The 44,027-nt window shown below is 33.6% G+C and carries 44 protein-coding genes and 1 riboswitch; of the genes, 24 read left to right on the top strand and 20 right to left on the bottom strand.

Annotation, left to right across the window (positions count from 1 at the left end; translation table 11 throughout):
* The first annotated feature begins 109 nt into the window (after positions 1–109).
* Entirely contained in the window at positions 110–997 is an 888-nt protein-coding gene (locus F1592_RS10130; protein ID WP_053016358.1) for a zinc ribbon domain-containing protein, read from the top strand.
* A 134-nt stretch (positions 998–1,131) separates the two neighbouring features.
* Here the strand turns inward: F1592_RS10130 and F1592_RS10125 are convergent, their stop codons facing one another.
* Positions 1,132–2,820, bottom strand: coding sequence for a CocE/NonD family hydrolase (locus F1592_RS10125; RefSeq protein WP_149809569.1), 1,689 nt, complete (start codon positions 2,818–2,820; stop codon positions 1,132–1,134).
* Positions 2,821–2,977: 157 nt separating this feature from the next.
* On the opposite strand from F1592_RS10125, the gene F1592_RS10120 reads away from it, so the two are divergent.
* The 4 genes from F1592_RS10120 (at position 2,978) to F1592_RS10105 (ending at position 5,944) form a co-directional block, all read left to right on the top strand.
* Positions 2,978–3,571, top strand: coding sequence for a TetR/AcrR family transcriptional regulator (locus F1592_RS10120; RefSeq protein ID WP_149809568.1), 594 nt, complete (start codon positions 2,978–2,980; stop codon positions 3,569–3,571).
* A 574-nt stretch (positions 3,572–4,145) separates the two neighbouring features.
* Positions 4,146–4,658 (top strand): DUF3278 domain-containing protein, encoded by a 513-nt coding sequence (locus F1592_RS10115; RefSeq protein ID WP_053016361.1) that lies wholly within the window; start codon positions 4,146–4,148, stop codon positions 4,656–4,658.
* Between the two features lie 3 nt (positions 4,659–4,661).
* Positions 4,662–5,165, top strand: coding sequence for a hypothetical protein (locus tag F1592_RS10110; protein ID WP_053016362.1), 504 nt, complete (start codon positions 4,662–4,664; stop codon positions 5,163–5,165).
* Positions 5,166–5,227: 62 nt separating this feature from the next.
* The gene (locus F1592_RS10105) at positions 5,228–5,944 is read left to right on the top strand and encodes an epoxyqueuosine reductase QueH (RefSeq protein WP_053016363.1); all 717 of its coding nucleotides are present in this window, start codon (positions 5,228–5,230) and stop codon (positions 5,942–5,944) included.
* 52 nt (positions 5,945–5,996) lie between these two features.
* Here F1592_RS10105 and F1592_RS10100 read toward each other — a convergent pair whose 3' ends face one another.
* Together F1592_RS10100 and F1592_RS10095 are read right to left on the bottom strand one after the other, a co-directional pair.
* Positions 5,997–6,290: a hypothetical protein gene (locus tag F1592_RS10100; protein WP_053016364.1), complete on the bottom strand. Its 294-nt coding sequence runs from the start codon at positions 6,288–6,290 to the stop codon at positions 5,997–5,999.
* Positions 6,291–6,362: 72 nt separating this feature from the next.
* Positions 6,363–7,430: a quinone-dependent dihydroorotate dehydrogenase gene (locus tag F1592_RS10095; RefSeq protein WP_053016365.1), complete on the bottom strand. Its 1,068-nt coding sequence runs from the start codon at positions 7,428–7,430 to the stop codon at positions 6,363–6,365.
* Between the two features lie 230 nt (positions 7,431–7,660).
* Here F1592_RS10095 and F1592_RS10090 point away from each other — a divergent pair, with 230 nt between their 5' ends.
* Positions 7,661–8,515 (top strand): fructosamine kinase family protein, encoded by an 855-nt coding sequence (locus tag F1592_RS10090; RefSeq protein ID WP_053016366.1) that lies wholly within the window; start codon positions 7,661–7,663, stop codon positions 8,513–8,515.
* 52 nt (positions 8,516–8,567) lie between these two features.
* On the opposite strand, the gene F1592_RS10085 is transcribed toward F1592_RS10090, so the two are convergent.
* The 7 genes from F1592_RS10085 to F1592_RS10055 form a co-directional block, all read right to left on the bottom strand.
* Positions 8,568–9,515, bottom strand: a complete 948-nt coding sequence (locus tag F1592_RS10085; protein WP_149809567.1) for an amidohydrolase family protein — start codon at positions 9,513–9,515, stop codon at positions 8,568–8,570.
* A 5-nt stretch (positions 9,516–9,520) separates the two neighbouring features.
* Positions 9,521–9,880: a hypothetical protein gene (locus F1592_RS10080; RefSeq protein WP_223197237.1), complete on the bottom strand. Its 360-nt coding sequence runs from the start codon at positions 9,878–9,880 to the stop codon at positions 9,521–9,523.
* Between the two features lie 224 nt (positions 9,881–10,104).
* Positions 10,105–10,320 (bottom strand): nuclear transport factor 2 family protein, encoded by a 216-nt coding sequence (locus tag F1592_RS10075; RefSeq protein WP_053016368.1) that lies wholly within the window; start codon positions 10,318–10,320, stop codon positions 10,105–10,107.
* A gap of 25 nt (positions 10,321–10,345) precedes the next feature.
* Positions 10,346–11,182, bottom strand: coding sequence for an alpha/beta fold hydrolase (locus F1592_RS10070; protein WP_149809566.1), 837 nt, complete (start codon positions 11,180–11,182; stop codon positions 10,346–10,348).
* A gap of 73 nt (positions 11,183–11,255) precedes the next feature.
* The gene (locus tag F1592_RS10065) at positions 11,256–12,260 is read right to left on the bottom strand and encodes an amidohydrolase family protein (protein ID WP_107609937.1); all 1,005 of its coding nucleotides are present in this window, start codon (positions 12,258–12,260) and stop codon (positions 11,256–11,258) included.
* 37 nt (positions 12,261–12,297) lie between these two features.
* Positions 12,298–13,002: an SDR family NAD(P)-dependent oxidoreductase gene (locus F1592_RS10060; RefSeq protein ID WP_053016371.1), complete on the bottom strand. Its 705-nt coding sequence runs from the start codon at positions 13,000–13,002 to the stop codon at positions 12,298–12,300.
* Positions 13,002–13,559 (bottom strand): TetR/AcrR family transcriptional regulator, encoded by a 558-nt coding sequence (locus tag F1592_RS10055; RefSeq protein ID WP_053016372.1) that lies wholly within the window; start codon positions 13,557–13,559, stop codon positions 13,002–13,004. Before F1592_RS10055 ends, F1592_RS10060 begins: the two co-directional genes overlap by 1 nt.
* Before the next feature lie 123 nt (positions 13,560–13,682).
* Here F1592_RS10055 and F1592_RS10050 point away from each other — a divergent pair, with 123 nt between their 5' ends.
* Genes F1592_RS10050 through F1592_RS10040 form a run of 3 tightly spaced genes read left to right on the top strand, consistent with a single transcriptional unit; the run spans position 13,683 to position 15,216 of the window.
* The gene (locus tag F1592_RS10050; protein ID WP_149809565.1) at positions 13,683–13,982 is read left to right on the top strand and encodes a DUF2316 family protein; all 300 of its coding nucleotides are present in this window, start codon (positions 13,683–13,685) and stop codon (positions 13,980–13,982) included.
* Positions 13,983–13,994: 12 nt separating this feature from the next.
* On the top strand, positions 13,995–14,813 hold the full coding sequence (locus F1592_RS10045; protein WP_053016374.1) for an NmrA/HSCARG family protein: 819 nt from the start codon (positions 13,995–13,997) through the stop codon (positions 14,811–14,813).
* 25 nt (positions 14,814–14,838) lie between these two features.
* On the top strand, positions 14,839–15,216 hold the full coding sequence (locus F1592_RS10040; protein ID WP_053016375.1) for a VOC family protein: 378 nt from the start codon (positions 14,839–14,841) through the stop codon (positions 15,214–15,216).
* Positions 15,217–15,307: 91 nt separating this feature from the next.
* Here F1592_RS10040 and F1592_RS10035 read toward each other — a convergent pair whose 3' ends face one another.
* The 6 genes from F1592_RS10035 to F1592_RS10010 all read right to left on the bottom strand — a co-directional run bounded on the left by F1592_RS10035 (position 15,308) and on the right by F1592_RS10010 (position 19,691).
* Complete coding sequence (locus F1592_RS10035; protein ID WP_149809564.1) at positions 15,308–16,177, bottom strand: DMT family transporter; 870 nt, start codon at positions 16,175–16,177, stop codon at positions 15,308–15,310.
* On the bottom strand, positions 16,170–16,595 hold the full coding sequence (locus tag F1592_RS10030; RefSeq protein ID WP_053016377.1) for an NUDIX hydrolase: 426 nt from the start codon (positions 16,593–16,595) through the stop codon (positions 16,170–16,172). Before F1592_RS10030 ends, F1592_RS10035 begins: the two co-directional genes overlap by 8 nt.
* On the bottom strand, positions 16,564–17,331 hold the full coding sequence (locus F1592_RS10025; protein WP_053016378.1) for a class I SAM-dependent methyltransferase: 768 nt from the start codon (positions 17,329–17,331) through the stop codon (positions 16,564–16,566). Before F1592_RS10025 ends, F1592_RS10030 begins: the two co-directional genes overlap by 32 nt.
* Positions 17,332–17,723: 392 nt before the next feature.
* Entirely contained in the window at positions 17,724–17,960 is a 237-nt protein-coding gene (locus tag F1592_RS10020) for a DUF896 domain-containing protein (RefSeq protein ID WP_011274805.1), read from the bottom strand.
* 12 nt (positions 17,961–17,972) lie between these two features.
* Complete coding sequence (locus F1592_RS10015; RefSeq protein WP_053016379.1) at positions 17,973–18,917, bottom strand: LLM class oxidoreductase; 945 nt, start codon at positions 18,915–18,917, stop codon at positions 17,973–17,975.
* A gap of 207 nt (positions 18,918–19,124) precedes the next feature.
* Positions 19,125–19,691, bottom strand: coding sequence for a TetR/AcrR family transcriptional regulator (locus F1592_RS10010; protein ID WP_053016380.1), 567 nt, complete (start codon positions 19,689–19,691; stop codon positions 19,125–19,127).
* 341 nt (positions 19,692–20,032) lie between these two features.
* Here F1592_RS10010 and F1592_RS10005 point away from each other — a divergent pair, with 341 nt between their 5' ends.
* The 11 genes from F1592_RS10005 to F1592_RS09955 all read left to right on the top strand — a co-directional run bounded on the left by F1592_RS10005 (position 20,033) and on the right by F1592_RS09955 (position 32,870).
* Complete coding sequence (locus F1592_RS10005; RefSeq protein ID WP_053016381.1) at positions 20,033–20,596, top strand: M23 family metallopeptidase; 564 nt, start codon at positions 20,033–20,035, stop codon at positions 20,594–20,596.
* Between the two features lie 310 nt (positions 20,597–20,906).
* Entirely contained in the window at positions 20,907–21,965 is a 1,059-nt protein-coding gene (locus F1592_RS10000; protein WP_016931231.1) for a PTS sugar transporter subunit IIC, read from the top strand.
* A 155-nt stretch (positions 21,966–22,120) separates the two neighbouring features.
* Positions 22,121–23,545 carry a phosphate--AMP phosphotransferase gene (locus tag F1592_RS09995; RefSeq protein ID WP_149809563.1) on the top strand — a complete coding sequence of 475 codons (1,425 nt, stop codon included), beginning with the start codon at positions 22,121–22,123 and terminating at the stop codon, positions 23,543–23,545.
* A 452-nt stretch (positions 23,546–23,997) separates the two neighbouring features.
* Positions 23,998–24,714, top strand: a complete 717-nt coding sequence (locus F1592_RS09990) for an aggregation-promoting factor C-terminal-like domain-containing protein (protein WP_149809562.1) — start codon at positions 23,998–24,000, stop codon at positions 24,712–24,714.
* A 167-nt stretch (positions 24,715–24,881) separates the two neighbouring features.
* A complete protein-coding gene (locus F1592_RS09985) occupies positions 24,882–25,397 on the top strand; it encodes a glycosyl-4,4'-diaponeurosporenoate acyltransferase CrtO family protein (protein WP_053016384.1) in 516 nt (171 codons plus the stop codon).
* Positions 25,370–26,878 (top strand): phytoene desaturase family protein, encoded by a 1,509-nt coding sequence (locus F1592_RS09980; protein WP_149809561.1) that lies wholly within the window; start codon positions 25,370–25,372, stop codon positions 26,876–26,878. The genes F1592_RS09985 and F1592_RS09980 overlap by 28 nt, the downstream gene beginning before the upstream one ends.
* Before the next feature lie 13 nt (positions 26,879–26,891).
* On the top strand, positions 26,892–28,019 hold the full coding sequence (locus F1592_RS09975; RefSeq protein ID WP_149809570.1) for a glycosyltransferase family 2 protein: 1,128 nt from the start codon (positions 26,892–26,894) through the stop codon (positions 28,017–28,019).
* A 20-nt stretch (positions 28,020–28,039) separates the two neighbouring features.
* Positions 28,040–28,897, top strand: coding sequence for a phytoene/squalene synthase family protein (locus tag F1592_RS09970; protein ID WP_053018480.1), 858 nt, complete (start codon positions 28,040–28,042; stop codon positions 28,895–28,897).
* 9 nt (positions 28,898–28,906) lie between these two features.
* Positions 28,907–30,412, top strand: coding sequence for a phytoene desaturase family protein (locus F1592_RS09965; RefSeq protein ID WP_053016388.1), 1,506 nt, complete (start codon positions 28,907–28,909; stop codon positions 30,410–30,412).
* A gap of 79 nt (positions 30,413–30,491) precedes the next feature.
* A riboswitch (SAM riboswitch) is annotated at positions 30,492–30,599 on the top strand.
* A 79-nt stretch (positions 30,600–30,678) separates the two neighbouring features.
* Positions 30,679–31,839, top strand: a complete 1,161-nt coding sequence (locus F1592_RS09960) for an aminotransferase class I/II-fold pyridoxal phosphate-dependent enzyme (RefSeq protein WP_011274817.1) — start codon at positions 30,679–30,681, stop codon at positions 31,837–31,839.
* Positions 31,840–31,871: 32 nt separating this feature from the next.
* Positions 31,872–32,870 carry a D-lactate dehydrogenase gene (locus F1592_RS09955; protein WP_107609927.1) on the top strand — a complete coding sequence of 333 codons (999 nt, stop codon included), beginning with the start codon at positions 31,872–31,874 and terminating at the stop codon, positions 32,868–32,870.
* Positions 32,871–33,039: 169 nt separating this feature from the next.
* Here F1592_RS09955 and copZ read toward each other — a convergent pair whose 3' ends face one another.
* The 3 genes from copZ to F1592_RS09940 all read right to left on the bottom strand — a co-directional run bounded on the left by copZ (position 33,040) and on the right by F1592_RS09940 (position 36,139).
* Positions 33,040–33,246, bottom strand: coding sequence for a copper chaperone CopZ (gene copZ, locus F1592_RS09950; protein ID WP_029376679.1), 207 nt, complete (start codon positions 33,244–33,246; stop codon positions 33,040–33,042).
* A gap of 88 nt (positions 33,247–33,334) precedes the next feature.
* Positions 33,335–35,722 carry a heavy metal translocating P-type ATPase gene (locus F1592_RS09945; RefSeq protein ID WP_149809560.1) on the bottom strand — a complete coding sequence of 796 codons (2,388 nt, stop codon included), beginning with the start codon at positions 35,720–35,722 and terminating at the stop codon, positions 33,335–33,337.
* Between the two features lie 210 nt (positions 35,723–35,932).
* Positions 35,933–36,139 (bottom strand): hypothetical protein, encoded by a 207-nt coding sequence (locus F1592_RS09940; protein ID WP_011274822.1) that lies wholly within the window; start codon positions 36,137–36,139, stop codon positions 35,933–35,935.
* Positions 36,140–36,372: 233 nt separating this feature from the next.
* On the opposite strand from F1592_RS09940, the gene F1592_RS09935 reads away from it, so the two are divergent.
* From F1592_RS09935 to F1592_RS09925, 3 genes are all read left to right on the top strand, one after another.
* Positions 36,373–37,242 (top strand): SDR family oxidoreductase, encoded by an 870-nt coding sequence (locus F1592_RS09935; RefSeq protein WP_053016392.1) that lies wholly within the window; start codon positions 36,373–36,375, stop codon positions 37,240–37,242.
* Between the two features lie 144 nt (positions 37,243–37,386).
* Entirely contained in the window at positions 37,387–37,962 is a 576-nt protein-coding gene (locus F1592_RS09930; protein WP_149809559.1) for a sugar O-acetyltransferase, read from the top strand.
* Positions 37,963–38,212: 250 nt separating this feature from the next.
* Complete coding sequence (locus F1592_RS09925; RefSeq protein ID WP_053016396.1) at positions 38,213–40,717, top strand: glycosyltransferase; 2,505 nt, start codon at positions 38,213–38,215, stop codon at positions 40,715–40,717.
* Positions 40,718–40,904: 187 nt separating this feature from the next.
* On the opposite strand, the gene F1592_RS09920 is transcribed toward F1592_RS09925, so the two are convergent.
* Positions 40,905–41,855 carry an NAD-dependent epimerase/dehydratase family protein gene (locus F1592_RS09920; RefSeq protein WP_053016398.1) on the bottom strand — a complete coding sequence of 317 codons (951 nt, stop codon included), beginning with the start codon at positions 41,853–41,855 and terminating at the stop codon, positions 40,905–40,907.
* Positions 41,856–42,132: 277 nt separating this feature from the next.
* On the opposite strand from F1592_RS09920, the gene pruA reads away from it, so the two are divergent.
* Entirely contained in the window at positions 42,133–43,677 is a 1,545-nt protein-coding gene (pruA, locus tag F1592_RS09915; RefSeq protein WP_053016400.1) for an L-glutamate gamma-semialdehyde dehydrogenase, read from the top strand.
* Positions 43,678–44,027: the final 350 nt, after the last annotated feature.

The raw sequence follows: 44,027 nt of genomic DNA, 5'->3' as shown, positions 1-44,027 counted from the left end.
AGAATTCTGTCCCACTCCCTTCTTTTTTAATTTATAAAATATAATATATGACGCAATATAAAATAATGGTATAATAACTTAGAATTTTATATTTATGGAGGTAGCCCTAATGCAATGTCCAAATTGTGGTCAGACATATCAACAAGGAGATCAATATTGCGGTAGTTGTGGTAATAAATTAAATGGTTCATTATCTCAATCAACGCAATCGACAACAGAATCATTCAATTCGGAGATTCAATCTACAAGTCATTCTACAGCTGTTAAGCAAGAACAAATTAATGGAGAACAGAATCAAAGTGAGTACGATCGTGGTGAATTTGCACATAGATATATGTCTTATGAACACCGTTATGCTGAAGGTCCATTCACGATTAAGGTGAAATCGACCTTTAATGAAAGTAAGCAATTTTTTAAGCAAGCTTTTACTTCTCATGATGTAGTGATGAAAGGGAATAAGTCATTTAGTATTACTTTGCTATCATCATTAGTTATTATTGGTTTACTTATATTAGGAATGTTATTACACCTACTTTCAGCAAGTTTATTTGATGGTTATTTTGTTGATACTGCAACAATTATCTTGAAATTTGTATTAACTACTATGCTAGCGCTTGCGTTTTTATTTATCGTAACATTCGCCGTTATTCGCTTAATGATAGTAGAAAGCATTTCCTTTAAAAAGATTTTATCTGATTATATATTAGTTAATACATTATCAGTAAGTATACTATTTTTAGGATTTATTGTGTTTTTCCTTGAAATGTATATTTTCAGTGGTATATTGATTGCCTTTTCAGTGATTTTACTTTTAACATCATCAGTTTATTTAATTTCAAAATATAGTGTAAATCATACGTTACGTTTTGCGAGTTTCTATAGTGTTATGATTTTCTTTGTTATTATTGGATTTGCCTTACATTTATTTGGTTCAACTATCGTTCATCGATATGATGATTTAGGTATTTTACATCAATTATTTTGGCGTTGGCTCTAATAATAGCTTGAGATAATTATTAATGATTGATGATATATAAATTTAAAAGCCAGTAAGTGAATTTTATAATTCATCTACTGGCTTTTAGGTATTGAGAAAAGGAAAATATTTAATGTTTGTTTAACTTTAAATAATTATTCAATTACTGGAATAATTAAGTGTGAATCATAATCGCCACCAGTATAAACAAGGTGATTGCCTCTGTTTACTGTATCTTCGTGTTCATAACGTGTTTTCATATTAGGTAAAGGAGTACTATTACCTTTGATAATTTCGTTACCTTTAACAACAACTGCTAATGACTCACCTTTTTTAAATAATGTACCAGATGGTAATAATTCTATTTCGACTGGCACGATTTCATTTGGACTAACTTTTTGTTCATGTTTATGTGTATGCCATGGTTGTGCAATTGTTGATTTCGTTTCATCTAGTTCGCGATGAGAAATGCGTAACCAACCTGTTGCGACTTGATCTTTTTCAATATGATTGAAATCAGGGAAATGCACCTCATTACCGCGACGGTCTAACTTTTTAATGCCTGCAAAGATATCTAAATCTTCAGCATTTTCTGCAGCTACCCACAGTTTTAATTTCATATTACCAGTCAATTCTGTATCTTGTTCGAAAGTATAAACATAACGTAATTCATCGTCATCACTTTCAGAATCGTATGCAGCGACTAAGTCATTTGATACTTGTGTTTTACTTAATGACATATCTGAATTATTTAAATATAGTGCTTTATAATTTGTGTTTGGAAGTGGGAATTGATCAGCATTTTTGAATTCACCACGATAGAATTGATCACGTACTTCGTAAATTACACGAGGTGTTTCTAACCAATCATTGTCTTCTTCTTTTAAGTAATAATCAAAGAATTCTCTTTGTCTTTCAAGATTTTCTCTTGCGTAATAACTTTCCCATTCTTTACGGCCATGAATATATAACCATTTGTCTTTAGAACTTGCTTGTTTAAAGCCTTCAAAGCTACCTCTATTGTGTAAACCTTGTGTAGACCAACTAGCACAAGTTAACAATGGTGTAGTGATATTAGATAATGGTGCCTGACGTTGTTTCCAGAAATCATCAAATAATGGATGATCTTGTTGTGCTTGAATTAGGCCTTCGATATTTGGATTGTCTGTCCATCTAGCAAAGATACCTTGTATCCAGAATCGGAAGAAACCAGTATCTGGAATACCGCCATGAAATGCGACTTCACGATACATATCATTTAGTCCTTCCCAAGGAATCATCGCTTTTAAATGTGGGGGATTCAATGATGCTACCCACCATTGTGTTACTGCTAAATAAGACACGCCGTTTGTACCAATGTTACCATTGCTCCACTCTTGTTGTGCGGCCCATTCTATAACTTCATAATAGTCTTCAGCTTCACGTTTAGACCAAGGTGATAATACGCCATTTGAACCTGCACTACCTCTGAGTGCAACTTTAACTACAACGTAATCATTTGGCACCCAATAGCCAGGGTCTGGAGATTCTTCAGGTGTAAAACTTGAAGTAGGTATAGCACCTAATGTAGGCCAAGCGGCACCCATATTTTTAATTTTTGGTTTATTGTCTTTACCATAAGTATCAGCTGACATGACAACTGGGAATTGGCCATCTTTCTTTGGACGGAAGATGTTGACGTATAATATTTCGCCATCTTTCATAGTTACTGGAACATTTTTTTCCATAATCATTTCTTGATTTCCATATTGAATACTATCTACAACAACTTGATTGATGCCATCTTTTACATCTTCAACATGTGTTACTTCTAATTGTGGATTGCCTAAATTATTGTTAATCATATGTTTCATCCTCACTTTAAAAAGCTCATTTCGAATACAAGGTTATGTTAAACCGTGACGTTGAACGTTACAACAATCAATATGCATGCAATTGTACGAAAACCAACAAAGCCGATATAATTGTACAAAAACAAACATTTAAAGTGAGGTCTATCAAATGACTCAAGATCGTAGAATTAGAAAATCTCAACAAGCGATTAAAATAGCATTCATAGATTTATTACATAAGTATGATTTCAATGATGTTACTGTACAACAAATTTCTGATTTAGCTGATATTAATCGTGGTACGTTTTATACGCATTATTTAGATAAATATGACTTGCTAGATAAGATGGAAGATGAACATGTAGATATTGTGCGTAATTTTATTAAAGAGAGTAAAAAGAGTAGTGGTGGAAAGTTCTCAACAGAAGACTTAAGACACATAATGGAATTTCTTATTGTACATATTGAAGAAAATATAACGTTTTATCAATTAATGTTCAAAATAGGCACGGAATCTGGATTGCATGAAAAATTATATGGCTTGCTAACAAACTATTTAAATAGTTTTACTAATTTAGATGGTGATATTAGTGGTATACCTTTCTCATATTTTATGAGCTATGTTTCAGGTGCAGGATTATCGTTCTTAAGACATTGGGTTGAGGATGGTAACCGCATCCCTAAAGAAGATTTAATTCAATACTTCTATGATAATGTTAATAATGGACCAGCTACAATTATACAAAGAGAGATTAATAAATAATGCATGGCTTCTAATTACTGATATTAGTGATTAGGAGCTTTTTAATTTTAAAAAGATTATTATAAATTGTTGAATTAAGCATATATTATTGAGTTTTATATAATAGCATACGATGTATAATGAAACGCATAAAAATGAGGGAACCTATTACGTTGTTATGTATCTCTAACTCTATAAATCCAATTGGGAGAGAGGGGGAGAGCATGATGACAATAGATATAACGGTTCATCTCCCATTAAATGACATTCTATGTATCTTGGGTTATATAATTATTTTAATATTTGAAATAAAGTATAAAAAATAACGTTTTCTTAACTCGCAATTAAGAAAACGTTAGCCCAATAATAGAAATTGGAGATACATATTGGCTTACCTATAAGTCAGTAATATGTCCTTTATTTTTACACCTAGTACCAAGTCACAAACGTGCTAGGTGTTTTTTTAAAGATATTTTAGCATAACACTTGATGTTAAGCAAATTAATCAATGTGTGTGTCGGCTATATTTGACATTCATCTTAATGTCGTTTATATTTTACATAAAGGGTTATCAATAATCTTGAGGTGGTTGAGGATGACTAATTTTAGAGATAAGATGATTAATCGAATCATCGGTACAACGACTGAACTTGATGAACGTGAAAAAGAAGAATTATACGGACACGTCACTACAACATTTATTATCACTTATTTAGGCTTACTAATCCTAGCTTTTATAAGTTTAATTAATGATTATGTTGTTCAACGTGTTAATGTACCGACCATAGGTATATTTGTTTTATTCTTTATTGCTAGTATTTTCTTATCGAGGGGCATCCGAAAAAATAATTTAGATGAAAATCGAGTTTATTCTAAAGAAGCATATCAAAGACTATTAAAGAAGCATAAGTTAGGCAGTATTTTCGGTGGCATTATGTTCGGTGTAATCATGAGCCTACTTAATTTAACGCGACTATATTTTTCAGATCAAAAGATTGAATTAGGATTTTTCATAACACTTAATTTTATTTCTGCTTTAATTTTCGGCGTAGTAAGTTATTTCGTTGGTAAAGGTAAAATTGTTAAAGAATATGGTGAGGGGGATTAAGAAATGGATAAATTTAGTCAAATATTATTTAATTGGTTCACTCAAAATCCCACAGGTCGTGATGAGCGTGAGCAAGGTGTGCTTGAACATAAGTTAGCGATTATGTTTTTACTGACATATATTTCAATAGTTATCTTAGGTACAATAAGTTTGGTTATTGATATGAAGAGAGAAACAGTGAATTTTGGAACAATATGCTTATTAGCGTTGAGTGTTATTTTAACGTTTGTATCTCTTTGGATTAATAGAAGAAACCGTTTAGATGAGTTAAAAGCTCATTCAGCTGAAGAATACAAACAATGGGTGAAAAAGCTTGCAATAAAATGCTCGTTTTTCGTCGTTTATTTTGCAACGGTGATGTTTATTATTACGGGGGTTATCTTCCCTTATATTTTTAATGACGGATTTGACTTCAAAGAACAATTAATCAAATGTGCATTTTCTGGTGTGCTATTCGGCGGTATCATGTTTATTTACTATATGATTATGCTCAAAAAAGAATATTAACTATTATTCAACTCCTTAATTATTATATAATAAATTTATATAATGCTTAAGGAGTCATTTTTATGTTAAAAGCTGATCCAATTATTGCTAAAATGAAGAATCAAAAAATTAACTACGATAGGGTATTGAAAAAATTAATTAATCAATGGGAAAGGGAAGGTTTAAGACCTAAAATCTTACTACATAGTTGTTGTGCGCCATGTAGCACTTATACGTTAGAATATTTAACGGAGTATGCTGACGTGGCAATTTATTTTGCGAATCCCAATATACATCCTAAAAATGAATATTTAAGACGTGCAAAAGTTCAGGAACAATTTGTTAATGATTTTAATGAGAAAACTGGAAAGAATGTTAAATATATTGAAGCGGAATATAAACCGCATGAATTTATGAAAATGGCAAAATCACGTGGCCTCACTGAAGAACCAGAAGGAGGGTTGCGTTGTACAGCATGTTTCGAAATGCGTTTGGAGCTAGTTGCTGAAGCTGCTGTGAAATACGGGTATGACTACTTTGGAAGTGCACTCACACTATCACCTAAAAAGAATGCGCAACTTATAAATGAACTGGGTATGGAAGTACAACATTTATATGACGTGAGCTACTTGCCGAGTGACTTCAAGAAAAATAAGGGCTATGAACGTTCAATAGAGATGTGTAATGACTATCATATATTTCGACAATGCTATTGTGGATGTGTCTTCGCAGCGATGGCTCAAGGCATTGATTTTAAACAAATCAATCAAGAAGCTAAAGACTTTTTACAGCAAATTTAAAGAAAATGACTCCTAATTTGAAGTTTAATCTTTTCAAATTAGGAGTCGTATTTTATATTGTTCGATTAATAAAACGTATAATGGCTAGAATGGCAATCACAAATGCAGATAGGATACCTGCAATTTTTAAACCTTTTTTCTGCTTCTCAGGTTCTGGATCTTCATTTTCCATCATTTCAAGTAATTCACGTTCGATTTCAAGATCAAGTGCAGTTTTCTTTTCACCGTTGTAACCAATGCTATTATCGTCATCTTTTGTCACTTTATCATTTTGATTTGATGGCTGTTTTTTACTTTTAGACGGTTGGTCTGCATTTTGTTTTTTATTTTTATCTTCTGCAGTCATACGTATACCCCTCCGGTAAACTTGTTATCTTTGGCTTAAGTATAGTACTTTTTATAATTAAGTAAAGCTATATTATTTGGCGTCTAATCCAATAATATCACTCACATTATTATAATTATGTTGCTTTAAGTAAGCAGCGATGTCTTTATTTATCTTCTTAGTCAAACCAGGACCTTCAATAACTAATGAAGAATAGATTTGAACAAGAGATGCACCATTTCGCATCATTTGAATGGCATCTTTAGCACTAAATATACCGCCTGTGCCGATAATTAAGAATTCGCCATTTGTTTGTTGATATGCCCATTTCACTAACTCTAAATTTCTTTTGAAAAGGGGTTGTCCACTTAATCCGCCATCTTCTACTTTATTAGAAGAAGTGAGACCATCACGCTTACGAGTTGTATTCGCTAGAATCATACCATCAAATGTTTCAGTAATTGCTGGTAGAATATTTTTAAAACCATCTAGTTCTAAATCAGAAGTTAATTTTAAGAAAATAGGGACATTTACTTCTGTATTGGCTTTAAAGTCTTTCAAAGCTTTGCATAACATTGAAAATTCATCTTTATCATGGAAACTTTGTAAATTCTCAGTATTTGGTGAACTTATGTTAACTGTAAAAAATGAGACATCAGCTTTAAACGTATCAATTACTTTAATGTAATCTTGATAACGCTCATTATAAGGTGTCGTTTTATTTACACCAACATTTAAGCCAACAGGGATATTGTATGAATGGCGACGTAAATTCCATAATGCTCTGTTCATACCAATATTATTAAAGCCCATACGATTGATTAATGCATTATCTTCAACTAGACGATACATACGAGGTTTTGGATTACCATCTTGAGGTTTAGGTGTAATGCCACCTAATTCAAGTGCACCGAAGCCAACATTTTCAAGTGCTTTAGGTACTTCGCAAGATTTGTCAAAGCCAGCAGCTAAACCAACTGGATTGTTAAATGTGATACCTTTAATTGTTTGTGCTAAAGAAGGATCTTCATAGTTAAAGATTTTGTGCATAATAGGTAGTAAAAAGGGGCGTTTTTGGGCAAGTTTTAAAGCATCAATGGTCATGCCATGCGCTTTTTCAGGGTCGAATTTAAATAATAGTGGTTTAATTAATTTATACATTTTAATGCTCCTGTTTCATTGTATTTGAGGCTTACTATCCTCATTTAATATCATTGAAAAAACATTCCTCTCTAAGACTAGCATGTTCAACAATAATTGCATAGTTAATTTAGAAACTGTTTAAAAATTTGCCTCAACTTAAATGTGGATATATATGCTAACGATTAAATAGTCCTTTTTCAGGAAATATAATAATAAAGTGAGAAGATGTATTCGAAGGAGGAAACATCATGAAAAAAGATTGGCAAGAACAATTACCATTAAATCATATACGAGACATTAAGCCGGTGAGTGGTGGAGATGTGAACGAAGCATTCAAAGTAACTACAGAAGATGACGTGTATTTCTTGTTAGTTCAACGCAATCGTGATAAATCATTCTATGCTGCTGAAATTGCTGGACTTAACGCTTTTGAAGAAGCAGGAGTTACAGCACCACATGTGATTGATAGCGGTGAAATTAATGGTGATGCTTTCTTAATATTGAGTTACTTAGATGAGGGAACGACCGGTAGTCAACGAGAACTAGGTCAATTAGTAGCCAAAATGCATAGCCAGCAACAATCTGACGGCAAATTTGGGTTTGATTTACCTCATGAAGGTGGAGATATTTCATTTGATAATACTTGGTCTGATTCGTGGATTGAAATCTTTGTCGAACGTCGCATGGATCATTTGAGAGATGAACTCATGCGGAAAGGATTATGGAATGACGAAGATAATAAAGTCTATGAACAAGTCCGTACAGTGATGGTAAATGAACTAGAAAATCACAATAGTAAACCGTCATTGTTGCATGGAGACTTATGGGGTGGCAATTATATGTTCTTAACAGATGGTAGCCCCGCTTTATTCGATCCTGCACCGTTTTATGGCGATAGGGAGTTTGATTTAGGAATCACTACTGTATTTGGTGGATTTACCCGAGAATTTTATGACGAATATGAGAAGCACTATCCTTCAGGAAAAGGTGCTCGTAAGCGTTTAGAGTTTTATAGACTATATTTATTTATGGTCCATTTACTAAAATTTGGTGGAATGTACGCTAGTAGCGTAAATCGATCAATGGATGAAATATTGGCGTAAAAAATAAGCATGGGCGGTACAGGTACAGTGATACCTGTGCCGCTCATGCTTATTAATCTTTTTTAATTGTTTTTAATAACTGCTTACCATTATCATATAACATTTTCTCAAGTTCATGATGTGATACTAAATCAGTTTTTTCAAGTTCATCAGCTAACATCGTAACAACTTGATCGGTTGTATAAGGTGCATCTGAACCATATACAATTTTATCCATGTCTACACATTGAGCAATATTTGGAAGCTGATAAGGTAGGACTTTTCCAGCTAAATCAAAGTATAACTCTTTCATAACTTGTTCTAAATCATCAGGTTGACGTTCACTTCCAAACATCTTATTACCCATTGCAACACGTTGAGCAATAACAGGAAGTAACGCACCACAATGTGGAATAATCCACTTAATATTTGGATACTTGCTAAACACATTGTTTTGACTCATATAAATGACCGTACGTGTTGTATCAAAGATGAATTCCATTAACGGTACAGGAACAACGTCGCTCATTGCTTCGATATTAGGCTTAGGTTCATTCGGATGAAGTGCAACAACGGCATGACGCTCATCTAATTTAGTTAAGACTTTATTTAGGCGGTCATCACCAACATAAATACCACGGGCATTCGTAGGTAAAGTGAAACCTAAAGCACCTTGCTTATCTAATGCAGTATCAATCGTCTCAATGCTTTCATCCACTAATGGCAGTGGTAACGTCGCAAAGAAACCTAATTGCTCTGGATATTTGTGTGTAAATTCAGATGCATACGCATTGACTTCTTTAGCCAAATTAACCATTTCATCATCTGGTGCAGCGCTAATATGGGGACTTGAAATAGACAATACACCATATTCAATATCCATACGTGTCATTAAATCTAAATAACCTTCAGGAGAGAAGTTCGGTGTTGCTACACCGTCTCCCTTGCCATCGAAATAATCATCTAGAAATTTCGAGAATCCAGGTGAAATATAATGAGCATGTAAATCAATTTTTTTCATATTTTTTACGCTTCTTTCTTTTCATTTTTAAAAGTTAGCCAATCATCGATTTCATCATAATACGCATTGACTTCATTTGGTCTATCGATACCTTGTAACTCACTGTTTACATCATAACCAATGGCATTTAATGCATAAGATAAGCAAGCATAGCTTGGACGATAATCTGTAAAGTCATCCTTTGGTAGATTAATCGTTGTTGGTTTAACTGGTGTTAAGCTATCTTTCTCATATATACATTCAAGACGAGTAATATACCAAACGCCTTGTTGATTTTGTTCGAGACAATATACCAATTTAGCATCTGATTGTAATTCCATTTCAACATTTTGAATTGGAAGGCGTGTTTGAATGGTCGCTTGCATAATCGCTACAGCACGCGTGTCATTAATTCAAATTTGAGGGAGTGGGACAGAATTCTTTTAAATTCGTCTTCCCTCTCCCAACTTGCTTTGCTTGTAGAATTTCTTAGTGAAATTCTCTTTGTTGGGGCCCCGCCCGCAAGGATGACTAGAACTGAGAGAAGCTTGATTTAAGCGTCTTCTCAGTTCAGTCAGCAACTGCGAATTTGCAAAATAATAATATTACACTATTTATGTCCTAGGATCCTGGATGAAGCGACAAATTCACTACCATTTCCTTTGAACCAAGAAATATTGATATAAGAATCATCTGCGAAACATGTTTCCATACTCTCCCAAAGGGCATTATCACGACAGAAACGTTCAAATTGAATGAGCTCAAGAATATCTTCTTTAGCTAGTAACGTTTCATTTGTATATGGTTTATTTCTAGTGAAAAGCACTATAATGACACTCCTTTAATTCCAATTAAGCCCACATTTCAAGTAATACTTTAGCGAAACCTTCAGAGTCTTGAACGTATCCTAAGTGACCACCTGGAATGTCGATAATTTTGATGCCAGTTTCTTCAGAAATGAAGAAGTTGACTTCTTGCGGGAATGAACCTTTTGAAGCTAAACCATTTAATAAAGTAATAATGTCTTTATGTTTATTGAAATCGTCTATTGAAATATCAGACTCTGTGTATTGACGAATTTCATATTTAAACCAGCCTAACATCTCGTCGAAACGTTTTTGGCTATCAGCATCACTTTCAGCTTCTGCTGGTTTTGACATGTATTCTTGGTCTAATTTACTTGTTTGTAATGTTTCACCAAATAATTTCATAGCTTGAGGCATACCTTCATTTATTGCAATATCAATGATTTCGGCGTTTTTATCTTGCCAATATTTTGCATCTGGCAAGAATGTATTAATAGGTGGTTCATGGAATGCGATTTTTTTAACAACTTCAGGATGTTCTTTTAAAACATGCATTGCTACGATTGAACCGGAGCTTGAACCTAATACATATACTGGCTCATCACTTAATGATTTTGCCAATTTAGCGATATCTTGCGCATCACGTTTAACTCGGTAACGACTATTTGGATTGATTGCTTCCTCAGGTAGTGGTTCAGTTAATTCACTTTGTCCATATCCACGTCGATCTACAGCGACAACAGTGAATTTATCTTTTAATTGTTGTGCAAGTGGCATGAAGATATCTCCAGTTCCATTTGCACCAGGAATGAAGATGATAACAGGACCATTACCCACTTTGTGATAACGTAATTTAGCGCCTTGTAATTCTAATGTTTCCATTTATAAAACCTCCGATAAAGTTTGATTTTGCGATTGAATTTGTATGATTTATTATTTGATTGTAGTTATATGATTATTTATCTAAACCCAATAATTTAGCACCATTGGTATAACTAATTTTCTCTTGTTCTTCTTCTGTTAAACCTAGATCGCTTAAGAAAGTTCCAAGTTGGTCAGGTTCTACATATGGATAGTCAGCTGAATATAAGATTCTATCAACACCGACTTCTGCTTTAACTAGATCAAATTGTGGTTTTGTTAACATGCCACTTGGTGTAATGTAGAAATTATTTTTGAAATAATGACTAATTGGATGTTGTAGGTGATCTGCAAATAAAATGGAATCCATTCGTTCTAAGAAGAATGGTACAAATTCGCCCCAGTGTCCAATAATAATATTTAAGTTTGGATGACGATCAAATATACCTGAAAGTACTAAATGAATTGCATGAATACCTACATCAACATGCCAACCATAACCGAAACAAGCGAATGTAGCTGCTGTTACATCTGGATAGTTCCCTTTGTAGTACGCTTGATACACGTCACTTTGTACTGGAGATGGATGTAAATAGATCGGCGCGTTTAATGCTTCCGCGGCGGCGAATAATGGTTCGTATGCATCTTGATCAAGGAAACCGTTTTTAGGGTGTCCCATAATTAAGGCACCTTTGAACCCTAAGTCATTGATACAACGTTTAAATTCTTCAACTGTTGCCTCTGGTTCATTAATTGGTAACGTCGCAAACCCAACAAATCGATCTGGATATTTTTCAATATATTCTGCTAATGTATCATTCGCTTTTTTACATAAATCAATTGCGCGTTGTCCTTCTAAGTTTGATGGTGCGCCATTACCATAGGATAATACTTGCATTTCAACATCATGTTTATCCATAAAATGGATACGTTTATCATGATGTGAGATTTCATCAGCATCTGTGAAACCAGATTTTTGTTCAAGACCTTCAAGCATTGTTTTCATTGGTACACCTTTAGGGTCAGCAGACATATATTTCATTGTTTCCTTTTGAATATCCTCTACAACATAATGTTCTTCAAAGTTAATACTTTTCATTAGAAAAGCCTCCTAAAATTTAAATAATTATTCAAAATTACCAAGGCATAGTGCCGTTACCATCAATAAAAGTACCTGTAGGGCCATCTTTATCAATAGTTGCAAGTTGAACAATAGGGATGATGCCTTCTGATGCTGGCTTAGAGTTATTACTAAAGTCACCAACTAAGTCTGTATTAGTTGAACCAGGATCAGCGGCATTAATTTGCATATGCGGTAATCCCTTCGCATATTGTACGGTCAACATCGTTACGGCAGATTTTGATGAACAATAAGCTAAAGAATTCACTTTTGATTCTTGTGTATCGGGATTCGTTACCATGCCAAATGAACCTAAACCACTGCTTACATTGACTACAACAGGTTGGTCAGATTGTTCAAGAAGTGGAATGAAGGTGTTCATCATACGTACGATACTAAAGACGTTTGTGTTATACACGTTCTCCACGTCTTCAACAGTTAAATCTGCAGGTTTAGCGAAACCACCTGAGATGCCTGCATTATTGACTAATACGTCTAAACGGCCTTCTTTATTTTCAATGGTTTTATAAGCATTTTGAACTGAAGCGTCATCGGTAACATCTAGTTGCACATAATCTACGCCAAGTGCTTCAGCAGCTTTTTGACCGCGTGCTTCATCACGAGAGCCAATATATACTTTATGTCCTTGTTCCTTTAGTGCTTTCGCAGTTTCAAAGCCTAACCCTTTGTTGCCGCCAGTGATTAACGTGATTCTTTCCATTATTGCGTCACCTCTTTAGGTAAATATAGTTTGATTAAATTATTTCTAAATGTTTCATTAGAAAGTTGTCGTTCGTTTTTTTGAAATTCAAAGGTCTCAGTTGTTAAAGATTTTAATAGCATATCTGTTTTAAATATTGCCCAAGATTCGTCTGTATAATCATTAAATAAATCAAAGTAATATTGATTCAAATGTTTGAAGAAGTCACTTTCACGGAACAACTGGGCATTATCTTTACCTTCAATACAATGTAATAAACCACTATTATCCGTTTTAAATTTTAAAAATATATCCAGCGAATGGGCCATGATATCAGTTTTAGACGCATAGTGTGATTTGATTTCTAGCATTTGCGTCATAATGTCATCGAAGTCATGTTCGATAATGCGATAGCATAGGTCACTTTTATCTTTGAAGTGACGATAGAGTGTCCCCATACCAATATTCAATTCCTTAGAAATTCTATTCATACTTACATTTTCAACGCCTTCGGAATTAAATAATTCTAGTGCTTTGTCTTCAATACGTTGTCGATTCTTTAATGCATCCTTACGCATCATATCACCTCTTAAATAGATTTCGTTGACTAACGGATAACTGTCCGTTTATTATAAATCTTGTTAATGATGAATACAAATATAAAGGGTTAATTAATTTATTTTTTGAAAAGAGGGGTAAATATGTCATTAAATAAACATCAAAGACACGTGACGAGTGAAGAGTTGAAAGCACATTTCCGTGAATCAACATTAAGTATTGAAAATATTGCTCAAGAAATGAATATTTCTATTGAAGAAGTGGAAAGGGTATTAGACATGGATGCCCCAAATGGTTTCTTTGGCAATAAATTGCAAACATTTATACACTTAGTGTGGGATGTTCGTGATTTAATCAATGACAACATTAGACAAAACGGTGCTCAACCTGAAGATTATACGTATTTAAAAGGTGAAAAAGAAGATTATTGGTTTTTACAATAGGAGAGATAAATAATGAGTAAAAGTATATTAGTTATTGGTGCTACAGGAAAACAAGGTAATGCTGTGGTAAAACAATTATTAGAAGATGGTTGGCATGTTCGTGCTTTTACACGTAATCAACATAATGAAACGTTGACTTCAATCGATAATGACCATTTAGAGATATTTGAAGGCGATTTAAGTCATCAAGACAGCTTAACAAAGGCTATGGAAGGTCAATATGGTGTTTATAGTGTTCAACCTATTATTGTAGACAATGTAGAAGAGGAATTACGTCAAGGTAAGATGATTATACAAACGGCGGAACAACAAGGTATTGAATATATTGTTTACAGCACTGCAGGTGGCGTCAATCGTGATCGTACAGGCCCTCACTTTGAAGCACTTGCTGAGATTGAGAATGAGCTTAAAGCAAGCGCGTTAAACTACACAATTATTAAACCGTCATTTTTCATGGATAACTTCTTAAGAATTACTAAAGTAGAGAATGGCGAAATTGTAATTCCTGAATTTATCGATAGAGATGTTAAATTTGCGATGATTTCTTCAATCGATATCGCTAAAATTGCTGCCAATGTGTTTACGAATACTGACAAATATAACCACCAAGCGATTGAAATCGCTTCTGATGAACTTAAATTAAAAGAAGTTGTAAAAACATTTGCTACGGTGACAGGTAAACCTACAGAAATTAAAGGGTCATTTTCAAGTGGCACGGCTGAACGTGGTTGGCTAGAAGAAAAAGGGTATGTGATCGATTTTAATCAAATGGATGAGATCAATCCCGGTCGTTTAACGTTAGAACAATGGATTAATGAAGTGAACTTTTAATTTTTTTAAAATGAGGGGGAAGACTATGACTCAGTCAATGTGGTTTAATTTACATGTCGAAGATTTAGAACGTAGCGAGCAATTTTACAAAAATTTAGGATTTGAGATTAATAAAAATCCAGATATGCTAGACAAAATGGTTGGTATTAAAATCGGACAAACGATTATGATTTTAATTGAAAATAACCATTTTGAAAAAGTGACGCATGAATCAGTTTCAAAACAACCTAATGAAGTCATCATATCTTTAGGTGTAAAAACGACTGATGAAGTGGATGAGTTAATGCATAAAGTGGAAGTGCTAGGCGGTAAAGTGATTGATGAGCCTGGGACTTATCAAGGATATTACGGTGCAACTTTTGCAGACCCAGATGGACATAAATATAATTTCTTAGTTTGTTAGTTCAATTAATTTTATAAAATACGCTAATTAATATACGCCCCAAAGCTAGAATGAGATCTAATGTTGGGGCGCATTTTTAATGAAAAAGTGATCATGAAGACGTTTTTTTATCTTTATATAGATTCATATAAATGATAGAAATAATGATTAAAATCGCACCGGTTATGAATTTAGGTGTTAATGGTAAAGGGAAAAACGGGAAAGAAAATATAAACACAAATATAGGATTGAGGGTTCTTATAATATTCGCTTCACGAAACGAAATGTATTTCAAGCCTTCATAAAATAATAAAAGTCCTATTACACCACTGCACAAAGCAGAGAGTAAAATAGAGAACAAACCTATGCCTATATGTATGGTATGTAAATGATTAGTCACAATTAATATGATACCTAGCAACAAAGTAGAAGTCGCCTGATTGTATAGTAAGATGGTTTTAGAATCAATGTCTTTAACGGTCTTTTTAGCTAACATATTCGTTAGCGCAAAAAAGAATGTATAAGATAGGGCGGCAATCACACCTAATATACTGTTAAAATCACCTGAAAAATGAGTAATCAAGAATGAACCTATAATAGCAAAAATTATAGGAAGGGTATCGTGTTTGCGCAACGTTTCATTTAGAAAGAGAACTGAAAGAAACAACGCAAATATAATATAAAATCTTCCTAATAATCCAACACTAACTGGATCTAACAAACTTAAACTTACATATTGGAGTAAAATACCTATTGTATTAGTAATACCTAAGAGCCATATAGATTTGTTATGATAGATTTTTATTTTACTTTTATCGAATAATACAGTGATTAATAATATTAAAGTTGAAAACAAAGCATTAAAAAAACTTGCTTGAATAGGTGATAAATCAGTGAGTGAAAGTTTGTTTAATATTGGGGTTAAAGACATGATTGCTACGGAAATAATATTAAATAAATACCCTTTTTTAACCTTATTCATGGTATGCCCCTAAATATTTAAAAATTTCTTCATATAACCCATCTTGAAATGATAATAAATTTTTGTCTAATGGTTCTTTCGTAAGTATTCTTTCAGTAGTTTCTGAATATTTCGGTATATCTTTAAAATAGCTTACTTCAGCTTTTGTAATTGTAGTGGTATGGCCATTTGGTAGTATATAGTAACCTAAATAGTCTATATCATTTTCAGTGATGACAGCGCCAGACTCTTCATAAGCTTCTCTGATAGCTGTCTCATTCATCGTTTCATTATGGTTTACCTTACCTCCTGTTAATTCCCATGCTCTTTTTTTATTTTTAACAAAAACAAGATGTCCTTGATAGGTTAAAACAATTAAAACAGAATCATATTTTGTAACTGTCTCATTAAATTGAAGTTTGATATGATTTATAATCATTTTTATCTACCTCCTTTATGAGGTATATATAACTGTAGAATCCAAAATTTTTATTAAAAACATTTAATATTTGATCAATTGATGAAATCAGTTTAAAACTGATTGAGTCGTTCTTAAAAGTCTTTCGTAGTTCAGTATTTCGTGAGACTACTTTAAAACCATATTTATTAGCTATCTTTTCTAAATCATTTACGCTATATTCCGTTTGATAACCAAATTTCCAAACTTTTAATAAAATTTTTATTTTCTTATCTAAAATACCAAACGAATATTTATTTGGTGTCATTAATATAAGGTGTCCATTAGTTTTCAATACTCTATACATTTCATTCATGACTTTATCAGGGTTTAGAAAATGTTCTATAACACCTAATGAAATAACTGTATCAAATGTATTTTGAGGGTAAGGTAAATTTTGAACATCTCCAATAACATACTTAAATTTGATTCCAGTTTTAATCATATACTCAGTTGCAATACTTTTTGCATTTTCAGAAATATCAATACCATGTCCTTCAATTTTATATTTCTCAATAAGTTTGAATAGGATGGCCCCATCTCCGCATCCAGCTTCTAATACTTTATCGCCTGGACTAAAATAATATTCATTATAAATAAATGTTTTTAATTTATCTTTTGCTCTTTCAATTCTTGATGGTGGGAAATTATATGATTCTTTTTTGTTAGAAAACTTCCATACATTTTCCCAATGATGTTTACTTGATACTTTATTCATAGATGCACCTTCTTAGTTGTTTTATATATTATTATATATTTATTTTATATAATATCATAATTATTATCGTGATAAGTTATGATTTTTGATTCTATACCTGAATATATCTTATAAATAAACATTTGTAGCTTGAACTATTCTACGATAGACTATGAAATATATTTGTTGAGTGGCATAGAGAATCAGTCGCATAAACGAACATAAGTGAGCAATCACTTCATTAAGTAATTTTAATTATTAAAATCAAAGAACTACTTTATAGTTTCCCTAGGAAAGGGTTTCAACAAATTGAGCTGTGATTCAACTCAGAATTTTACTCAAAAATATGGACATAAAAAAGCTGCCCTCAAAGTTGGAACTTTAAGGGCAGCCTAAGTCTTAATAATATGCTTTTAATTTTCTTGAATATTGCCGTATTCTTCTCTTAAGTCATACACTTTATCTGGTGTAACGTCTTGTCCAAGTGGGTCTAAAACTTTCATAGTAGAGAAAGTATGAAGTACTTGACCTCTTATCATACCTAAATATTCTTGTCTTAATTGATGTTGTTCTTGTTTTTCTTCAACGCTCAAACTTTCAACTTTTTCTTTATTTGCTAATTGATTAATTCTATCTAGTAATTCTCTCATTATTTATTCCTCCTAATTTGTATGTGCTGGGAAGTGGGGTACAATATACGTTCCAACTTCTTCTATGAGTTCTTCGATATCACGATCATCATTTGTAAATCTTAAGATAATATGATTTGTATTAATTGATTCATAAGCTTTTAATATTTGTAATAAATTTTTACGTCCAGTACGGAAACCACCTTTGATCGGTTTAACGGTTTCATTTGGATTTCGGGATAAATCAATCATTAAAATATTCATAAATGGTTTGAAGCGGTCAGTACCACTGTGCCAAGCTTCAACTAATTTCTTTTGATCTTGAAAAGGTTGGGCGTAAAATAACCAACCATCCATATTTTCTTGAAGCCAAGCCATTGACTGTTTTGAATATCCGGTACCAAACATTGGAATTGTATGATGTTTTGGCAATGCTTGTAACCCTGAATCCTCATATAATTCAAAAATTGAATTTGAAATGTTGGGAGAATGTGATTGCCAAAGTGCTCTTAATGATTGAATGGTTGTTTGATAACGTTCTGTTAATTCACTTTCATCTACTTTAAATGCAGGGAATTCGAAAGAACGATCGCCGGTAGCCATACCGAGTAATAAACGTTGATTGGAAATGAGATCAAGTGAGGCAGCTGATTTAGCTAGATGAATGGGATGTCGTAAGGTTGCTACGGTACTACCAGTACCCAGTGCAATCTTTGAGGTAAAGGCACTCAGATAGGTTAAATAGACGAACGGATCATAATTCGTTGTAACCTTGCCTAAATGAGGACTGTACAGTGGATTATCTCTCACAGATAAACTTGCAAACCCCAAGGACTCTGCCTTTTGAGCGTATCTCACTTGTTCATCAAAATCTATATTATTTTGTTGTTTATTATCAAATGGTATGGATAAACCTAGCGTCAATTTATTATTTTTGAACGTTCGTTTAAATCCCTTATGTTCATCGATATCTGACATGTCTTCCCCTCCTAACGCAATTAATATTAAAACAACATGTATTACTTAACTAACACTTGTTGTATAAATGTAATATACGCCCTATTTGATTAACATGCAACATACATGCTTATGAAATTTGTTGCTTAGACAACAATGCTCAGTATTTGTTGATTAGATTAGTTTTTTCCATAAAAAAACCTCTAAGGCAATGCCTCAGAAGTTGAATTATAAGTGTGTTATATGATGAATTAAGAAAGGTAAATTTTTATCTATAAAGGCTTCTGCTGTAAGCGAACTGGTATCGAGCCAATGTCTAGCGAGACCACATAATCCTGAAGCTAGAAAACTCGCACTGTTAACAAGTACGTCAATATTCTGTTCAGGATAGCTATTACGAAGCATAATGGTAAAAATATCCTCTAATTCATTATTGATGCGTTGATGGGCTTGGTTACAGAACGTTTCACTATTCATCTTGCATGAATCTTGTACTTCAACCATATAATTAGCAATAGATACAAACAGATTGGTAATGACAGTTTCATTAATAATATCTGATACGGATAATGTATTATTTAAATCTTTCAAAATTGTTTCGGATAAAGTGTAATCGAGAATATCATATTTATCTGTAAAATGTGCGTAGAAAGTAGCACGGTTGACCGTGGCACGTTCAGTAATATCTTTAACAGTGATTTGTGACATCTTTTTCTCTCGGGAAACCTCTTGAAACGCTTCGACCAGCAGTTTCTTTGTTCTGATAATACGAGGATCCACTTTAGTCGTAGTCAATATAGGCACCTCCCTTGTTGACCTATAGCTTACATTAAATTATCTGTCGAAAAGAGAAGGTTGTCAAAGTTCACGCTTACAATGATATGTAACTATCAACCTAAACTGTAGAGTAGTCAAACTTCAATTTCCTAATAAAATTTTTAATTTCATTATGGTTAAAATTAATTATGAGACGAGTTTCTACTATTATAATAGTTAATTTTGTTCATTATCTAGTATAATAGTCAATTTTGTTCATTATCTAGTCAATTAGTCTGAATGTAAGCAAAGTATACACTTTCTTGTCGTGATGTTTGATAATATACAGAATAATAATGAAATAAAAAGGAGAGCGATGTTTGAAACAATTTATCAAAATAGTTATGACTATACTGATATGTGTAGGTATCGGTGTATCCGTAACATATTTAATTCGTGAAATTGATATGCAACCATCTCAAATGTCTTTAAATGATGATAATCAATATGGTGACTGGAATAGTGATGGACGTTTGACGCATGGTTATGGCACATATAATCATGGTTTAGAGTTTGAAGGTAATGACAAACATTATGGGAATGATTATGACTTACCTGAAGATACTGAAGTGTTAGCAGCGACAGATGGTGTTGTCACAAGGTTATTTGAAGATGATTTAGGTGGTAAAGTGATACAAATCTCTGAAGATAATGGCCAATATCATCAATGGTATATGCATTTAAATGATTTCAAGGTAACTCAAGGTCAACAAGTTAAAGCTGGTGATGTGATTGCTTTATCTGGTAATACAGGTGAACAGACAACTGGCTCGCATTTACATTTTCAAAGAATGAAGGATGGCATAGGCAATGATTATGCAGAAGATCCTCAATCATTTATTGATCAACTACCAAAAAAAGAAAAGAGTTTATTTAATATCTGATATGAAAAACAAAATAGATAGTATTAAAAATCTGAAGCCTGAGTCATGTTTCAGATTTTTTAATATCAAAAAATTCATACCTATTAAGCAAGAAGTAAATTTTGGAATCCAATCATTATCGTTAAATGTTACTTTTTTGAGAAAAAATAAAAATAATATTCTGAAAATTTAGAATTTATGATATAGTAAAATCTATCATTACTTATTCAAATGATTGACGTGAGTAGTTGATTACATGTGACATCAATCATCAGTAAGTAGGCTGATCAACATATTAAGTGTGCAGATTAAACAATAGGAGGTTTTTTATATGACATCAACACTTAGAGAAATAGGCGTTAAAGATTTTACATTTAGAGTGCTATCGGGCGTAGCTATCGGTATCGTTGTTGGTTTAGTACCAAATGCCATTTTGGGAGAAATCTTTAAAGCATTCATGCATCACCATCCATTCTTTGGAACTTTGTTACATGTCGTACAAGCAATGCAATTTACAGTACCCGCATTAATCGGAGCGCTCATTGCTTTGAAATTTGATATGACGCCATTAGCGATTGCAGTTGTTGCTTGTGCATCTTATGTAGGAAGCGGGGCAGCACAATTTAAGAACGGTGCCTGGGTAATTGCAGGCATTGGTGACTTAATTAATACGATGATTACTGCAACGATTGCTGTACTATTTATTTTATTAATTGAAAAACGTGTCGGTAGCATGGCACTGATTGTGTATCCAACTATCGTAGGTGGTTTGTCCGCTACAATTGGTGTACTTATATTGCCATACGTACATATGATTACAACTGGCATTGGTAATATGGTTAATAGCTTCACAGAACTACAACCTGTATTGATGTGTATGCTCATTTCTATGGTCTTTAGTTTTATTATTATTTCACCATTATCAACAGTTGCGATAGCCATTGCTATAGGGATTACAGGTCTTGCAGCAGGTTCAGCATCTATTGGTATTTCAGCTACTGAAGCAGTATTACTTATTGGGACAAGCAAAGTGAACCGAGTTGCAGTACCAATTTCTATATTCTTCGGCGGTGTGAAAATGATGATGCCTAACATGGTGAAATATCCAATTATAATGTTACCAATTCTTATAACTGCTGGTATTTCAGGAATTGCAGGTAGCTTGATTGGTATTGCGGGGACTAAAGAGTCTGCAGGATTTGGTTTCATTGGGATGATTGGACCAATTAGTGCTTTTAAATTCTTACACGTAGATTCTGCAATATTAAGTATCTTACTCATTATTTTGGGATTCTTTGTTGTACCATTAGTAACTGCATTTATTTTAGATATTATTTTCCGAAAAGTATTACGTCTTTATACAAACGACATATATAAATTTATGGGTTAACCATTTGTTAAATAGGAATTGATAAAGTGTTGATTATCGCATTTTATCAATTCTTTTTTGAAAATGAGAATACATATAGAGATTAAGATAAAATATGAAATAAATAGTGTTACAATAAAAATGAAATAATAAGTTACATAAAGGGTGAATGGTTAATGGCTAATAAAATCGAAAAATTAGCACTAAAGACAGCTGAGCTTACAAGACAGACACACGAATTAGGTATTCCAATTATGATTTTATTTGAAGGTGTCCCTGCTTCTGGAAAAACACGACTTTCAAATGAATTATTACTCAATTTTGATGCCAAATATACACATTTTATTGCGACACAATCACCACAAAAGGATGATTTGCGTTATCAATTTTTACAAAAATATTGGAATACATTACCTAAAAAAGGTGATATCAATGTCTATTTTAGAAGCTGGTACTCTCATTATTTAGATTATCGAGAAAACGAAATTAAACACGATAGATATAAAAATTATGATGTATTAACAGAACAAATTGCATCTTTTGAAGATATGTTAATCGAAGATGATTATGAAATCATCAAATTCTTTATTGAAATCAATGAAGATAAAAGACAAGAACATATTAAACAAACAAAAGAAAATCCACTGATGCGTTGGAAAGTTCAAGAGTATGGAAGTGTACTATCAACAGAAACGTATTTAGAAGATATGCATCAATTTATTAAACAGGATAAACAATGGAAGATTATTGACTATACAGAACGCCAAATGGCGATTGAAAAGATGTATGAACACATAATTGAACGTTTAGAACAAGCCATAGCAAAACATCATGCGAAGGATAAAACCTATGATGGTGAATTCTCAGAGCACTTTTCTACTGAATTGTTTGATAAAGATGTAGAAAAAGTTTCTAAAGAAAAATATAAAACATTAATTACTGAACTGCAGAAACGTATGCGCGAAATACAATTTGCATTATATGATAGAAAAATTCCGTTAATTCTTGTATTTGAAGGAATGGATGCAGCAGGAAAAGGCGGTAATATTAAGCGTATTAGAGAAAAGCTTGATCCTACTGGTTATGAAGTTAATGGCATCAGCGCACCTACAGATGTTGAATTGAAACATCATTATTTATGGCGCTTTGCAAAGGATATGCCAAGAAGCGGTCATATCGAATTATTTGATAGAAGTTGGTATGGTCGTGTATTAGTTGAGCGAATTGAAGGATTTGCAACAACGAATGAATGGCAACGTGCCTATGATGAGATCAACGCATTTGAAAAGATGTGGACCGATGAAGGTGCGATTATCCTAAAGTTCTTCCTGACATTAGATAAAGAGGAACAGCTTAAACGTTTTAAAGATCGTCAAAATAATGTTGATAAACAATGGAAAATCACTGATGAAGATTGGCGTAATCGTGACAAGTGGGATTTATACGTTGAAGCCAGCCACGACATGGTTAAAAAAACAAATACAACACATGCACCATGGCTAGTCGTACCTGCAGATCATAAGAAAACATCAAGAATAGAAATAATGAAGTATATTATTCGTAAATGTGAAAAAGTGTTATGGGGCGTCAAGGATTATTAATTTATAAGATTATAATGTAATAAGTTGATTAATAAACCAAGAAACGGTTGAATATAGAATCGTTTCTTGGTTTTTATATGTTATATAAATAAATTGAATATATTCTAAGTTGTTAGAAATATTACGGCATTGTAACAAAATGGCAATTTGTAATATTACAGAATATGTAAAATTGTTGTAAATTTCTTAAAAGAGTATTGTAAAACCTTATTTCATGATGAAATTTTAAACGATTTGTTCAAAAAATAATATTACAGAATGAAATATAAATATTTCAATGTTACAAAACAAGTCGTTCATTGTAATTTTTTGTAAGATAAGCGTAATACTATTGGCGTTTTTTTATGATATAGTACTTATTGTCAAAAGTTAAACACAGAGCAAAACACAATAACTTAAGAATTTAACAAAACGAAAATATAAACTAAATTTTTTTGGAGGAATTTTTTATTATGAAAAAAACAGTAATCGCGTCGTCATTAGCAGTAGCTTTAGGAGTAACAGGTTATGCATTAACTACAGATAACAGTGCACATGCATCTGAATCAACTACAAACTATGCACAATTAGCTAACTTAGCTCAAAACAACCCATCTGAATTAAATGCTCACCCAGTACAAGCTGGTGCATACAACATCACATTCGTTAAAGATGGTTTCAAATACAACTTCACTTCAGACGGTCAATCTTGGTCTTGGGATTACACTTACGTTGGTGGTGCTGACACAGTAGCAACTACACAAGCTGCTCCAGCTGCTCAATCAACTGACTACTCAGCTTCATACAGCAACGAAGCTTCAACTCAATCAGTAAGCTCAAACCAACAATCAAGCAACACTAACGTTGAAGCAGTATCTGCACCAAAAACAACTTCATACTCAGCTTCAACTTCATCATCTTCATCAGTTTCAACTGGTGGATCAGTTAAAGCTCAATTCTTAGCTAATGGTGGTACTGAAGCTGCTTGGAACGCAATCGTAATGCCTGAATCAGGTGGTAATCCTAACGCAGTTAACCCAGCTGGTTACAGAGGTTTAGGTCAAACTATGGAATCATGGGGTACTGGTTCAGTAGCTTCACAAACTAAAGGTATGATTAACTACGCTAATAGCCGTTACGGTTCATTAGATGCAGCAATTGCATTCCGTGCTAGCCACGGTTGGTGGTAGGATTTACTAAGGTAACTGGATAGTACATCGAGTTATCGAGAAAAGAGGTCGACTTTAAGGTCGGCCTCTTTTTTTGTGTTTTAATAGACACTGTAGCATAACGTTTACCGACCGCGATTATAGGGAAGATACTAAGACAATATACAAATCGAAAGTGTTGAATATCAATGACATTAAGAAAAGTATTAAAACTAGGTTTAATACATAGTGTGTTCTGGACAACCGTACAATTATCACTATCTAATATCATGTTACGATGCCCGTCCTCTTTATTTGTGAGGTATGCATCAGTTTTTAAAATATGGTCGTGGGAAAAGAGAGGCGCTTTATGGAATAAACTATTTCGTATTAATAAATGGAAACATTACATTCCAGAAGCAGCTCAATTCAATTATCGTATCTATAATAAAAGGCGACTGGCTTCATTTAAATTAGAAGATATACATTTTATGATTTTAGAAATGCGCCGTGCAGAACTTGTTCATTGGTTATCAATGATCCCTGTAGTTGTTTTTATCAAAGCGCCTAAATATATACTATTCATTAATTTTTGTTATGTGATTTCGGCAAATTTACCGATCATACTCACGCAACGATACAATCGTCCTAGGTTAGAACATTACTATCAACTAAGAATGAAAAGAGGTGAACGTACATGTCGCAAAAGAAAATCATCATTATAGGTGGAGGACTAGGTGGGATATCAGCTGCTATTCGTCTTGCTCAAAGTGACTTTGATGTTTCGCTTTATGAGAAGAATAACCACATTGGTGGGAAAGTAAATCGTTTAGAAACAGAGGGATTCGGTTTTGATTTAGGTCCATCTATTTTAACGATGCCATACATATTTGAAAACTTGTTTAACTATAGTGATAAGGAAATGAAAGACTATGTTACTATTGAACGATTACCTTTACAATGGCGTAGTTTCTTCACTAATGGTGAAGTTATAGATTTATATGAAGACTTGTCTCAAATGTTAAATGCCAATACCTATCTTACCAATGACGATATTCAGCAACTTCATCAATTTTTAAATTATGCAGAAAAAATCCATCGCTTCACGGAAAAAGGCTACTTTGCACTAGGGCTTGATACAGTTTCTGAAATTATTAAATACCAGAGACCATTGCGTTCACTTAAAGGTGTGGATTACTTCTCAACAATGCAACAAGCTATTAATCGTTATATTGAGAAACAAGAATTAAGAGATATGCTTGGCTATTTTATAAAATATGTTGGGTCTTCTTCTTATGATGCACCAGCAGTACTTTCGCTTTTAATTCACATGCAATATGAACAAGGATTGTGGTACGTTAAAGGTGGTATTCATAAACTTGCACGTGCATTGGAACAATTAGCAATTGAAGAGGGCGTAACCATTCATACCGGTACGGATATACATAGTATTGATACGCATTTTAATCATGTTACAGGCGTTAGATTAGATGATGGTTCACATGTGAGTGCAGATTACATTGTTTCTAATAGAGAAGTGATACCTACGTATCGTGACTTACTGCACTTTTCAAATAAAAAAATAGCGCAATTTGAGAAAGTTTATGAACCTGCAGCATCTGGCTATGTGATGCATTTAGGAGTAGACAAAGCATATCCTCAATTGGCACATCATAATTTCCTCTTCTCAAGTGATTCTAAGCGTAATTATCGAGAAGTGTTTCATGATAAAGTATTGCCACAAGACCCAACGATTTATCTTGTTAATTCAAATAAATCGGATGCATCTCAAGCGCCAGAAGGACATGAAAATTTAAAAGTATTACCACATATTCCGTACATTCAAGACGAACCGTTTACAGAGGAACAATATCGTGACTTCCGAGAGCGTGTTTTGGATAAATTAGAGCAAATGGGGCTTACAGATTTGCGCCAATATATCATATATGAAGATATTTGGACGCCACATGATATTGAACAAGCGTATGGTTCTAATAAAGGTGCCATTTATGGTGTAGTCGCAGATAAGAAGAAAAATAAAGGATTCAAGTTTCCTAAACAAAGTCAATACTTTGATAACTTATTCTTTGTAGGAGGATCTGTTAATCCTGGTGGCGGTATGCCGATGGTAACATTAAGCGGACAACAAGTAGCGGATAAAATTAATGCACTTGAAAGTAAAGTTACTAATGCTTCAAGAGATTAGAGGTTATGCAACTATGACTAAATTGGAGTCACTTCTTCATGCAAGTACAGGTCTATCATTAGTCAGTGGTTATTTAATGTATAGTCGTCGTCATTTACTCTCGTTTAATAAGAAACATAAGGGCGAAACAACTCAATCTATAAGTGTGATTATACCAGCGCGCAACGAGGAAATGAGATTACCCAAATTGTTAAAAAGTTTGTCTCGGCAATCAATACGAGTTGAATGTATTGTCATGGACGATGATTCAAATGATGGAACAGCTGAAATAGCACGAGAGATGGGCGCAAAAGTGTATAATGTGACGTATGACAACAATAGTAATACCTGGGTTGGTAAGTCATATGCATGTTATCTAGGTGCTTCTTATACAGCGTCAGAAATTCTTATCTTTATGGATGCAGATGTAGAATTGAATAATAAATATGCCCTAGAGGCAATTATTCAGTCATATGCGCGACAACAGTATCGTGGCTTAATGAGTATTCAACCGTATCATGTTGTTCATCAACCTTATGAACACTTATCGGCTATGTTTAATCTTATGACAGTTGTAGGTACAAATAGTTTTTCAACTTTATCTAAATCTAAAGGAGGGTCATTAGCATTTGGACCTGTTACAGTTATGAACAAATCCGATTATATCCTGACACAAGGACATAAAAATGCTGCATCTCATATTATTGAAGGATTTTCTTTAGGAAAAGCCTTTCATCGTTGCCATTTGCCAGTGACGCAATTTGAAGGTCAGGGATTTGTTAGCTTTAGAATGTATGAAGCGGGATTTAAAACAATGATAGAGGGATGGACGAAACACTTAGCGGTAGGTGTTTCGTCAACACAACCTCATATCATGATGTTAATTATCTTATGGATGATGGGAAGTATCACCTCATTTAGCGGATTAATACTTAGTTTATTTATGAAAACTTTGTCATTTAAGCGAATGGCGTTATCATATAGTTTATATACATTACAATTTATTCGATTACATCGTCGAGTAGGACGTTTTTCAATTTTATTTTTAGCTATTAACCCAATATTGTTTTTAGTGTTTGTTTTAATTTATATAAATTCATATCGTCACATTCATTACACGAAACAGGTAAAATGGAAAGGACGACAATTTAGTATTAAATAATATTTAGCAGGGGGTTCTCCATGAGCACATTAGAAGAAAATTATCAATATTGTCATCAAATTATGAAAGATTACTCTAAGAGTTTCTCATATGCGTTTGATATGTTACCAGAACAACAACGACGAGCAATCTGGGCGATTTATGCAGTTTGTAGAATCGTTGATGATAGTATCGATGTACACCAAGACGTGGAATATCTACATAAGATTAACCGTGATGTTAAAGCTATTGAACATCAAACAACAACGACATTTGAAAGTGATGACCGCATTATGATGGCATTTGCTGATGCAGCTACACATTTCCAAATGAATTTCCAAGCCCTCTATGACTTAATTGATACGGTTGAAGCAGACCAGCATTTCGAAATGTTTGAAACAGATCGTGGTCTACTAGATTATTGTTATGGTGTTGCGGGAACTGTAGGCGTATTACTGATCCCAATACTAGCAACGCCACCATCAGATGAAGCATATGAGTATGGAAAGCAATTAGGTGAGGCGCTTCAATTAACGAACATACTACGTGATGTTGGTGAAGATTATCGCAACGGGCGTATTTACTTTAGTAAAGCACGTTTAAATGAATTTAATGTTTCAATTGCTGATGAAATAGAACGTGATCAACCCTCTGACAATTACATTAAAATTTGGGAATTCTACGCTACATTAGCCGATAATAACTATGACATGGTTTTAAATCATCTTGATGTATACAATGAAGAATCTCGAATGATTATTGAGTTAGCAGCCCAAGTATATCGAGGTATATTAACCGAAGTACGTAAAGCAGATTACTCATTGAAAGACCGTGCGTACGTTTCTAAATGGAAAAAACATAAAATCTACCGCAATTTAAAGAAAAAATATAAAGATTAGGTGAGATATATGAATATAGCAGTAGTAGGCGCTGGCGTTACCGGCTTAGCAGCTGCAGCACGATTAGCCGCTAAAGGTCATCAAGTTACAATATTTGAGAAGAATGAACAAGTTGGTGGCCGTATGAGCCAATTTAAGAAAGATGGCTTTACTTTTGATATGGGACCAACCATAGTGATGGTACCGGATGTTTATAAAGCTGTATTTGAAGAAAGTGGCAAACGTTTTGAAGATTACGTAGATATGAAGCCACTAACACATATTTTTGATATTTATTTTTCTGATAAAGATAAAGTGAGTGTATCAACTGATTTAGCACAACTTAGTCAAACGTTAGAAGCGATAGAACCAGGTTCTACTCAAGGTTTTATGCAATTTTTAACGGATGTGTATAAACGATATGAAGTGGCGCGCAAATACTTCCTTGAACGAACATTCCGTAAACCAAGTGAATTTTATAACCCATTGACGCTATATCGTGGATTAAAATTAAAGACATTTAATAATGCGAATCAATTAATAGATAATTATGTATCCAATGAAAAAATACGTAAGTTACTCGCATTTCAAACGTTATACATAGGTATTGATCCTAAACAAGGGCCTTCAATTTATTCTATTATTCCAATGATTGAAATGGTACATGGCGTTCATTATATAAAAGGCGGTATGTATGGCTTAGCGCAAGGTTTACTACAACTTGGTCAAGACCATGGTGTTAAAGTAGAACTTAATGCAGATGTACAAGAAATCATTATTGATCCTAAATTTAAACGTGCAGATGGTCTACGTGTTAATGGTGATATTCGACGTTTTGACAAAGTGCTATGTACTGCTGACTTTCCATACGTGGCACAAAACTTAATGCCTGCGCACTCACCTTTAAAGAACTATTCTCCTGAAAAGGTAGATAACATGGACTATTCATGTTCAGCATTTTTAATTTATGCAGGTATTAATCGTCAATTACGTGATAAATTACATGTACATAATGTTGTATTTGCTAAAGATTTTAGAGGCAATATTGATGACATTTTTAGTGGTAAGATGCCTGATGATCCATCATTATATCTTTACTTCCCATCTGTAGAAGACGAAACATTAGCGCCTAAAGATCAGACAGGGATGTATGTCTTAATGCCAGTCCCTGAGTTGAAGACAGGTGAAATTGACTGGAACGATCCTAGCAGGGTTGAACAAGCGAAAGATGTCATTTATAACAAATTAGAAACGATTGAGGCACTTAAAGATATACGTCAGGATATTGTATCTGAAACAGTATTTACACCGCTTGATTTTGAGAGTCGTTATAATGCCAAATTCGGTTCAGCATTTGGGCTTATGCCAACACTTACACAAAGTAATTATTATAGACCCCCAAATGTATCAAGAGATTATAAAGACTTATACTTCGCAGGGGCAAGTACGCACCCTGGTGCAGGTGTGCCAATTGTGTTGACTAGTGCTAAAATTACTGCCGAAGCAATGTTAGAAGATATAGAACACGGAAAATAAAGTAAAACTTGCTATAAATCTGAAAATTATAAATATTGACAATACTTATTGAACTGATACAATAAATATTAATTCAATAGACTTATCCAGAGAAGTGAAGGGATTTGGCCCAATGAAACTTCAGCAACAGACTTAAAAGACAAAAGTACTGTGCTAATTCCAAAGAGGTATGCCTCAAAGATAAGTGTCATAGTCATAACTAAGCTATATGTCACTATCAATTGAGAGTGATATATAGCTTTTTTAATTTTAAAAGGGGGTAAATAATGACAATTTCTAATAAACTAGCCAATATTCCTGATAGTTACTTTGGTAAGACAATGGGACGTAAGGTTGAGCATGGACCACTACCGTTAATTAATATGGCAGTTGGTATCCCGGATGGCGAAACGCCTAAAGGCATCGTTGATCACTTTGCTGATGCTGTTCGAATTCCTGAAAATCAAAAATATGGTGCATTTCATGGTAAGGAATCCTTTAAAGAAGCAATTGTTAATTTCTATCAAAGACAATATGGTGTTGAGCTACATAAAGATGATGAAGTGTGCATACTTTATGGTACTAAAAATGGTTTAGTGGCTTTGCCTACATGTATTGTTAATCCTGGAGAAAACGTGCTACTTCCAGACCCAGGTTATACGGATTATCTCGCTGGTGTCATGCTTGCTGATGCCAATCCAGTACCACTTAATTTGGAGCCTCCACATTATTTGCCAGATTGGAGCAAAGTAGATGCACAAACATTAGCACGTACGTCACTCGTTTATTTGACTTACCCAAATAATCCTACTGGATCAACGGCTACTAAAGCAGTGTTTGACGAAGCGATTCAAAGATTTAAAGGTACACATACAAAGATCGTTCATGATTTCGCTTATAGTGCTTTTGGATTTGATGCAAAGAACCCAAGTATACTTGCTTCTAAAGATGCAAAGGAAGTAGCAATTGAAATCTTTTCATTATCCAAAGGCTATAATATGTCAGGATTTAGAGTAGGATTCGCAGTAGGTAACAAAGACATGATACAAGCGCTTAAAAAATATCAAACACATACTAATGCTGGTATGTTTGGTGCCCTTCAAGATGCAGCAACATACGCACTTAATCACTATGATGACTTTCTAGATCAACAAAATGAAACATTCAAACGTCGTCGTGACACGTTTGAAAAGCAATTAAAAGATGCCAACTTACCATTTGTACATTCTAAAGGTGGTATTTACTCATGGCTTCAAACACCACCAGGGTATGATAGTGAATCATTTGAACAGTATTTGTTAAAAGAACAATCGATCTTAGTGGCGCCTGGCATTCCATTTGGTGAAAATGGTCGTCATTACGTCCGTATTTCCCTAGCATTAGATGACCAATTATTAACTGAAGCGGCTAAACGATTAGCTTCTTTATCCTATTTATATAACGAGTAATAAGAAGTCACAAATAGAAAGGATGAAATTTTATGACTAAAATTAAAATAATGAGTGTACGAGACGAAGATATTCCTTACATTGAAGAGTGGGCGGAACAAAATAATGTCGAAGTAGAGTTAAATAAAGAAATATTAACAGAAGATAATGTCGATGGTGTTCAAGGATTTGATGGCTTATCTTTATCTCAACAACACCCAATATCGGAAGATGTATTTGCCAAATTGCAACAATTTGGTATTAAACATATTGCACAACGTAGTGCTGGATTTGATACTTACGACTTAAATTTAGCTACACAATATGGCATTATAATATCCAATGTACCGTCGTATTCACCGAGTTCAATTGCAGAGTTTGCAGTAACACAAGCGATTAATATTGTAAGAAATCAGAACGATATTCAACGTAAACTTCGAGAATATGATTTTAGATGGGAACCTTCTATATTGTCACGTTCAATTAGTGATTTGACCGTAGCTGTTATAGGAACAGGACGTATTGGTTCGATAGTGGCAAGCATTTTTGCAAAAGGGTATGGAAGCCATGTTGTTGCATATGATCCATTTCCTAATGAAAAGGTTGCGCAATATGTTGAGTATAAGGATACGTTGGAAGAAGCTTTACGTGATGCAGATATTGTTACAGTTCATATTCCAGCAACGAAATATAATCCACATCTCTTCAATAAAGATTTATTTTCAAAATTTAAAAAAGGGGCCGTATTTGTAAACGCAGCTAGGGGATCGATTGTTGATACGAGAGCATTACTTGATGCAATTGATAGTGGTCAAATTAAAGGTGCTGCATTAGATACATATGAGCATGAAAGAGGATTATTCCCTGGAGATTACCGTGATAAAGTGATTAATGATGACTTATTAGATGAATTAATTGCTAGAGAAGATATTTGGTTAACACCACATATTGCGTTTTATACTGATGCGGCAGTTAAGAATTTGATTGTTGATGCACTTGATGCAGTCATTGATGTTATTAATACAGGTACTACTAAATTAAGAGTGAATTAAAAAATGGAGTTGGGTGTGGGACAGAATTATTTGTGAATTCATTGTCCCAGACTCAACTCCTTTAATTAGCTTTAGCGAATGCTCACTTCTTAAAATTCGCTTATATTTTAAATCACTTTTATACGGGTTAGATTGACCGCTTAACAAAAGCAGGTTTCTTATCCAGATCTTATTTTACATCGTAGCCTTGATCTTCAATAGCTTCTTTCATTTGTTCAACTGATACTCTGTTTTCGTCGTAATCTACGCGAACTTGATTCTTATCTAAGTCTACTTCTGCTGAAGTCACACCATTTAATTTAGCTAATGCAGATTCCACAGCGTTTCTGCAATGGTCACAGCTCATACCTTCAACGTTAATTACTTTATTAATCATACCTGTCACCTCCGTTGTTCTTACTCATATATACCCATATTTTACTCCTTTTTAATAAACAAAGAAATAAAATAGAAATGCTTCATAATTATAATTTCATTCGTTTTAGTCTTAAGGCATTACTTACAACACTAACTGAACTTAAGGCCATCGCAGCACCAGCTATCCAAGGTGCAAGTAATCCCATTGCCGCAATAGGGATGCCTGCAATGTTGTATCCAAATGCCCAGAATAAGTTCTGTTTAATATTGCGAATTGTTTTCCGACTTGCATGAATGGCCTTAGGAACTAATTGGATATCTCCTCCAAGAATGGTGATATCTGCAGCTTCTATTGCTACTTCTGTACCCGTTCCCATTGCAATGCCGATATCTGCTTTGACAAGTGCAGGAGCATCGTTAATTCCATCGCCTACCATAGCAACTCTATGCTTCTGTTCTTGTAATTGCGTTATATGTTGTGCTTTATCTTCAGGTAGAACGCCAGCAATGACTTGATCAATACCGACTTCTTTAGCAATAGCTTTTGCAGTTCGTTCATTATCACCAGTTAGCATAACCGTTCTAATATTCATAGATGATAATTGTTGGATAGCTTCTTTAGCAGATGTTTTAACAGTGTCAGCTACAGCAACCATGCCCTTTAGTTCGTCGCCATAGGCAATTAGCATAACAGTATGTCCATCAGCTTCCATATGTTCCATTTTCTGCTTAATGCTTTGTATATTGATTTGATGTTCTGACATTAATTTTTGATTGCCTACAAGTAACTTAGTATTATTTATAACAGCTTGTATTCCGTTACCTGGTAATGTTTGATAATTTGTGACATTTACTAAGTTAACTTTGTGTTGTTTGGCATAAGTAACAATTGCAGTAGCAAGTGGGTGTTCAGAGTTATTTTCAGCTGAAGCAACTAAAGCTAAGATATCCTTGTCACCTTCGAAATAAGTTACCTCTGGTTTGCCGTGTGTAAGTGTTCCTGTCTTGTCAAACACAACTGTATCAACTTGATGTGTACGTTCGACATATTCGGCACCTTTAAACAAAATACCATTTTCAGCGGCGCGACCAGTTCCAACCATTATTGAAGTGGGTGTAGCTAAACCAAGTGCACATGGACAAGCAATCACTAGAACTGATATCGCAGCAACAAGTGCATCTTCAAATTGACCATGATGTACAAGTGTAATCCAAATTAAGAATGTCAGTAAAGCAATGGCAATAACAATTGGAACGAAATAGCCTGATATAATATCAGCTAAACGTTGGATAGGTGCTTTAGAACCTTGGGCTTCCTCAACCACTTTAATAATATTGGATAGGGCAGTATCTTTGCCAACTTTAGTTGCCTTAATTGTAATAACACCATTCGTATTCATAGTTGAGCCTATCACTGCATCATCAACATATTTATCAACTGGCATTGATTCACCTGTTAGCATTGATTCATCAATAGCAGTTTCACCCTTAATAATTTGACCATCGACAGGTATCTTTTCACCAGGTTTAATTAACAGAATATCATCTACATTAACTTGGTTGAGCGGTACCATTTTCTCGATACCATTATCATCAATTAGGCGTGCCTCTTTTGCTTGTAAGTTAAGTAATTCACTTAATGCATTCGTCGTTTGTGATTTAGCACGTGCTTCTAAATATTTTCCAAAAAGAATTAATGTGATAAGTACAGCGCTTGTCTCAAAGTAAAGGTGAGGCATGTTTGTGGCACCTGTTAACCATTTAATCATCTCATAAATACTGTAAAAGTATGCTGCACTAGTGCCTAATGCAACGAGCACATCCATATTAGCGCCACCGTTACGTAAATTTTTATAAGCACCAACATAGAACTGCCAACCAATTATAAATTGTATAGGTGTCGCAAGGATAAATTGGAACCAAGGATTCATTAATATGTCGGGTAAATGCATATTAAAGAGATGGACGAGCATTGTCATTAATAGAGGTAATGACAGAATAGCAGAGATCATTAATTTATTTCGCTTATGCTTAAGTTCTTGTTGTTTTCGTGTTGCTTGATCTTCTTCGGATTGTTTAGGCTGCGCGTCGTAACCTAAGTTTCTAATTCGTCCAATTAAGGTATCTAAATCCGTTTGCCCAGGATAATACGCTATCATAGCTTGTTCAGTCGTTAAATTAACTATCGCATCTTTAACACCTGGCGTTTTATTTAATACTTTCTCTATACGATTTGAACATGCTGCGCAGGTCATACCAGTTATGTCTAACTCAGCTTTGTCAATGACTACATCATACCCAAGTTTTTGAACCGTCGTAACAAAGTCATTTATTGCATAGTCTTTAGTATCATATTCAATCGTTGCTTTTTCCGTTGTCAAATTAACTTGTGCTTTTACGTTATCCATTTTATTTAATCGTTTTTCAATACGATTTGAGCAAGCTGCACAAGTCATACCAGTAATGTTCAATGTGGCATTTTGTCTATTGCTCATTAAGACACCTCCATTACAATTCATACATAATATACCCCCTTAGGGTATTCAAGTCAATGTTTCTGTCTTACTTTTTCGCATAAAAAAAGTAGGACAGAATTCTTTGTGAATTCATTGTCCTACTACTTCGAATTTGCAAAATAGCATTATTATATTATTTATGTCCTAGACTACTAACTACTATTGTATTGTAATGATTATATAGTTTACTTAGAAAAAATCAGATGGCTTAAAATTTTCTAAATTTAAGTCTTTATAATTATTAAAATCAAAGTTGGATATATTTTGAACAAGTTCACCGTTTTTCGCTTGATTATAATAATAATTTGCTTCGTTCATTACATCATGATCTTGGAATGTCTTTACAACGCCAAGAATGATAAGCAATGCAATAATACCTTTCAATAAACCTCTCATAGAATGTCGCACTCCTTTTTCTGTAATATCTCGTTAGTGGCTTTAGTTGGTTTCTTTAATAGAAGTTTAATTTAATTATATAGGCTTTCTAATAAAATTGCATGAGACTAGGGGACTGACTTTTTATCGTTCTAAAGTTGTAATAATTTGACCGGTTCTATGCACATTGATCTATTGTTTCAAAAAAGTCTTTATTGGGAACGGTTAAGTAAATGGATAAGGAGTGAAAATGAATGAATCTATTAGAATTCCATAAACAAATTAAAGGTTATACTCAAAATCGTCAACCAGGAACAGAGAAAGACATGGATCCTAGACCCATTTCAGAACTAGATGAATATAAAGCAGCTGGTAAATTGCAAGGTAAAGTTGCATTAATTACTGGTGGTGACTCAGGGATTGGTCGCTCTGTTGCAATCTTGTTTGCTAAAGAAGGCGCTAATGTAGCTATTGGTTATTATGATGAGCATGAAGATGCAGAGGAAACTGTTAATCGTCTTAAAGAGATTGGCGTGAAGGCTAAAGCATATGCTCATGATTTAAAAGATGCACAGCAATCTAAAGAATTAGTGCAACAAGTTGTTCAAGACTTTGGTAATTTAAATATTCTAGTTAATAATGGTGCGGTTCAATATCCTCAAGATAGTTTCATGGACATTACGCCTGAACAATTTAAAGATACATTCGAAACAAATATATTTGGCATGTTCTTCTTATCACAAGCTGCCGTTCCATATTTAAGTGACAACGATACAATTATTAATACAACAAGTGTGACGGCGTATCGTGGTTCTGGACATTTAATTGATTATGCTTCAACTAAAGGTGCGATTGTTTCATTTACACGTTCACTAGCAACTACGCTAATGGAGAAAAATATTCGAGTTAATGGCGTGGCTCCTGGTCCAATTTATACGCCATTAATTCCTGCTACGTTTGATGAGGACAAAGTAGAGAACCAAGGTGGCAACACACCAATGGGTCGACGTGGACAACCGGCTGAACTAGCGCCAGCCTATGTGTTCCTTGCGACAAATGCAGATAGTTCTTACATCACTGGTCAAATTATTCATGTTAATGGTGGCGACTATATTACAACTTAAAAGTAAGCTTTCTTATATTGAGCCATAAAGGTGTTGAGTGCCTTTATGGCTTATTTTATGTTGAAAAAGAGAGTGTTTCCGTGCGAAAACCACTTAATTTGTTTAAACTGTAATATAAATATTAAATGAAGGTGGGTAAGTACAATGACAGAAAAAGAAAAGATGTTAGCACACCAGTGGTATGATGCCAATTTTGATAAAGATCTGGAAACTGAACGAGTACGTGCAAAAGATTTATGTTTTGACTTTAACCAAACGCGTCCGAGTGATGACACTAGAAGACAGGCTATATTAACTGAATTATTTGGTTATACATTAGAGAATGTCGCAATTAATAGTCCGTTCGATACAGATTATGGTTGGAATGTTAAATTAGGCAAAAATGTGTTTGTTAATAGTAATTGCTATTTTATGGATGGAGGAGGCATCACAATCGGTAATGATGTATTTATAGGGCCATCTTGTGGATTCTATACTGCGCATCATCCATTAACATCTAAAGAACGTAATGCAGGATTAGAGTTAGCACAGCCGATTACTATTGGAAATAATATTTGGTTTGGTGGCAATGTCGTTGTCACACCTGGTGTAACGATTGGAGATGGTTCAGTTATAGCAGCAGGAAGTGTCGTAACTAAAGATGTACCACCAAATAGTTTAGTTGCCGGTGTACCACCTAAAGTAATAAGAGAGATAAATGAAAATGATGCGCCTAAATAGTCATTTCATAGGTCAGGTATAAATAACCTTTGAGTCGTCCAGTGGCTTAAAGGTTTTTTTGTATCTAAGAATTTAATATATAAAATAAATTAGTTATATAATATATAAGATAGATAAATGATATAATATATTTGGACTGTATATGGGAGTTCATCTCCATACATACTTAAGAATCAAAATGTAACTCAAAGGATTCATTTTATGACAACAACTTAAGAGAACGAAATACAACTTAGAAAGGAAAATGAATATGACACTGAAGACATTTTTACAAAATCAAAGTCGACGTAAATTCAAATTTATAACGACGCCTTTACAAAGAAGAAATAACTCAGCTTATACACGTAAAATAATGCGTTATGCGCAAAATTATGAAGCGAATAGAGTTAAACAACACGATATTCTATACCAAGTAAGAGATGGAAAGAGTATTTCAGATAGTCCTTATGCTATCTTTAAACGTTTGATTCATCATCCCAAATATCGAAAATATACGCATAAATGGGTTGTCGACACTACCGAAACGTTAGAATTTTATAAAAAGAAATTTGAGAATTACAAAAATATTGAATTCGTGATTAAAGAATCTCCAGAATATTTAAGAGCACTAACCGAATGTAAGTATCTATTTAACAATTCAACATTTCCAGCCTATTTCATTAAAAAGCCTGATCAAATTTATGTGAATACATGGCATGGTACACCACTCAAATATATGGGTCTAGACCTTGAAAATGGCTTGCGTGGTTCGCAAAATATTATTAAAAACTTTTTATCGAGTGATTATATCATAAGTCCTAATCGTCATACGTCAGAAATTTTTGAAAGGGCATTTAGATTGGACAACATTTATGGTGGGCAAATTTTAGAAATTGGCTATCCGAGAATGGATCTTACATTGAATGGTGATTCAAAAACGCTCATTAATGAATTAAGATCATACATAGATATTACTGATGAAAAAGTATTGTTATATTGTCCTACCTGGAGAGGTGATGATGTCAACGCGCCTGAGGAAAGTTTAAATCATATTGTGGAAGAAGTTGAAAAGTTGAAACTTCATCTTGATTATCAAGTATTAGTAAAGGTTCATCCATTTATTTATAAAGAAGCAATTAAAAATGAGGCGCTAAAACCATATCTTATTCCAGATTATTTTGATACAAATGAAATATTGGCGTTTGTTGATTTAATGATAACGGATTATTCAAGTATCTTCTTTGATTATTTAGTAACAAATAAACCCATTGTCTTTTATACACCTGACTACGAAACATATCAATTTGAAAGAGGAGTGTATATCAACACTCAAGATTTACCGGGACCGGTTGTGCATACCATTGATGATGTTGTACAAGCTATACAACAAAAAACATATCAATTAAGTAAGGTGAAACATAACTATCAAACGTTTAAAAAGACGTATGCTTATCTAGATGACGGAAATGTTGTTGACAAGGTGATTGAGCGGGTATTTACCTCAAAACATAAACGTAAAAAGAAAAAGAAATGTGCTAAAAAACGACTATTAATTTATCCTGGCGGGATGAAAAATAATGGTATTACATCGTCTGTTATTAATTTATTAGAAAATATTGATTACAATCAATACGACGTTACTCTATTTACAAATAGAAGTAATAATGAAGAAATCTTGAATAACCTGAATAATGTTAATCAAAATGTAAGAATTATTTTAAGAGTTGGACCATTAGCAGCGTCGTTAAAAGAGACGTATAAAGTAGACTTCGTCAGACAACGAGGGCTAAAAAGTGCATTAGAACGTTTCTTATATCCAAAACATGTATATGAACGTGAGATGCGTAAAATATTAGGTGAAAGTCAATTTGATTATGCGATAGATTTCAGTGGGTATTCTATGTTTTGGGCGAATCTTATTTTAGCTACGACTGCTAAACGTAAGTTGGTCTACCTTCATAGTGATATCAAAGCGGACATGGAGAGAACCGTAAATGGTGTGAAACCGCATTATCAAAATTTAAAAGGTTTGATCACATTGTATGATCAATTTGATAAACTGGTATGTGTTTCTGATGCATCAAAAGAACAAAATATGCGCAATATAGCTAAAAAAGCACTAAATAAGAAATTTGTAGCGTCAAGAAACACGATTAATTTAAGTAAAATATCGAAATTCATGTTAGATGATGCTGATCAATTTGAGAAAAATAATGTACCGGTGCTCGTCAGTGTGAATAAAGGGAAAGTAACGTCGGTGCCTTTTAAAGAGGATGATTTTAAAATTGTGTCGGTTGGCCGTTTATCACCTGAAAAAGGATTTGATTTATTAATTGAAGCGGTTGGCAAGGTTATCGTGCACTATCCTAATACGAAATTATATATTATGGGAGAAGGTCCATTAAGACATAAATTAGAACAACAAATCCGTAAGTTGAAGTTAGAACAGCATGTCTTTTTATTAGGACAACGAAAAAATCCATTCTATATTATGAAACAAGCAGATGTCTTATCGTTAACGTCTTATTATGAAGGCCAATCAATGGTTCTACTTGAAGCACTATCACTTGGTATGAATGTATTGGCATCGGATATCATTGCGAATCGTTATGTATTAAATAATGGTAAGTATGGTATGTTAGTGAGTCATGATGTCAATGATATTAAGCACGGCTTAGAGCGTTTTATCAAACATCAAACACCACATTATGAGACGTTTAACGCTCAAGAATACAATCAATTAGCGATAGAAGAGTTCTATAAACTTCTAAAATAATCAGTAAATTCAATATCTATTAAACTTAAAGAATTCTTGATCCAAAAAGCGTTTGAATGTGTATTAATCATGATTGGAAAAAGCATGTAGTAATTCCATGGGTTTATTAAAATGATAAAAAGACAATTTCTATTGAAATTAAATAGAGATTGTCTTTTAAATTTATCTGAGTCTATAGTCGATTGTTTTATAATTTTACTTCATGTTCTTTATTATATGCTAAATAAGATTGAATGCCTTTAGCTATATCATATTTAGGGTGATAACCTAATGATTCAAGTGGTGTAATGTCAGCACAAGAATGCTTAATATCTCCAAGTCTTGGTGCTTTAAATTGGCATGGGATACTGTACTTGAAGCCCTTCTCAAACGCTTTAAAAACTGCTTTCAGATTTGTTTGTATGCCCGTACCTATGTTGAATATTGAACCACTTGTTGTTGGGGTATTAAGCACAAGCCACATAGCGTCAATTAAATCATTAATGTAAACAAAATCACGAGTTTGTTCACCATCACCATAGAAGGTAAATTCAGTTTGATTGGTAAATTTATGATTCATTATTGAGATGACACCTGAATAATCCGAGTTAGGATTTTGTCTTGGGCCATAAACATTAAAGAATCTGAGACAAGCGCAGGGAATATCGAATAAATGATTGTAAATCTTTGCATACTGTTCTCCAGCGTATTTCTGTATTGCATATGGAGATAATGGCGACGGTTTAGAGAGAGAAACGGATTTAGGTAAACTTGGTAGATCACCGTAAATGGCTGCCGATGACGCAAATATGAATTTCTTAATTTGCTTATTATACGTTCGAATAGTTTCTAAAAGATGAACTGTGGCATCAATATTAATTTGATTAGATAATGATGGTTTCTCAATCGTTTCAACAACACTCACCATGGCTGCTAAATGAATAACATAATCAAATTGTTCTTGACGTATTAATTGCGTTACAAACTCAAAATCGGTGATATCCTTTACGTAAATATGTTCTTTATTAACAAAGGGAATATTATGTAAGTATCCGGAACTTAAATTATCTATGACATGTACCTCGATATTTTGCTTAACAAAATGTTCGGCTACATGTGAGCCAATGAATCCTGCTCCGCCTGTAATTAATGCTTTCATGTGTGTACTTCCTTTTCTTGATGTCGTTAAATTGTGTAAATTTATTATACTTTATTTTTATAAAAATATAAAATTAGAATAATATAGTTAGATTGTTTCGAAAAATAAGCCACCTTTGACTAATAATTAAAACTTTTCAGATAATGTTAATGTAAGCGATTGCAAAAACAACCCTAAGCATAGTAGAATGAAATTAATGACACAAATTATCATTTTAAGTAAGTCATTGTTTTACTGATTTTTATAATTCTTACAAATACATAGGGGGTAATTAAGAATGGTAGTACCTTTCAAAAATGAACCTGGGATTGATTTTTCAGTACAAGAAAATGTAGAAAGATTTCAAAAAACGTTAGAGCAAGTTAAAAGTGAACTTGGTCAAACACTTCCGATTGTGATTGACGGTGAGCACATTACTAAAGATGATACATTTGATTCAATTAATCCAGCTAATACATCGGAATTAATTGCTAAAGTATCTAAAGCTACTAAGGAAGATGTAGATAAAGCGTTTGAATCTTCAAACAAAGCTTATAAAGCATGGCGTCAATGGTCACATAAAGATCGTGCAGAATTATTATTACGTGTTGCAGCAATTATTCGCCGTCGTAAAGAGGAAATCTCTGCAGTCATGGTATATGAAGCAGGTAAACCTTGGGATGAGGCTGTTGGTGATGCAGCAGAAGGTATCGACTTTATCGAATACTATGCACGTTCAATGATGGAATTAGCAGATGGTAAACCGGTATTAGATCGTGAAGGGGAACATAACAAGTACTTCTATAAATCAATTGGTACTGGTGTTACAATTCCACCTTGGAACTTCCCATTTGCAATCATGGCTGGTACAACATTAGCACCAGTTGTTGCTGGTAACACGGTTCTATTGAAACCTGCTGAAGATACAGTATTAACAGCGTATAAATTAATCGAAATCTTAGAAGAAGCGGGACTTCCTAAAGGTGTTGTTAACTTTGTACCTGGTGATCCGAAAGAAATCGGTGACTATTTAGTTGATTCTGTTCATACACACTTTGTTACATTTACAGGTTCACGTGCAACAGGAACTCGTATTTACGAACGCAGCGCAGTTGTTCAAGAAGGACAAACATTCTTAAAACGTGTTATTGCAGAAATGGGCGGTAAAGATGCGATTGTCGTTGATGAAAATATTGATACTGATTTAGCTGCAGAATCAATTGTAACGTCAGCATTTGGTTTCTCAGGCCAAAAATGTTCTGCATGTTCACGTGCCATCGTACACAGTTCAGTGTATGATGAAGTATTAGAAAAAGCGGTAGCATTAACTAAAGAATTAACAGTTGGTAATACTGTAGATAATACATTTATGGGTCCTGTTATTAATAAAAAACAATTCGACAAAATTAAAAAATATATCGAAATTGGTGGAAAAGAAGGTAAAATTGAAATCGGTGGCGAAGCTGATGATTCAACAGGTTACTTCATTAAACCAACAATTATTTCAGGATTAAAATCATCTGATCAAGTAATGCAAGAAGAAATCTTTGGTCCAGTGGTTGGCTTTACTAAATTTGATAATTTCGAAGAAGCGATTGAAATTGCGAATGATACAGACTATGGCTTAACAGGTGCAGTTATCACAAATAATCGTGAAAACTGGATTAAAGCTGTCAATGAATTCGAAGTAGGTAACTTATATCTTAACCGTGGATGTACTTCAGCAGTTGTAGGCTATCATCCATTTGGTGGATTTAAAATGTCTGGTACAGATGCCAAAACAGGTAGCCCAGATTACTTATTAAACTTCTTAGAACAAAAAGTAGTTTCAGAGATGTTCTAAGCAATCAAAATCAATATATAACATGTTCAATAAATTTTAAAATAACATTTCTAAATAAATAGTCAGTAGATGAGTGTAGTCCATTCATTTACTGACTTATTTTTATTTCATTAAACTTGAGATGATTGTCTAGGGGGGAAAGAAATTCTTTAAAGTAATTCTTAATTGTTTTACATTTTATAATTACTTACCTAAGTGTCAAAGCACATAGGTTCATTATTTAACTTAAATTATTTCGCATTCCAGTGGGAAAGGCTCGTGCCTGTAGTCCTCTAAAGAAATTCTTAGATGAACATTTACTCATTCTGTTGTGATGCTTGCCTAGGGGTATGGGTCGAGCCGCGGTCTTG

This window comes from Staphylococcus sp. GDX7P312P (genome assembly GCF_008385775.1).
Taxonomy (GTDB): domain Bacteria; phylum Bacillota; class Bacilli; order Staphylococcales; family Staphylococcaceae; genus Staphylococcus; species Staphylococcus haemolyticus.
The sequence above is the reverse complement of the archived record's forward strand: the minus strand, read 5'-3'. Positions and strand labels throughout refer to the sequence as shown.

Excerpts from the sequence above, each read along its gene's own strand:
- F1592_RS10130 (WP_053016358.1), top strand. The coding sequence starts at position 110 with ATGCAATGTCCAAATTGTGGTCAGACATATCAACAAGGAGATCAATAT.
- F1592_RS10125 (WP_149809569.1), bottom strand. The coding sequence starts at position 2,820 with ATGATTAACAATAATTTAGGCAATCCACAATTAGAAGTAACACATGTT.
- F1592_RS10120 (WP_149809568.1), top strand. The coding sequence starts at position 2,978 with ATGACTCAAGATCGTAGAATTAGAAAATCTCAACAAGCGATTAAAATA.
- F1592_RS10115 (WP_053016361.1), top strand. The coding sequence starts at position 4,146 with ATGACTAATTTTAGAGATAAGATGATTAATCGAATCATCGGTACAACG.
- F1592_RS10110 (WP_053016362.1), top strand. The coding sequence starts at position 4,662 with ATGGATAAATTTAGTCAAATATTATTTAATTGGTTCACTCAAAATCCC.
- F1592_RS10105 (WP_053016363.1), top strand. The coding sequence starts at position 5,228 with ATGTTAAAAGCTGATCCAATTATTGCTAAAATGAAGAATCAAAAAATT.
- F1592_RS10100 (WP_053016364.1), bottom strand. The coding sequence starts at position 6,290 with ATGACTGCAGAAGATAAAAATAAAAAACAAAATGCAGACCAACCGTCT.
- F1592_RS10095 (WP_053016365.1), bottom strand. The coding sequence starts at position 7,430 with ATGTATAAATTAATTAAACCACTATTATTTAAATTCGACCCTGAAAAA.
- F1592_RS10090 (WP_053016366.1), top strand. The coding sequence starts at position 7,661 with ATGAAAAAAGATTGGCAAGAACAATTACCATTAAATCATATACGAGAC.
- F1592_RS10085 (WP_149809567.1), bottom strand. The coding sequence starts at position 9,515 with ATGAAAAAAATTGATTTACATGCTCATTATATTTCACCTGGATTCTCG.
- F1592_RS10080 (WP_223197237.1), bottom strand. The coding sequence starts at position 9,880 with ATGCAAGCGACCATTCAAACACGCCTTCCAATTCAAAATGTTGAAATG.
- F1592_RS10070 (WP_149809566.1), bottom strand. The coding sequence starts at position 11,182 with ATGGAAACATTAGAATTACAAGGCGCTAAATTACGTTATCACAAAGTG.
- F1592_RS10065 (WP_107609937.1), bottom strand. The coding sequence starts at position 12,260 with ATGAAAAGTATTAACTTTGAAGAACATTATGTTGTAGAGGATATTCAA.
- F1592_RS10060 (WP_053016371.1), bottom strand. The coding sequence starts at position 13,002 with ATGGAAAGAATCACGTTAATCACTGGCGGCAACAAAGGGTTAGGCTTT.
- F1592_RS10055 (WP_053016372.1), bottom strand. The coding sequence starts at position 13,559 with ATGCGTAAGGATGCATTAAAGAATCGACAACGTATTGAAGACAAAGCA.
- F1592_RS10050 (WP_149809565.1), top strand. The coding sequence starts at position 13,683 with ATGTCATTAAATAAACATCAAAGACACGTGACGAGTGAAGAGTTGAAA.
- F1592_RS10045 (WP_053016374.1), top strand. The coding sequence starts at position 13,995 with ATGAGTAAAAGTATATTAGTTATTGGTGCTACAGGAAAACAAGGTAAT.
- F1592_RS10040 (WP_053016375.1), top strand. The coding sequence starts at position 14,839 with ATGACTCAGTCAATGTGGTTTAATTTACATGTCGAAGATTTAGAACGT.
- F1592_RS10035 (WP_149809564.1), bottom strand. The coding sequence starts at position 16,177 with ATGAATAAGGTTAAAAAAGGGTATTTATTTAATATTATTTCCGTAGCA.
- F1592_RS10030 (WP_053016377.1), bottom strand. The coding sequence starts at position 16,595 with ATGATTATAAATCATATCAAACTTCAATTTAATGAGACAGTTACAAAA.
- F1592_RS10025 (WP_053016378.1), bottom strand. The coding sequence starts at position 17,331 with ATGAATAAAGTATCAAGTAAACATCATTGGGAAAATGTATGGAAGTTT.
- F1592_RS10020 (WP_011274805.1), bottom strand. The coding sequence starts at position 17,960 with ATGAGAGAATTACTAGATAGAATTAATCAATTAGCAAATAAAGAAAAA.
- F1592_RS10015 (WP_053016379.1), bottom strand. The coding sequence starts at position 18,917 with ATGTCAGATATCGATGAACATAAGGGATTTAAACGAACGTTCAAAAAT.
- F1592_RS10000 (WP_016931231.1), top strand. The coding sequence starts at position 20,907 with ATGACATCAACACTTAGAGAAATAGGCGTTAAAGATTTTACATTTAGA.
- F1592_RS09995 (WP_149809563.1), top strand. The coding sequence starts at position 22,121 with ATGGCTAATAAAATCGAAAAATTAGCACTAAAGACAGCTGAGCTTACA.
- F1592_RS09990 (WP_149809562.1), top strand. The coding sequence starts at position 23,998 with ATGAAAAAAACAGTAATCGCGTCGTCATTAGCAGTAGCTTTAGGAGTA.
- F1592_RS09985 (WP_053016384.1), top strand. The coding sequence starts at position 24,882 with ATGACATTAAGAAAAGTATTAAAACTAGGTTTAATACATAGTGTGTTC.
- F1592_RS09980 (WP_149809561.1), top strand. The coding sequence starts at position 25,370 with ATGTCGCAAAAGAAAATCATCATTATAGGTGGAGGACTAGGTGGGATA.
- F1592_RS09975 (WP_149809570.1), top strand. The coding sequence starts at position 26,892 with ATGACTAAATTGGAGTCACTTCTTCATGCAAGTACAGGTCTATCATTA.
- F1592_RS09970 (WP_053018480.1), top strand. The coding sequence starts at position 28,040 with ATGAGCACATTAGAAGAAAATTATCAATATTGTCATCAAATTATGAAA.
- F1592_RS09965 (WP_053016388.1), top strand. The coding sequence starts at position 28,907 with ATGAATATAGCAGTAGTAGGCGCTGGCGTTACCGGCTTAGCAGCTGCA.
- F1592_RS09960 (WP_011274817.1), top strand. The coding sequence starts at position 30,679 with ATGACAATTTCTAATAAACTAGCCAATATTCCTGATAGTTACTTTGGT.
- F1592_RS09955 (WP_107609927.1), top strand. The coding sequence starts at position 31,872 with ATGACTAAAATTAAAATAATGAGTGTACGAGACGAAGATATTCCTTAC.
- copZ (WP_029376679.1), bottom strand. The coding sequence starts at position 33,246 with ATGATTAATAAAGTAATTAACGTTGAAGGTATGAGCTGTGACCATTGC.
- F1592_RS09945 (WP_149809560.1), bottom strand. The coding sequence starts at position 35,722 with ATGAGCAATAGACAAAATGCCACATTGAACATTACTGGTATGACTTGT.
- F1592_RS09940 (WP_011274822.1), bottom strand. The coding sequence starts at position 36,139 with ATGAGAGGTTTATTGAAAGGTATTATTGCATTGCTTATCATTCTTGGC.
- F1592_RS09935 (WP_053016392.1), top strand. The coding sequence starts at position 36,373 with ATGAATCTATTAGAATTCCATAAACAAATTAAAGGTTATACTCAAAAT.
- F1592_RS09930 (WP_149809559.1), top strand. The coding sequence starts at position 37,387 with ATGACAGAAAAAGAAAAGATGTTAGCACACCAGTGGTATGATGCCAAT.
- F1592_RS09925 (WP_053016396.1), top strand. The coding sequence starts at position 38,213 with ATGACACTGAAGACATTTTTACAAAATCAAAGTCGACGTAAATTCAAA.
- F1592_RS09920 (WP_053016398.1), bottom strand. The coding sequence starts at position 41,855 with ATGAAAGCATTAATTACAGGCGGAGCAGGATTCATTGGCTCACATGTA.
- pruA (WP_053016400.1), top strand. The coding sequence starts at position 42,133 with ATGGTAGTACCTTTCAAAAATGAACCTGGGATTGATTTTTCAGTACAA.